The 53,816-nt window shown below is 66.2% G+C and carries 47 protein-coding genes; 28 read left to right on the forward strand and 19 right to left on the reverse strand.

Features of this window, described 5'->3' with window-relative positions; translation table 11 throughout:
* Positions 1 to 135: 135 nt before the first annotated feature.
* The 3 genes from AC6LKD_RS19595 to AC6LKD_RS19605 all read right to left on the reverse strand — a co-directional run bounded on the left by AC6LKD_RS19595 (position 136) and on the right by AC6LKD_RS19605 (position 3,326).
* Positions 136 to 1,152 (reverse strand): Bug family tripartite tricarboxylate transporter substrate binding protein, encoded by a 1,017-nt coding sequence (locus tag AC6LKD_RS19595; protein ID WP_013396497.1) that lies wholly within the window; start codon positions 1,150 to 1,152, stop codon positions 136 to 138.
* Positions 1,153 to 1,234: 82 nt separating this feature from the next.
* The gene (locus AC6LKD_RS19600) at positions 1,235 to 2,089 is read right to left on the reverse strand and encodes an enoyl-CoA hydratase/isomerase family protein (protein WP_013396498.1); all 855 of its coding nucleotides are present in this window, start codon (positions 2,087 to 2,089) and stop codon (positions 1,235 to 1,237) included.
* A 13-nt stretch (positions 2,090 to 2,102) separates the two neighbouring features.
* Positions 2,103 to 3,326 (reverse strand): CaiB/BaiF CoA transferase family protein, encoded by a 1,224-nt coding sequence (locus AC6LKD_RS19605; RefSeq protein WP_498117174.1) that lies wholly within the window; start codon positions 3,324 to 3,326, stop codon positions 2,103 to 2,105.
* Between the two features lie 95 nt (positions 3,327 to 3,421).
* Between AC6LKD_RS19605 and AC6LKD_RS19610 the strand changes: the two genes are divergently transcribed.
* Positions 3,422 to 4,270: a LysR family transcriptional regulator gene (locus tag AC6LKD_RS19610; protein ID WP_498117176.1), complete on the forward strand. Its 849-nt coding sequence runs from the start codon at positions 3,422 to 3,424 to the stop codon at positions 4,268 to 4,270.
* Between the two features lie 20 nt (positions 4,271 to 4,290).
* On the opposite strand, the gene AC6LKD_RS19615 is transcribed toward AC6LKD_RS19610, so the two are convergent.
* The 9 genes from AC6LKD_RS19615 to AC6LKD_RS19655 form a co-directional block, all read right to left on the reverse strand.
* Positions 4,291 to 5,265: a Bug family tripartite tricarboxylate transporter substrate binding protein gene (locus AC6LKD_RS19615; RefSeq protein ID WP_498117178.1), complete on the reverse strand. Its 975-nt coding sequence runs from the start codon at positions 5,263 to 5,265 to the stop codon at positions 4,291 to 4,293.
* Positions 5,266 to 5,295: 30 nt separating this feature from the next.
* Positions 5,296 to 7,110: an acyclic terpene utilization AtuA family protein gene (locus AC6LKD_RS19620; protein WP_498117180.1), complete on the reverse strand. Its 1,815-nt coding sequence runs from the start codon at positions 7,108 to 7,110 to the stop codon at positions 5,296 to 5,298.
* On the reverse strand, positions 7,107 to 9,074 hold the full coding sequence (locus AC6LKD_RS19625; RefSeq protein ID WP_498117182.1) for an acetyl/propionyl/methylcrotonyl-CoA carboxylase subunit alpha: 1,968 nt from the start codon (positions 9,072 to 9,074) through the stop codon (positions 7,107 to 7,109). Before AC6LKD_RS19625 ends, AC6LKD_RS19620 begins: the two co-directional genes overlap by 4 nt.
* 16 nt (positions 9,075 to 9,090) lie before the next feature.
* A complete protein-coding gene (locus tag AC6LKD_RS19630) occupies positions 9,091 to 10,260 on the reverse strand; it encodes an acyl-CoA dehydrogenase family protein (RefSeq protein ID WP_013396504.1) in 1,170 nt (389 codons plus the stop codon).
* A 12-nt stretch (positions 10,261 to 10,272) separates the two neighbouring features.
* Positions 10,273 to 11,889: an acyl-CoA carboxylase subunit beta gene (locus AC6LKD_RS19635; RefSeq protein WP_013396505.1), complete on the reverse strand. Its 1,617-nt coding sequence runs from the start codon at positions 11,887 to 11,889 to the stop codon at positions 10,273 to 10,275.
* A 198-nt stretch (positions 11,890 to 12,087) separates the two neighbouring features.
* Positions 12,088 to 12,828, reverse strand: a complete 741-nt coding sequence (locus AC6LKD_RS19640) for an amino acid ABC transporter ATP-binding protein (protein ID WP_173144228.1) — start codon at positions 12,826 to 12,828, stop codon at positions 12,088 to 12,090.
* A gap of 60 nt (positions 12,829 to 12,888) precedes the next feature.
* Entirely contained in the window at positions 12,889 to 13,989 is a 1,101-nt protein-coding gene (locus tag AC6LKD_RS19645; RefSeq protein ID WP_498117183.1) for an amino acid ABC transporter permease, read from the reverse strand.
* A 1-nt stretch (position 13,990) separates the two neighbouring features.
* Positions 13,991 to 15,181 (reverse strand): amino acid ABC transporter permease, encoded by a 1,191-nt coding sequence (locus AC6LKD_RS19650; RefSeq protein WP_498117185.1) that lies wholly within the window; start codon positions 15,179 to 15,181, stop codon positions 13,991 to 13,993.
* Positions 15,182 to 15,312: 131 nt separating this feature from the next.
* A complete protein-coding gene (locus AC6LKD_RS19655; RefSeq protein WP_013396509.1) occupies positions 15,313 to 16,329 on the reverse strand; it encodes an amino acid ABC transporter substrate-binding protein in 1,017 nt (338 codons plus the stop codon).
* A 289-nt stretch (positions 16,330 to 16,618) separates the two neighbouring features.
* Between AC6LKD_RS19655 and AC6LKD_RS19660 the strand changes: the two genes are divergently transcribed.
* The 6 genes from AC6LKD_RS19660 to AC6LKD_RS19685 all read left to right on the forward strand — a co-directional run bounded on the left by AC6LKD_RS19660 (position 16,619) and on the right by AC6LKD_RS19685 (position 21,903).
* Complete coding sequence (locus AC6LKD_RS19660) at positions 16,619 to 17,374, forward strand: cell division ATP-binding protein FtsE (protein WP_498117187.1); 756 nt, start codon at positions 16,619 to 16,621, stop codon at positions 17,372 to 17,374.
* The gene (locus tag AC6LKD_RS19665) at positions 17,371 to 18,279 is read left to right on the forward strand and encodes a cell division protein FtsX (RefSeq protein ID WP_492274090.1); all 909 of its coding nucleotides are present in this window, start codon (positions 17,371 to 17,373) and stop codon (positions 18,277 to 18,279) included. Before AC6LKD_RS19660 ends, AC6LKD_RS19665 begins: the two co-directional genes overlap by 4 nt.
* Before the next feature lie 284 nt (positions 18,280 to 18,563).
* On the forward strand, positions 18,564 to 19,310 hold the full coding sequence (gene cheD, locus AC6LKD_RS19670) for a chemoreceptor glutamine deamidase CheD (protein ID WP_013396512.1): 747 nt from the start codon (positions 18,564 to 18,566) through the stop codon (positions 19,308 to 19,310).
* Between the two features lie 46 nt (positions 19,311 to 19,356).
* On the forward strand, positions 19,357 to 19,887 hold the full coding sequence (gene thpR, locus AC6LKD_RS19675) for an RNA 2',3'-cyclic phosphodiesterase (protein ID WP_492274089.1): 531 nt from the start codon (positions 19,357 to 19,359) through the stop codon (positions 19,885 to 19,887).
* A 46-nt stretch (positions 19,888 to 19,933) separates the two neighbouring features.
* Positions 19,934 to 20,494: a 5'-3'-deoxyribonucleotidase gene (locus tag AC6LKD_RS19680; RefSeq protein WP_013396514.1), complete on the forward strand. Its 561-nt coding sequence runs from the start codon at positions 19,934 to 19,936 to the stop codon at positions 20,492 to 20,494.
* 71 nt (positions 20,495 to 20,565) lie between these two features.
* Positions 20,566 to 21,903 (forward strand): NAD(P)H-dependent oxidoreductase, encoded by a 1,338-nt coding sequence (locus tag AC6LKD_RS19685; protein WP_013396515.1) that lies wholly within the window; start codon positions 20,566 to 20,568, stop codon positions 21,901 to 21,903.
* A gap of 32 nt (positions 21,904 to 21,935) precedes the next feature.
* Here AC6LKD_RS19685 and AC6LKD_RS19690 read toward each other — a convergent pair whose 3' ends face one another.
* The gene (locus tag AC6LKD_RS19690; RefSeq protein ID WP_013396516.1) at positions 21,936 to 22,682 is read right to left on the reverse strand and encodes a FadR/GntR family transcriptional regulator; all 747 of its coding nucleotides are present in this window, start codon (positions 22,680 to 22,682) and stop codon (positions 21,936 to 21,938) included.
* Between the two features lie 107 nt (positions 22,683 to 22,789).
* Positions 22,790 to 23,527 (reverse strand): SDR family NAD(P)-dependent oxidoreductase, encoded by a 738-nt coding sequence (locus tag AC6LKD_RS19695; protein ID WP_013396517.1) that lies wholly within the window; start codon positions 23,525 to 23,527, stop codon positions 22,790 to 22,792.
* A gap of 240 nt (positions 23,528 to 23,767) precedes the next feature.
* Between AC6LKD_RS19695 and AC6LKD_RS19700 the strand changes: the two genes are divergently transcribed.
* The 11 genes from AC6LKD_RS19700 to lpdA all read left to right on the forward strand — a co-directional run bounded on the left by AC6LKD_RS19700 (position 23,768) and on the right by lpdA (position 35,957).
* Entirely contained in the window at positions 23,768 to 24,586 is an 819-nt protein-coding gene (locus tag AC6LKD_RS19700; RefSeq protein WP_498117191.1) for a shikimate dehydrogenase family protein, read from the forward strand.
* A 42-nt stretch (positions 24,587 to 24,628) separates the two neighbouring features.
* Positions 24,629 to 25,864 (forward strand): branched-chain amino acid ABC transporter substrate-binding protein, encoded by a 1,236-nt coding sequence (locus tag AC6LKD_RS19705; RefSeq protein WP_013396519.1) that lies wholly within the window; start codon positions 24,629 to 24,631, stop codon positions 25,862 to 25,864.
* 170 nt (positions 25,865 to 26,034) lie between these two features.
* Positions 26,035 to 26,976, forward strand: coding sequence for a branched-chain amino acid ABC transporter permease (locus AC6LKD_RS19710; protein ID WP_492274085.1), 942 nt, complete (start codon positions 26,035 to 26,037; stop codon positions 26,974 to 26,976).
* Positions 26,973 to 28,241 (forward strand): branched-chain amino acid ABC transporter permease, encoded by a 1,269-nt coding sequence (locus tag AC6LKD_RS19715; protein ID WP_498117193.1) that lies wholly within the window; start codon positions 26,973 to 26,975, stop codon positions 28,239 to 28,241. Before AC6LKD_RS19710 ends, AC6LKD_RS19715 begins: the two co-directional genes overlap by 4 nt.
* Positions 28,238 to 28,990, forward strand: a complete 753-nt coding sequence (locus AC6LKD_RS19720; protein ID WP_492274084.1) for an ABC transporter ATP-binding protein — start codon at positions 28,238 to 28,240, stop codon at positions 28,988 to 28,990. Before AC6LKD_RS19715 ends, AC6LKD_RS19720 begins: the two co-directional genes overlap by 4 nt.
* The gene (locus AC6LKD_RS19725; RefSeq protein WP_447062743.1) at positions 28,987 to 29,706 is read left to right on the forward strand and encodes an ABC transporter ATP-binding protein; all 720 of its coding nucleotides are present in this window, start codon (positions 28,987 to 28,989) and stop codon (positions 29,704 to 29,706) included. Before AC6LKD_RS19720 ends, AC6LKD_RS19725 begins: the two co-directional genes overlap by 4 nt.
* Positions 29,707 to 29,740: 34 nt before the next feature.
* Entirely contained in the window at positions 29,741 to 30,529 is a 789-nt protein-coding gene (locus tag AC6LKD_RS19730; protein ID WP_013396524.1) for an SDR family NAD(P)-dependent oxidoreductase, read from the forward strand.
* Positions 30,530 to 30,564: 35 nt separating this feature from the next.
* On the forward strand, positions 30,565 to 32,748 hold the full coding sequence (locus AC6LKD_RS19735) for an alpha-ketoacid dehydrogenase subunit alpha/beta (protein WP_498117196.1): 2,184 nt from the start codon (positions 30,565 to 30,567) through the stop codon (positions 32,746 to 32,748).
* Entirely contained in the window at positions 32,745 to 33,236 is a 492-nt protein-coding gene (locus tag AC6LKD_RS19740; RefSeq protein ID WP_013396526.1) for a VOC family protein, read from the forward strand. Before AC6LKD_RS19735 ends, AC6LKD_RS19740 begins: the two co-directional genes overlap by 4 nt.
* Positions 33,237 to 33,246: 10 nt before the next feature.
* Entirely contained in the window at positions 33,247 to 34,551 is a 1,305-nt protein-coding gene (locus AC6LKD_RS19745; protein WP_498117197.1) for a pyruvate dehydrogenase complex dihydrolipoamide acetyltransferase, read from the forward strand.
* Positions 34,552 to 34,559: 8 nt separating this feature from the next.
* Positions 34,560 to 35,957, forward strand: coding sequence for a dihydrolipoyl dehydrogenase (gene lpdA, locus AC6LKD_RS19750; protein ID WP_498117198.1), 1,398 nt, complete (start codon positions 34,560 to 34,562; stop codon positions 35,955 to 35,957).
* A 63-nt stretch (positions 35,958 to 36,020) separates the two neighbouring features.
* Here lpdA and AC6LKD_RS19755 read toward each other — a convergent pair whose 3' ends face one another.
* Positions 36,021 to 36,902: a LysR substrate-binding domain-containing protein gene (locus AC6LKD_RS19755; protein ID WP_498117199.1), complete on the reverse strand. Its 882-nt coding sequence runs from the start codon at positions 36,900 to 36,902 to the stop codon at positions 36,021 to 36,023.
* Positions 36,903 to 37,335: 433 nt separating this feature from the next.
* Between AC6LKD_RS19755 and AC6LKD_RS19760 the strand changes: the two genes are divergently transcribed.
* Together AC6LKD_RS19760 and AC6LKD_RS19765 are read left to right on the forward strand one after the other, a co-directional pair.
* Positions 37,336 to 38,163 (forward strand): hypothetical protein, encoded by an 828-nt coding sequence (locus AC6LKD_RS19760; RefSeq protein ID WP_498117200.1) that lies wholly within the window; start codon positions 37,336 to 37,338, stop codon positions 38,161 to 38,163.
* Entirely contained in the window at positions 38,160 to 39,437 is a 1,278-nt protein-coding gene (locus AC6LKD_RS19765) for a caspase family protein (protein ID WP_498117202.1), read from the forward strand. Before AC6LKD_RS19760 ends, AC6LKD_RS19765 begins: the two co-directional genes overlap by 4 nt.
* A 198-nt stretch (positions 39,438 to 39,635) precedes the next feature.
* Here the strand turns inward: AC6LKD_RS19765 and AC6LKD_RS19770 are convergent, their stop codons facing one another.
* Positions 39,636 to 43,244, reverse strand: coding sequence for an indolepyruvate ferredoxin oxidoreductase family protein (locus AC6LKD_RS19770; RefSeq protein WP_498117204.1), 3,609 nt, complete (start codon positions 43,242 to 43,244; stop codon positions 39,636 to 39,638).
* 168 nt (positions 43,245 to 43,412) lie between these two features.
* On the opposite strand from AC6LKD_RS19770, the gene mutY reads away from it, so the two are divergent.
* A complete protein-coding gene (gene mutY, locus AC6LKD_RS19775; protein WP_498117206.1) occupies positions 43,413 to 44,483 on the forward strand; it encodes an A/G-specific adenine glycosylase in 1,071 nt (356 codons plus the stop codon).
* Positions 44,484 to 44,514: 31 nt separating this feature from the next.
* Here mutY and AC6LKD_RS19780 read toward each other — a convergent pair whose 3' ends face one another.
* Positions 44,515 to 45,333: a helix-turn-helix transcriptional regulator gene (locus tag AC6LKD_RS19780; RefSeq protein WP_013391291.1), complete on the reverse strand. Its 819-nt coding sequence runs from the start codon at positions 45,331 to 45,333 to the stop codon at positions 44,515 to 44,517.
* A gap of 116 nt (positions 45,334 to 45,449) precedes the next feature.
* Here AC6LKD_RS19780 and AC6LKD_RS19785 point away from each other — a divergent pair, with 116 nt between their 5' ends.
* Together AC6LKD_RS19785 and iaaH are read left to right on the forward strand one after the other, a co-directional pair.
* The gene (locus AC6LKD_RS19785) at positions 45,450 to 46,220 is read left to right on the forward strand and encodes a class I SAM-dependent methyltransferase (RefSeq protein WP_013391290.1); all 771 of its coding nucleotides are present in this window, start codon (positions 45,450 to 45,452) and stop codon (positions 46,218 to 46,220) included.
* 92 nt (positions 46,221 to 46,312) lie between these two features.
* Positions 46,313 to 47,788 (forward strand): indoleacetamide hydrolase, encoded by a 1,476-nt coding sequence (iaaH, locus tag AC6LKD_RS19790; protein WP_013391289.1) that lies wholly within the window; start codon positions 46,313 to 46,315, stop codon positions 47,786 to 47,788.
* Positions 47,789 to 47,868: 80 nt separating this feature from the next.
* Here iaaH and AC6LKD_RS19795 read toward each other — a convergent pair whose 3' ends face one another.
* A complete protein-coding gene (locus AC6LKD_RS19795) occupies positions 47,869 to 48,204 on the reverse strand; it encodes a PsiF family protein (RefSeq protein ID WP_013391288.1) in 336 nt (111 codons plus the stop codon).
* Between the two features lie 362 nt (positions 48,205 to 48,566).
* Here AC6LKD_RS19795 and AC6LKD_RS19800 point away from each other — a divergent pair, with 362 nt between their 5' ends.
* The 3 genes from AC6LKD_RS19800 (at position 48,567) to AC6LKD_RS19810 (ending at position 50,745) form a co-directional block, all read left to right on the forward strand.
* Complete coding sequence (locus AC6LKD_RS19800) at positions 48,567 to 48,905, forward strand: FxLYD domain-containing protein (protein ID WP_492275944.1); 339 nt, start codon at positions 48,567 to 48,569, stop codon at positions 48,903 to 48,905.
* 222 nt (positions 48,906 to 49,127) lie between these two features.
* On the forward strand, positions 49,128 to 49,778 hold the full coding sequence (locus AC6LKD_RS19805; RefSeq protein WP_013391286.1) for a carbonic anhydrase: 651 nt from the start codon (positions 49,128 to 49,130) through the stop codon (positions 49,776 to 49,778).
* A gap of 214 nt (positions 49,779 to 49,992) precedes the next feature.
* Positions 49,993 to 50,745 carry an SDR family NAD(P)-dependent oxidoreductase gene (locus tag AC6LKD_RS19810; protein WP_498117208.1) on the forward strand — a complete coding sequence of 251 codons (753 nt, stop codon included), beginning with the start codon at positions 49,993 to 49,995 and terminating at the stop codon, positions 50,743 to 50,745.
* Between the two features lie 51 nt (positions 50,746 to 50,796).
* Here the strand turns inward: AC6LKD_RS19810 and AC6LKD_RS19815 are convergent, their stop codons facing one another.
* Positions 50,797 to 51,474 carry a GntR family transcriptional regulator gene (locus AC6LKD_RS19815; RefSeq protein WP_013391284.1) on the reverse strand — a complete coding sequence of 226 codons (678 nt, stop codon included), beginning with the start codon at positions 51,472 to 51,474 and terminating at the stop codon, positions 50,797 to 50,799.
* A gap of 205 nt (positions 51,475 to 51,679) precedes the next feature.
* Between AC6LKD_RS19815 and AC6LKD_RS19820 the strand changes: the two genes are divergently transcribed.
* Positions 51,680 to 52,474, forward strand: a complete 795-nt coding sequence (locus AC6LKD_RS19820; protein ID WP_498117210.1) for an SDR family NAD(P)-dependent oxidoreductase — start codon at positions 51,680 to 51,682, stop codon at positions 52,472 to 52,474.
* An 83-nt stretch (positions 52,475 to 52,557) separates the two neighbouring features.
* Complete coding sequence (locus AC6LKD_RS19825) at positions 52,558 to 53,772, forward strand: ABC transporter substrate-binding protein (protein ID WP_013391282.1); 1,215 nt, start codon at positions 52,558 to 52,560, stop codon at positions 53,770 to 53,772.
* Positions 53,773 to 53,816: the final 44 nt, after the last annotated feature.

Here is a 53,816-nt window from a genome sequence, read left to right on the forward strand (position 1 = left end):
CGAAGGGGAAGTCCGGAGCGAACGCTCCGGACCGCAATCGCAGCCCCGCACACCGCGGGCCGCCGACGCGACGGGCGTCTCAAGAACTCAATACTGCAAGCAACTCAAGACGCCCATCAAAACAGACAAGGAAACTCAATTCAAACTAGCACCCGAGATCTTCACAATCTCCTGATACTTCGCCTTCTCGCCCTTCACAAATTCAGCAAACGCCTCAGGCGTCATCGGCGCAGCCTCAGACCCCATCGTCAGCAAGCGCTGCTTCACATCCGCCTGCTGCATCGCATCCGCATAAGCCTTGTTCAGCTTAGCCACCACCGGCGCCGGCGTGCCGCCCGTCGTGAACACCCCGAACCAGGTCCCCAGGTCAAAACCCTTGATCCCCGACTCTTCCACCGTAGGCACATCCGCCAGCAGCGACGAACGCTTGGCAGTCGTCACGGCCAACGCCTTCACCTTGCCGTCCTTGATCAAGGGAGCCGAAGCCGCCAGGTTGTCGAACATGAAATCCGACTGCCCCGACAGCAGCGCCAATTGCGCAGGCGCCGCGCCCTGGTAAGGAATGTGCTCGACATTGATCCCCGCGCGCGCCTTCAACAGCTCGCCCGACAGATGGCCCGCGCTGCCGTTACCGCCCGAACCGTAATTCAGCTTGCCCGGATTCTTCTTCGCGTAGTCGATCAAATCGGCCAGCTTCTCGATCTTGTTCTTCTCGGCGAACTCGACGTTCATCACCAGCACATTGGGCACCGAAGCCACGATGGTCACCGGCGCGAAATCCTTCACCGGGTCATACGGCAGATTGGCGAACAACCAGGGATTGATGGCGTGGGTCGCGACCGCGCCCATCACCAGCGTGTAGCCGTCGGCCGGCGCCTTGGCCACCAGATCGGCGCCGATATTGCCGCCCGCGCCCGAACGGTTCTCCACGATGACCGGTTGCCCCAGGGAACCGCGCACCTTCTCGGCCAGCATGCGGGCCATGGTGTCTAGCGGACCGCCAGGCGGATAAGGCACGACGAAGCGCAGCGGCTTGGTCGGGAAATCGGTGGCCTGGGCCAGCGCCGGGGCGCCGAAAGGCAGGGTGGCGGCCAGCGCCACGGCGCCTTGCAACAGGGCGCGGCGCACAGCGCTGCGGGGGGTCTGCGTCATGATTTGTTCTCCTCGCTTCGGATTGATCGCGGTCCGTAGCATACCGCAGCCGGGCAAGTAAGTAACAAGGCGCTACCACCCACTAGCCGGCAGGCGGCACCGCGTCCCAGTCCGGGCGCCGCCTGGCCTTTGCCGCCGCAACGCCCTCGACCGCCTCGGTACGCAATTGCCTGGCGAAGTGCTGCGACGCCGAGTCCAGATAGGCGCCCAGTTCCTCTTCGTGCCAGCGCTGCTGGCCGAACAGGCCCCGCAGCATGCGCTTGGTCTGGCCGGCGGCGCGCGGAGCGGCGTCCACGCAACGCCGCAGCACCTGCGCGATGCCTTCGTCCCAGCTCTGCCCGGCGTCGAACACATAGTCCAGCAAGCCGATCGAACGCGCCGCATCGGCGTCTATGCGGTCCCCGGTCAACATCATCCTGCGGGCCGCCTGCAGGCCGACGCGGGCTGCAACGAAAGGCAGGATCTGCGCCGGCACCAGGCCGATCGATACTTCCGGAAAGCCGAAACGCGCATCGCGCATGCCGACCGCCAGGTCGGCGGCGCAGACCAGGCCGGCGCCGCCTCCCATGGCGGCTCCCTGCGCCAGGGCCACGGTGATTTTGGAACTGCCCGCGAACCGCTCCAGGAAACGCCCGTAACGGCGATTGCCTGCGGCGATCGGGTCCCGGCCATCAGCGTCGGGGCTGGCCGCGATCCGATCCGCGATATTGCCCAGGTTGCCCCCGGCACTGAATGCCGGGCCTGCGGCGCTAACCGCCACGACCCTGACCGCCGAGTCGTCTTCGGCCTGACTCAACGCGTCCTCCAGCCGTTCGACCATTTCGGCCCCCAGCGGATTGCGGGCCTCGGGCCGATTGAGAACCATGTGGAAAATGGCCCCGTCCCGCCGGGTCAACAGCGGCGAGCCAGCCGCTACGCCAGATTGCGCCAGATTCATGTTTGCCGCTCCTTCAATACGTCGCGACGGCCGGAGCCGCCGCCTGTTGAATGATTCCGTCCTGCGCCAGGGCCGCGATATCCGCGGCCGAGTATTCCAGCTCCCGCAGCACCGCGTGCGTATCCTCGCCCACCGCCGGCACGCGATCATCGGCCGCGCCAACGCCCGGACGCACACCCGGCAGGCCGACAAATGGCACGCCGCCAAGTCCCGGCTGGCAGAGCGTCTGGACCAGGCCCAGATGGCGCACCTGTTCATCGTCCTGGAACTGGTCGTAGTCCTTGACCTCGCCATACAGAATGTCGTTTTCGCGGAAGCTTTGCGTCCAGTGGGCGGTAGAACGCAGGCGCAAGGCCTGCGCCACGCCGGCGTTTATCTCGTCCCCCACCTGAATGCGGTGCTGCGGCGTGTCCATGCGCGGGTCCTTCAGCCAATCATCCCGCCCGATCACCCGGCAAATCGCGGCGAACATCGCGTTGTTCATCGCAAACACCAGCACATAGCCGTCTGCCGTACTGAAAATCCCTTGCGGATATGTCACGCTGGTGGCCGGCTCCCCGCCACTCAAGGCATGGTCGATCAATGAACTGTTCTGCAATGCCGCCATGGTCGCCAGCAGACTGACGTCGATATGCGTCCCCCCTTGCCCACGCTCTCGCGCGAACAGGGCACCGCCGATCGCATTGGCGGTATAGACGCCGCAGGACAGATCGCCGACAAATGGCTTGACCCGCTGAGGCAGTCCCGCGCCGTCGCAATTCGCGGTGGTCAGCCCCGTGAGCGCCTGTACGACGGAATCCGTGCCGGGACGATCGACGTAAGGACCGGATAGGCCGAAGCCCGAGATCGACGCGTAGATCAGCCGCGGATTGATGTCGCGCAGCGTCGCGTAGCCCACGCCCAGGCGATCCGCCACGCCGGGACGGAAGCTCTGCACCACCACGTCGGCGCGCGCCGCCAGCCGGTGCAGCACATCCCGCCCAGCGTCGGTCTGCGCGTCCAGGGCAACACTGCGCTTGCCGCGGTTGAAAGCCAGCGCGATGGCGCTGAAGCCTGCGCGCGGCACGCCCATGCTGCGCCCCCAGTCGCCATGGAATGGCTCGACCTTCGTCACTCGCGCGCCCATCTGGCCCAGTATCTGCGCGCAATAAGGCCCCGCGATGCCCTGCGACAGATCGAGTACGCGCAGACCTTCATACACTTTGTGCAATGGGTTCGGATCGATGACGGAATTCACGGCAATCTCCATGGACTTGGGGAAAGGCTGGACTTGTGCCCGGCACCCGCGCGCCCGGATAATCGCCGGGGTACGCTGGCACACAAGGAAACCTCATGGTGGTGCGCGATCTGGACATAGGCTTGCTCAGGACCTTTCTTGCGGTGGCCGACCGCGAGAACTTCGCGGGCGCGGCAGACCAGGTCTTCCGCACCCAGGCCGCGGTCTCGCAACAGATGCAGCGGCTCGAGCGGCTGCTGGACTGCAAGTTGCTGGTGCGGGTCGGACGGCACAAGCGTCTCACCGAACAGGGCGTGCGCCTGCGCGAGTACGCGCGCCGCATGTTGGCGCTCAATGACGAAACCTGCCGTGCCATGAATCAGAGCGTCTTCGCGGCCCCCACCCGCATCGGCGTCTGCGCCGATGCCGTCGATACCATCCTGCCCGATTATCTGGCGCTGTGCGCGCGTACCTATCCCGGCATGCGCATCGAGATTCAGGTCAACCGCAGCCGCTGGCTGGCTTCGGCGCTGCGGCGCGGCGACATCGACCTGCTGCTCGAACTCGAACAGTTCGACGAGTTCCCCCGCATCACGTTCCGAACCTCGCCTGTGGTGTGGATATCCGGCACACATTTTCATCATCAACAGAATCACCCCTTGCCTCTGGTGCTGGTGGACTCGCCCTGCGTCTTCCGGCGCATGGCGCTGAATCGCCTTGAGCAGGAAAATCGCCCTTGGCGCAACGCGTTCCAGACGCCCACGCTGGCCGGCGTGCGCGCCGCCTTGCGGGCCGGCCTGGGCATCACGCCGCGCACCATCGAAATGCTCACGCCCGGCCTCAAGGTCGTCGGCGAAGAACTTGGCCTGCCCGTGCTGCCCTCCGCCAGCTACCATCTCTACATGCGCGCCGGCGACTGCCCGGATGGCGCCCGCAAGCTCAGCGAACTCTTCATCCCGCCCTGATCGCCGCTTGCCTGCATACGCTATGGCTGCCGCATACCCGCCGCCACGATCACCTTGCCCCATTCCACCGTGTCGCGACGCTGGATCGCGCGCAGGATCTCGGGTGAGCCGGGCTGCGGCAACAAACCCCGGTCCGTGAGGAACTGCCGTCCCTCCGGATTGTCGAGCGCCCCGTTGATCCATTCCGCCAGCCGCCTGGCAACCTCCGGCGGCGTAGAGGCCGCAGCCCAGATCGCAATCCACGACGACACGTCAAAGCCGGCGTAGCCAAGTTCCGCCACGGTCGGCACATCCGGGAAAGCGGGCACCCGCGCGGCGGTGGACACCGCCAGGGCGCGGATCTTGCCGGCGCGCATCTGCGGCGACGCGGTCACCGCATCACAGAAATAAAAGTCGTACTGGCCGCCCAACAGATCCGTCATGGCTTGCGTGCTGGCGCGATACGGAATGTTCACCGCCTTGATGCCGGACATCGCGCGAAAGCGCTCGCCCGCGATGCGTCCGCCCACGTTCGCGCTGGCGAAGCTCAGGCTCGATTGGGCGTCGCGCGCGGCGGCGACGAACGCCTGCAGGGTTTCGGCTCGCACCCGCTGCGGATTGACCACCAGGAAGTACGGCGCGGTCGCCAGCGTCGTGAGCGGAGTGAAGTCACGTTCCGGATCGTAGGACAGCGACTTGTAGATGCTGGCGTTGGCCGCATGCGTTGACGGTCCGGACACCAGCAGGTTGTAGCCGTCGCCGGATTGCCGCAGCACGTACTCGGCTGCAATATTGCCGTCGGCGCCCGGGCGGTTTTCGATGATGATCGGGCTCCCTACCTTGTCCCGGATCCGGTCCGCCACATAGCGGATGATGGTGTCGGTCGCGCCGCCCGCGCCATACGCCGCGGTCACGTGGACGGTCTTGTCCAGCGGTTGCGCGCGGCCCGCGCCGCACACCGCCAGCAAAGCGCCGGCCCCGGCCAATTGCATGAATGCCCTGCGGGTCTGTTCCATTTGTAGTCTCCTCCCATCCTTTCACTCCCGCTATCGCAGGATTTCGCCGGGACAAGGAATTTCCAGGTCCAGCAGCATCTGAGCGTACGACTTGCCCAAGGGGTCCGAGCGCAGGCTGGACGAACCTCCACCGCCCAGCGCGCGCCGCAGCACGAAATTGACTGCCCCCGTTCCCGGCAGCTCGAAACGCAGCACCTCGCCCTGCACCAGATGGCTGAAATACTCGCGCACCCGCTCGGGGGTCAGCTCGCGCAACAACACCGGCCAGTAAGTCTCGGAACGCGCGATCACGCCTATGTTCGAATCGTCCCCCTTGTCGCCGCTGCGGGCGTAGGCCAGCCTCGCCAACGGCACCCGCAAGACGCCCTCCGGGCTTGCGACGGCAGCGGGTACAGGGTGGGAAAGGCCAGGCTGCGGGAATGGGCCGTCCTCGCCGTTCTCGGGCACGGCGACCTCGGCATTGACGTCGCCGCAATGGAGCCAGATCGGCACGCACTGCTTGGCGATATAGAACGATCCCGTCTTGATGATGGCCTGGATATCGGAACGGCCGCCGAAGTGGCTGCGCGTGCCCGGCCCCATCGACGTTCCGGCCGAAGCAGACTCCTTCTGCAGGAACTCCAGACCCTTGCGTTCGGCGTGCGCGGCAGCGATGCGCAGAATCACCTCGCGGCTGTCGCTCGCGCGCGCATTGCCGCCATACATGGCCTCGGCCCCGAGCAGCTCAACCACGGTGGAGGCGTAATCGGGCAAGCCGTGCAACGCCAGCAGTTTGCGCGTGCGCCGCAGCAATTCCTCCGCGGTGCGCAAGGCCTTTGCGCGCGCCCGCGGCCCCCGGATCGCCATCATGATGCCGATCTGATAGCCGGCGTGTCCGGTGGCAGTGATTTTGTAGCGCGTGGACGGCGCGCGTCCGCGTGCGCCCTCCACGCGCACCCGGTCCGGTCCCGTCTCGCGGATGGACACCTGCCGCAAGTCGCAGACCACGTCTGGAAGCTCGTACGCCGCGGGATCACCAATCTCGTACAGCAGCTGTTCGGCCACCGTGGCACGGCTGACCAGGCCTCCGGTCGCCGGCGGCTTGGTCAGGTCGAACCCGCCCCCCGAATCCAGCGCCACGATCGGATAGCCTATGTTCGCCCAATCCGGCACCGACTCCCAGTCCGTGAAGAGGCCGCCGGTCGCCTGCGGACCGCATTCGATCAGGTGGCCGGCCAGGCTGGCCTGTGCCAGGCGGTCATAGTCCGAGTAGGTCCAATCGAACTCATGTATCGCTATGCCGAGCACGCTGGCGCTGTCCACCGCGCGCCCCGTAATCACGATATCGGCGTCCTGCGCCAGCGCCTGAACGATGGGATAGGCGCCGAGATAGGCATTGGCCGACAACAGCGGCCCGAAGCCGTCCAGGCCAGGCAGGGGCCGGCCCTGGGCGTCGGTGAACTCCGCCTGCAACTCGGCCACGTCGTCGCCAGTGACCACGGCGATGCGCGGCGCCAGGCCCTGTTCGCGGGCGAAAGCCAGGATGGCGTCGCGGCAAGCCTGCGGGTTCAAGCCGCCGGCGTTCGACACCAGCCGCACGCCGCGCGCCAGCAAGGTCTGCAAATGCGGGCGCAGTACGCTGACGAAGTCGGTGGCGTAGCCCAGCTCTGGGTTGCGCATGCGTGCCCGTTGCAGGATCGACATCGTCGTTTCCGCCAGATAATCGAAAACGATGTAATCCAGCTTGCCGGCCGTCAGCAGCTGCGGAATCGCGATCTGGGAATCCCCCCAGAATCCCGATGCGCATCCGATATGCACGGGCTCGTTGCGCCGCCGCGTCCGGCTCTCGCTGTCGTTCGCGCTCATGGCTGCACCTCCATCAATGCCTGTCCAGTACTGACCTGATCTCCGGCAGTGACGGCAAGCTTTGCCACCACGCCCGCGCCGCCTGCCGCGATAGACATTTCCATCTTCATGGACTCCAGCACCAGCACCGTCTGCTGCGCCGTCACGCTGTCTCCGTCACGGACGTCGACACTGATCACCCTGCCGCTCATCGGCGCGCGCAACAGCCGAGCGTGCCCGTCCCTCTGGTCCTCGCGGCCGGCAAAGCGCGTGGCGCGCACGAAGCGCCAAACGCTGGCGCCGTCCTGCACCCACACGGCGGCCGCCGCATCCTTGGCCACCCGCAGGCTCCGGCGCAGTCCGTCCAGGACCAACGCCATTTCGCCATCGCGGCGATGCAAAGCGTCAATCCTGATCTCTCTGCATTCGCCCTCGGCAACATGCCCTTCCCAAGCCCGGACCGACAGGCCGCCATCCGCCTGTTGCACAATGTGCAGCAACCGCGAGTTGCCGTCCGAGGTATCGTCCAAGGCCACGTCACCGGCCGCGGCCAGGCCCGGCCTGGCACCTCCCGCGGGCCAATCCGCCAGTGCGAGCACCGCGGCGGCCAACGCATGCGCCGAAGGCTCCGCCCGCCAATACGCCGACGCCATGTCCTGGCCTCCCACGAAGGTCGTCGCCACGCCGCCGTCGCGAAAATCCGGATGGTTGATCGCCCGCGCCAGGAAATGCAGGTTGGAACGGACCCCTAGCAAGCCCCCGGCTTCGCAGGCCCGCGTCAGCTTACCGATGCACTCGTCCCGCGTTGCGCCCCACACCAGGTACTTGGCCAACATGGAGTCGTAATACGGCGTGACCTCCAGACCGTCCTCGAGCGCGGTGTCGACGCGCAGGCCGGGGGGCTTGATCCACCTGAGCACCGAACCGACCTGCGGCATGAAGCCGGCGGCCGGATCCTCCGCGCAGACCCTCAACTCCATCGCATGGCCGTGGCTGCGCACATCCTCCTGCCGGAAATCCAGCATTTCGCCCTGCGCCACCCTCAGTTGCCACTGCACCAGATCGATGCCAGTAACCAGCTCGGTCACGCCGTGCTCGACCTGCAGCCGGGTATTCATTTCCATGAAGTAGAAATTGCCCTGTTCGTCCAGCAGGAACTCCAGCGTGCCTGCGCCGACGTAGCCGATCGCCTGGCAGGCACGCACCGCCACGGCGCCCATGCGTGCGCGCAGCTCCGGCGACACCGCGGGCGATGGGCTTTCCTCGACCAGCTTCTGATAGCGCCGTTGCAGCGAACAGTCGCGCTCGCCCAGATGCACGACGCTGCCGTGTTCATCGCACAGCACCTGGATCTCGACGTGGCGCGCCGCCTGGATCGCCTTTTCGAGGATCAGTTCATCCGAGCCGAAGGCGCCCAGCGCTTCCGAGCGAGCCAGCGGCAGCGCCTGCGCCAGATCGGTGTCGTCCTGCGCCAGGCGCATGCCGCGCCCGCCCCCGCCGGCCGCGGCCTTCAGCAAGACCGGGTAGCCTATGGCGCGCGCCCGCGCCGACAGTTCACGGTCATCCGCGATGCCTTGCGCACCCGGCACCGTCGGCACGTCGGCGTGCCGCAGCGCTTCCTTGGCGCGAGCCTTGTTGCCCATCAAGGCGATCATCTCGGCCGACGGCCCTACGAAAGTCAGCCCTGCTTGCGTCACCGCGCGGGCAAAGTCGGCGTTCTCTGAAAGAAACCCGTAACCGGGATGCACCGCCTGCGCGCCGCTGGCGGCGCAGGCGCGCAGAATGGCGTCCACATTGCGATAGCTCGCCTGAGCCGGCGCCGCGCCTACGTGCACCGCCATGTCGGCTTCACGCACATGGCGTGATTCCGCGTCGGCATCCGAGTACACCGCGACCGTGCGCAGGCCCAAGGCGCGCGCCGCGCGGATCACTCGCAACGCGATCTCACCGCGGTTGGCCACCAGCAAGGTATCGAATCTCATCATGTCCACCTTTGCGGCGTCACGCCGCGCGTGCGGGCAAGATGCCCATGTGCTTGCAGATGATGGTGAGCATGATCTCGTCAGCGCCGCCGCCGATGGAAATCAGGCGCAGGTCGCGCCAGGCGCGCGACACTGCGTTTTCCCAGGTAAAGCCCATGCCTCCCCAGTACTGCAGGCACGAATCCGTGACCTCGCGGCACAGGCGCCCCGCCTTGAGTTTGGCCATTGATGCCAGCTCCGTCATGTCGCCGCCGTCCATATGCACGCGGGCCGCGCGATAGACCATGGCGCGCAGCATCTCGACTTCCGTCTTCAGCTCCGCCAGCCGGAAATGCACCGCCTGGTTGTCCAGCAGCGGTTTACCGAAGACCAGGCGCTGGCGCGTGTAGTCGATGGTGTCGTTGATCACATCGCCCAGGGCCGTGACGCGCCGGGTCGCGCCGCTGAGGCGCTCTTCCTGGAATTGGCGCATCTGGTAGGTAAAGCCCATGCCTTCCTCCCCGATGCGGTAGCGCTGCGGCACGCGCACTTCATCGAAGAAAACCTGCGCGGTGTCCGAGGACCACATGCCCACTTTCTTGATCTTGTTCATCGTGACGCCAGGCACCGGCTTGCCGTTTTCCTGCTTCAGCGGAAGACAGATCAGCGACTTGTTGCGGTGCGGCTTGTCGTCGCTGGTGTTGGCCAGCAAACACATCCAGTCGGCCTGGGTAGCATTGGTTATCCACATCTTGGAACCGCTGATCACGTAGTCGTCGCCGTCCTTGCGGGCGGTCGTCTTCAGCGAAGCCACGTCCGACCCAGCCCCGGTTTCGGATACGCCCAGGCAGGCCACGTAATCCCCGGCGATGGAGGGCCGCAGGAACTGTTCACGCACGGCATCGTTGCCGAAGCGCGCCAGGGCCGGCGTGGCCATGTCGGTCTGCACCGCGATGGCCATGCCCACGCCGCCGGCACGCACCGAGCCGATAGCCTCGCAGAACGCGATTTCATAGGAATAATCCAGCCCCATGCCGCCGAACTCCGTGGGCTTGTTCACTCCCAGAAAGCCCGCCCGGCCCAGCTTCTTGAAGACCTCATGGGCAGGGAATATCTGCTCTTCCTCCCATTGATCCAGGTAGGGATTGATCTCCCGCCCGATCAACTGGCGTACGCCATCCTGCAGCGCGATGTGCTCATGGGTAAACATGGAATCTCCTCGTTAGAATCTTGCGACGCCGAACTGGATCGGATGAAGGTCGCGTTTTGCCGACCGCGTGCATGCGGCCAGCGCTACTTCCAGCACTTCCCGGGTGGTGCGCGGGTCTATCACGCCGTCATCCAGCAGCAGGCTGCTGGTATGCACGGCGGAAGACTGCAACTCGAATGTCCGCACGATTTCCTGGCTTTCCGCCTCCAGGCCGGCGTGATCTGGTTCGGTACCCGCCCGCCTGGCGCTGTTTTCCGCAACGCGCCGCATGGTCATGGCGGCCTGCTCGCCCCCCATCACGGCGGTCCTGGCGTTCGGCCATGAAAACAGGAAGTCCGGCTTGAACGCGCGGCCGCACATGCCGTAGTTGCCGGCGCCGAAGGACGCGCCGCAAAGTATGGTCAGGCGCGGCACGTCAGCGTTGGACAGCGCCTGGATGAGCTTGGCGCCATGCTTGATCATCCCGGCCTCCTCGTGCGCCCGGCCCACCACGAAGCCCGTGATGTTTTGCAGGAACACGATGGGCCGCCCCAGTTGCGAACAGAGCTGGATGAACTGCGCGGCCTTGGTCGAGCCTGCGGTATCGAGAGGGCCATTGTTGGTGAGCAAGCCTATTGGCGTGCCGCACAGCGCCGCATAGCCGCAAACCGTGGCCACGCCGTAGTCACGTTTGAATTCGTGGAACTCGGATCCATCGACCAGCCGCGCAATGACCTCCCGCATGTCCACCGGCATCCGGTAGTCGGCTGGCATGATGCCCAGCAGATCCTGGATGTCGTGCAGCGGCGGCGCGCCGGCTTCCGTGCTTTCTCGCTCGGCCCAACCGAAGGCGCTCACGATGTCGCGCACCTGCAGGATGGCCTCGCGGTCGTTTTCGGCAACGTAATCGGCAAGCCCCGATACCGCCGCATGCATCGCCGCCCCGCCCAGTTCCTCTTCGGTCGCGATCTCTCCCGTGGCGGCTTGCAACAGGGCCGGACCGGCAAGGAAGGCATGCGCCTGATTGCGCACCATCACGACGTAGTCGGAAAGACCCGGCAGATACGCCCCGCCCGCGGTGGACGATCCATGCACCAGGGAGACCACTGGGATTCCCGCCGCGGATAGTTTCGCCAGGTTGTAGAACATGCCGCCGCCATGGACGAAGCGTTCCGCCCGGTACTTTTTCAGATTCCCGCCCGCGCTCTCCACCAGCTGGATGAAAGGCAGGCGATTGGCCAGCGCGATCTCCTGGCAGCGCATGACCTTCTGGGCCGTCATGGCCTGCATGGCGCCCGCGCTGATGCCGGCGTCATTGATAACGATCATGCAGCGCACGCCGCACACTACCCCCACGCCCGCGATGATGGCGGCGCCGGGCACGCTGGTGGCGGGATCCGGATCCTCGATGCCGCAATAGCCGGCCAGCTTCATCAATTCCAGGAACGGGCTGCCAGGGTCGATCAACGCCGCCAGGCGCTCCCGCGGCAGCAGCTTGCCGCGCTTGCGGAATGCGGGCGCCGCCTGGGCCGACCGGTCCGCCGCCCGCTGCTCCAGCTGCGCCAACTCCGAAAGCAGCGCCAGCATCTGTTCGCGGTTGCGCTGATAGGCGGGAGATTGCCTGTCGAGGCGGGATTCCAGATCAGCCATGGTTGCGAGCGCCTTATGTCGGGTTCCGGGGAGCGTCCGGCAAACCCGACGCGTGAACCTATGATGGGGTACCCGACGCGCCCGCACAATCAAGAACTCGTCCGCGGACACATTAGAATCATTTAAGTATCGGCGCCCGCGGCGGCGCAAAAAAAACCCGCCACATCGGTGGCGGGTTCTCGGAAAATCAAGCGGCAGTCAGTGCAGGATCTGGCTCAGGAACAGCTTGGTCCGTTCATTCTGCGGATTGTCGAAGAACTCGTCAGGGCTGTTCTGCTCGATGATCTCGCCGCGGTCCATGAAGATGACGCGATTGGCGACCTTGCGCGCGAAGCCCATTTCGTGGGTCACGCAGATCATGGTCATGCCGCTTTCCTGGGCCAAGGTGACCATCACGTCCAGCACTTCCTTGACCATTTCCGGGTCCAGCGCGGAAGTTGGCTCATCGAACAGCATGATCTTGGGGCTCATGCACAGCGAACGCGCGATCGCCACGCGCTGCTGCTGGCCGCCCGACAGCTGGCCGGGAAATTTCTTGGCCTGGTCCGGGATGCGCACGCGCTCCAGGTACTTCATGGCCGTGGCCTCGGCTTCGGCGCGCGGCTTCTTCAGCACCCACATGGGACCCAGCGTCAGGTTCTCCAGCACCGTCAGGTGCGGGAACAAGTTGAAGTGCTGGAACACCATGCCGACGTCCTTGCGGATGGTCTCGATGTGCTTGAGGTCGTTGGTGAGCTCCGTGCCGTCCACGATGATGTGGCCCTTCTGGTGCTCTTCCAGGCGGTTGATGCAGCGGATCATGGTGGACTTGCCCGAGCCCGACGGCCCGCACACCACGATGCGTTCACCCGGCGCGACGTCCAGGTTGATGTTGCGCAGCACGTGGAACTGGCCGTACCACTTGTTCACGTCCTGCAATTTGATGATGGCATCAGACATGCCCGTACTCCCGTAAGTATCGCGGTGCGCGCCCGCCCGAGGCGGACGCGCTGCAAAGTTCTAGCGTGCGTGTCCCGTGGCCAGGCGTTTTTCCAGCGCCTGGCTGTACTTGGACATGGAGAAGCAGAAGACGAAGTAGATGAGCGAAATGAACAGGTACGCCTCCACCCCGAATCCGCGCCATGCCGCGTCGGACAAGGCCGCCTTGGCCGCCAGCGTCAGGTCGAAAATGCCGATGATCACCACCAGCGAGGTGTCCTTGAACAACGCGATGAAGATGCTGACCAGCGGCGGAATGACGATCTTCAGCGCCTGCGGCAGGATGATCTTGCGCATCTGCTGCCAGTAGTTCAGGCCCAGCGAATCCGCGCCCTCGTACTGGCCCTTGGGGATCGCCTGCAGGCCGCCGCGCACGGTTTCGGCGATGTACGCCGCCGCGAACATGATGATCGCGATCTGCGCGCGCAGCAGCTTGTCGATGGAGAAGCCTTCCGGCAGGAACAGCGGCAGCATCACCGAGGACATGAACAGCAGGCTGATCAGCGGCACGCCGCGGATCAGCTCGATGTACACGACGCACAGCGCCTTGATGGCCGGCATCTTGGAGCGCCGGCCCAAGGCCAGCAGCACGCCGATGGGGAAGGCGAAGGCGATGCCGAACGTGGACAAAATCAGCGTCAGCGGCAGGCCGCCCCAGCGTGCATTTTCCACGTAGGACAGGCCGAACACGCCGCCCCACGTCAAAAGCGCCACGGCCGTCAGGCCCACGGTCCAGATGACAGCAAGCTTCCAGTTCCAGAAGCGGCGGATGCCGCTGCAGACGATCACCGCCACCAGGATGACGGTCGCGATCAGCGGACGCCATTGCTCGTCGAACGGATAGGTGCCGAACAGGATCAGCCGGTGCTTCTCGATGATGAACGCCCAGCAGGCGCCGCCGGAAGCGCGGCACTCCTGCGCGTTGGTCGCGGAGAAGTTCGCCTTGATGAAGGCCCACTCCACCAGCGCCGGCACCGCCATCAGCAGGAACCAGGCCAGCAGTACCGTGATGAGGATGTTCAGCGGCGACGAAAACAGGCGCGACTTGAGCCATGCCCAGAAACCCACATGGGTGCTGGGTGGCGGCAGCCCTTCGGCGGGGATATGCGTAGTGCTGCTCATATCAACGCTCCACCAGCGCGATGCGCTTGTTGTACCAGTTCATGAATATCGAAATCGACAGGCTGACCGTGAGGTAGGCGCCCATGATGATGAGAATGCCTTCGATGGCCTGGCCGGTCTGGTTCAGTGTGGTGTTCACCACCGACACAATGTCGGGGTAGCCGATGGCCACGGCCAGCGAGCTGTTCTTGGTCAGGTTCAGGTACTGGCTGGTCATCGGCGGGATGATCACGCGCAGCGCCTGCGGCAGCACCACCAGGCGCAGCACCTGCTTGCGGCGCAGGCCCAGCGAACCGGCGGCTTCCCACTGGCCAGTATTGACCGCCTGGATGCCCGAACGCACCACTTCGGCGATGAAGGCCGAGGTGTAGACCACCAGGCCCGCCATCAAGGCGGCAAACTCCGGCGACAGGGTCAGACCGCCCGAGAAGTTGAAGCCCTTGAGCACCGGCATGTCCAAGGTCAGCGAGGCGCCGCTGGCCAGCCAGCCGACGATGGGCAGGCCGATGAGCAGGCCGATGGCGGCACGGACCAGCGGGAACACCCGGCCGGTCGCCTCCTGGCGTTTCTTGCCCCAGTGGCCCAGGAAGATGATCGCCACGATGGCCAGGCCCAGACCGCCCAGCATCCAGTCCAGCGAATTGCCTTCCAGCCCCGGCACCTTCAGGCCGCGGTTGGAGATGAACACGCCTGGCAACGGATTATGCGCCTGGCGCGGACCCGGCATGTTTTCCGTGATCAGCGCGTACCAGAAGAACAGCTGCAGCAGCAGCGGCACGTTGCGCATCACTTCGACATAGACCGACGTGATCTTGGCGACCAGCCAGTTCTTGGACAGGCGGCCGATGCCGATCAGCGTGCCGAGGATCGTCGCCAGCACGATGCCGATGACGGCCACGCGCAGCGTGTTGAGCAGGCCCACCAGGATGGCGCGGCCGTAGGTGTCGGAGGGGCTGTAGGCGATGGGTGTTTCGCCGATGGCGAAGCCGGCCTCGCGTTGCAGGAAGCCGAAGCCCGTGGCGATATTGCGCACGGACAGGTTGTGCAGCGTGTTTGAAACCAGGAACCACACGGCCCAGGCCACCGCGGCCAGCGCCAGCACCTGGTAGACCACGGAGCGTACGCCGGGATCGTTCCAGTTCAGACGCCGGGGAGGGGCCGATGCAGGCGCGCTTTTATTGGGAGTATTCATGAGTGAATCTACAGAAGTCGGAATACCGGGCGGCGAAGCCGGCGAGGCCGCGCCACCCACTCCTGCCACCCGCCCGAAGGCGGGAGAGGAAAAACGGAGCACCAGGCTCCGTTTTTCCAGGCAGCCGTGTGTTAGCGCACCGGCCAGCCGTACATCAAGCCACCATTCTTGTAGGAAGCGTTCAAACCGCGTTCCAGCTTCATTGCGCTGCTCTTGCCCAGCGTGTTTTCGAAGCTTTCACCGTAGTTGCCCACGTTCTTGATGATGTTGTAGGCCCACTTGTCATCCACGCCCAGGTTCTTGCCCATGCCCGGGGTCACGCCCAGGATGCGCTGGATGTTGGGGTTGGGGCTCTTCGCCATTTCGTCGACGTTGGCCTTGGTGATGCCGTATTCCTCGGCTTCGAGCATGGCGTTGAGCGACCAGCGCACGATGTTGAACCATTGCTCGTCGCCCTGGCGCACCATGGGGCCCAGCGGCTCCTTGGAGAAGTCTTCAGGCAGGATGACGAACTTGTCCGGGTTCTCAAGCGTGGTGCGGGTGGAAGCCAGTTGCGACTTGTCGGTGGTGAAGGCGTCGCAGCGGCCGGCCGAGAAGGCGCGGATGATTTCGTCGTACTTGTCGATCACGACAGGCTTGAATTCGATCTTCTGGCCGCGGAACCAGTCAGCCAGGTTCAGTTCGGTCGTGGTGCCGGGCTGCACGCAGATGGTGGCGCCGTTCAGTTCCTTGGCGCTCTTGACGTTCAGGTCCTTGGAGACCATGACGCCCTGGCTGTCGTAGTAGTTCACGCCCACGCCGATCAGGCCCAGCGTCGTGTCGCGCGTCAGCGTGACGGTGGTGTTGCGGGTGAGGACGTCCACTTCGCCGGATTGCAGGGCGGTGAAGCGCTGCTGCGTGTTCAGCGGGGTGAATTTGACCTTGGTGGCGTCGCCGAACATGGTCGAGGCGATGGCGCGGCACAGGTCGACGTCGATGCCCTTGTATTCGCCCTTGCTGTCAGCGATGGAGAACCCCGGAATGCCCGTCGAAACCCCGCACTGGACAAACCCTTTTTTCTTGACGTTATCGAAGGTTGCGCCCGCATTGGCGGCCGCGGATGCAGCAAACAGGGCGGCGCCGACAGCAGCGAGTTTCAGTACTTTCATCGTGTTCTCCGTGTGGGATAAAGCGAAGTCGCACGCAGGCCGGGTTGGGTCCACGTATGGGGCGGATGGTAGCGTCCGCGCCACTCGCGGCGCATCCGGGAATTCCCTTGAAATATAGGGACACTGGATGAAATGAAACGCTGTTTCCCGACAAAAAAGGGACGCTCTTTGCGCCAGGACAAACGCCGCCAGACGCCTTGCGCGTAAAGATTTATCCGCGCCTCCTCCTGGCGGTTTAGGCCACCTTAGTGTCCCCGAGTTACTATTGCGGCTTCATCTGACAGCCGCCATGATCGAATTCCAGCACGTATTCAAATCATATGGTCGCGGCCGCAATATCCTGGCCGACATCAACTTCCGCGTGAGCGCGGGAGAATTCGTTTTCGTATCCGGGCCGTCCGGCGCCGGCAAGTCCACTTTGCTCAAGCTGATCGGCGGGCTGGAGCCCGCCAGCCGGGGGTCGATCCAGGTCAACGGCCAGCGGCTGGACAAGCTGCCCGCCCGCGCCCGGCCGTACCTGCGCCGCGCCGTGGGCGTCATCTTGCAGGATACGCACCTGCTGTTCGATCGAACCGCGTTCGAAAACGTCATGCTGCCGCTGGCGGTCACGGGCCATGCCTGGAACTCGGCTGCGGCGCGCGCCCGCGCCGCCCTGGACAAGGTGGGGCTGTCCGGCAAGGAAGACCTCAATCCGATCGAGCTGTCCGGCGGCGAGCAGCAGCGCCTGGCGATCGCGCGGGCCATCGTGAACCGGCCTGCCATCCTAATCGCCGACGAGCCCACCGCCAACCTCGACCACGACAACGCGCAGCGCATCATGAATGTGTTCCGCGATTTCAACCGCGTCGGCGTGACCACGCTGATCGCCTCGCACGACCAGGACCTCATGGCGCGCTACGCCACCCGCACCTTGCGCATCGATCCGGGCAAGTTCGCTGATTCCCAGGGCGCCGGAACGGCCCTGCCTGAGACTGGCGCAGGACTAGCCGGCACCGGGCAGCCGGGCGCCGCGCCCGGCCGGGCCTATCCGGGAGAGTCCGCATGAACGCCTGGCTGCGGCAACACCGCTACGCGCTCCTGGTCACCCTTCGCCGCCTGATCAAGCAACCGTTCTCGTCCCTGGCCAACCTGCTGGTCATGGCCCTGGCCCTGGCTTTGCCGCTGCTAGGCAGCGCCATCCTGGTCTCGGTCCAGCCGGTGGCGCGCCAGATGTCGGTCACCCCCGAAGTCACCGTCTTCATGCGCGTGGATGCCCCCTCGGGCGCCGCCGCCGACGTGGCCAAGCGCATCCAGGACGAATACAAGGACGATATCCGCGCCGTGCGCGTGGTGGGCCGCGAGGACGCCCTGGCGGATCTGCGCGCCAACCCGGCGTGGCAGCAGGCGCTGGCCGTGCTGCCGGGCAACCCGCTGCCGGACGCGGTGGTGGTGACGCTGGCCGACGGCGACAACCTGGCCGGCCGGGCCGACAAGCTGGCGGCGTCCTGGAAGCAATGGAACCATGTCGACCTGGTGCAGCTGGACAGCGCCTGGGTGCAGCGCCTGGAGGCCATCCTGCGCTTTGCCCGCATCGGCTTGGGCTTCCTGGCCGCCTGCGTGGCGGTGGTGGTGCTGGCGACCGTCTTCAACACCGTGCGCATGCAGGCGCTTTCGCAACGCGAGGAAATCGGCGTGGCCCGGCTGGTGGGCGCCACGGAATCCTTCGTCCGGCGCCCCTTCCTGTACCTGGGTGCGCTGTCCGGCGCGGTGGCTTCGCTGCTGGCCATAGGCGTGGCGGCGGTCGCGCTGTCGCCGCTGAACGACGCCCTGGTCGGACTGGCCCGCAGCTACGGGGCCGAGTTCGCCCTGCACCTGCCCGGCCCGTCCGTGCTGATCGGCGCGGTGATCGCCTCGGCCGCCCTGGGCGCCCTGTCGGCGCGCTGGTCGGTCACCCGCAGCACGCGTTTCTGACGCGCCGCGCCTAAAGCTCCGTATAAAGCCCCTTCCTCCCCGTGATCCGGGGAACGACTCCCGCCCGCCTGTGTAGGATGCCTGCATGCCTGCCAGCGGGCGGCCGGCTATGGGCCGGGCGGCAAAAACAGGACACATTACTGCGTCGGTTACACAGCCGTTCACCCGCTGGAAGCTTGAGTATGCAAGAATAAAGCGACATTTTCTTACATACTTTGATACATTCCTGTCTCGAGCTGCCAACTTCGTGTCCAAATCGCTGTTCTTGCCCTTAATCGAGTCCCATGGCCGCCCGTCTTGAAGCCCGTGCGACGCGCCACTATTTCGACAGCGCGTTCCAGTGTCAGGCGGTGAAAGTACTGCCCAACGAGTACTACGTCACCAACGAAGACCTGATGATCTCGACCGTCCTGGGGTCTTGCGTCGCCGCCTGTATCCATGACCCGATCACGGGCGTGGGCGGCATGAACCATTTCATGTTGCCGGAAGGCGACATGCAGTCGCCCGCCTCGGCCACCATGCGTTACGGCGCCTTCGCCATGGAAGTGCTGATCAACGAACTGCTGAAGGCCGGCGCAGTGCGCGACCGGCTCGAAGCCAAGGTGTTCGGCGGCGGCGCCGTGCTGTCCGCCATGCAGCAGATGAACATCGGCGAACGCAACGGCCAGTTCGTGCTGAGCTATCTCAAGACCGAAGGCATTCCCGTCAAGGCGCAGGACCTGGGCGACGTGCACGCGCGCCGCATCAACTACTTCCCGCGCGACGGCCGGGTGATGGTCCGCAAGATGGCGCCGCACCACCAGCGCGCCGAGGAAATCATCGCCAAGCGCGAACAGGCGGCCGCCCAGAGCGTGCAGGCCAAGACCGAAAGCCCGCAGCGCGTCGAGCGCTTCACCCGGCCCGGCGTGGAGCGTTTCGACCGCCCGGCCCGGCCCGGCGTCGAACGCTTCGACCGTCCAGTCCGCCCCGGCGTGGAACGCTTCGACACCGCGCTGACGCGCCGGCGCCGCGCCGAGACCGCCGGCGACTGAACCGCGCCGACGCGCATTGCGCCGCATGCGCCCCTACAATCGGCGCATGTCCACCGTCCGCCTGTTCTTCGCCCTGTGGCCTGCCCCCTCGCTGGCCGCCCAGCTCGCGGCCTGGGCAGAGCAGGCTCGGCCCGGTTGCGGCGGACGCGCCATGCGCACGGAAACCCTGCACCTGACCCTGGCGTTCCTGGGACCCGTGGACGCGGCGCTCGCCGACGAGCTGGCGGCAGCCACGCCCGAACGGCGTCTCGCGCCCGAGGACATGACCCTGGACCGCTACGGCGTCTTCGGCCGCCAACGCATCCTCTGGGCCGGCCCTGGCGACACGCCCGCGGGCCTGCAGGCTGCCCACGATGAACTCTGGTCTTGGCTGTCGGGCTTCGGCCTGGCCGCGCCGCCCCAGCCCTTCCGCCCGCACGTCACCCTGCTGCGCAACATCGAACACGCCAGCCCGCCCGCCGAAACGCCCGCTCCCCTGCCCTGGCGCTACGACCGCATGGTGCTGGTGGCATCGGAATCGCAATCGGGCGGCAGCCGCTACCGCATCGTGGCGCAGTCGCGGCCGCAGAACGCCTGAGGCCCCCTCTGGCACAATCAGCCGGTTGCCACCCCCCGGGATCGCCATGATCATCCTGCTGGACCAAGACGGCGTGCTCGCCGATTTCGAACACGCCTTCATCGACGCCTGGCGCGCGCGCCATCCGGACATCCCGCCCGTGGCGTTCGAGAACCGCAAGTCCTTCTACATCCGCCAGGACTACGCCCCCGAGCTGCGCAGCATGGCCGAAGCCATCTACACCGCGCCGGGCTTCATCCGCGACCTGCCGCCGGTACCCGGCGCGCTGGACGCCGTGAAGGAACTGCTGGCGCTGGGCATGGACGTGCGCATCTGCTCCTCGCCCCTGTCACAGTTCGAGAACTGCGTGGCGGAAAAATACCTGTGGGTGGAAAAGCACCTGGGACGCGACGCCACCAACAGGCTGATCCTGACCAAGGACAAGACCCTGGTGCATGGCCATCTGCTGATCGACGACAAGCCGCTGATCGAAGGCGCGGTGAAGCCTCGCTGGAAGCACATCCTGTTCGACGCCCCCTACAACCGCGAGGTGTCGGACCGCCCCCGCATCACCTGGCAGAACTGGCGCAACGTGCTGGCCGGAGAGCTATATACGGCAGATGAGTGAGTCCTGTTCAGCTGCCGTAATTTGGGACTATTCTGTGTTGCTGTACCCCCCACCCTGGAGGAGCCTGCACCATGAATCTGCACCGCCTGCTGAAGCAGCGAGAAGCCGACCACAAGCCTTTGCGTGTTGCATTGCTGGGCGCCGGAAAGTTCGGCGCGATGTTCATGAGCCAGGCCCCGCGCACGCCGGGGATGCGGCTGGTTGCCGTGGCCGATCTGGCGCCCGACCGCGCCCGCGCGGCGCTCACCAGGGTCGGTTGGCCGGCCAGCGCACTTAACGCCAGCAGCACCAATGACGCGCTGAAGAACGGCAAGGTCTATTTCAGCGACGATCCTCACGCCGTGATCGCCAGCCCCGACGTCGATATCGTCATCGACGCCACCGGCCAGGCCGCCGCCGGCATCAGCCACGTGCTGGCCTGCTGCGAATACGGCAAGCACATCATCATGGTCAACGTCGAGGCCGACGCGCTCGCCGGCCCGCTGCTGGCGCGGCGCGCGCGCGAAGCCGGCATCGTCTATTCGCTGGCCTACGGCGACCAGCCCGCCCTGATCTGCGAGATGGTGGACTGGGCCCGCGCCAGCGGCTTCGAGGTCATGGCCGCGGGCAAGGGCACCAAGTACCTGCCCGAGTTCCATACTTCGACGCCGGACACCGTCTGGCCCTATTACGGCTTCACCGCCGAAATGGTCGCGGCCGGCGACTTCAACGCGCAGATGTTCAACAGCTTCCTGGACGGCACCAAGAGCGCCATCGAGATGGCTGCGGTCTCCAACGCCACCGGGCTGCTGCCCTCGCCTTCCGGCCTGCACTTTCCGCCCTGCGGCGTGGACGACCTGGCGCGCGTGCTGCGTCCGCGCGAAAACGGCGGCATCCTGCACCACCGCGGGCAGGTCGAGGTGATCTCGTCTCTGGAACGCGATGGCCGCCCGGTGTTCCGCGACCTGCGCTGGGGCGTGTACGTGACCCTGGCCGCCGACAGCGACTACGTGCGCCGCTGCTTCAAGGAATATGGACTGGTCACCGACCCCAGCGGCAACTACACCGCCATGTACAAGCCGTACCACCTGATAGGCCTGGAGCTGGGCATCAGCGTGGCCAGCGTGGGCTTGCGGCGCGAACCCACCGGCGCGCCCGCCGGCTGGCACGGCGACGTCGTCGCCACCGCCAAGCGCGACCTGCCGGCCGGCCAGATCCTGGACGGCGAAGGCGGCTACACGGTATACGGCCGGCTGATGCCGGCGCGCGATTCGGTGGATGAGGGCTATCTGCCGCTGGGTTTGTCGCACCAGGTCAAGCTGAAGAACCCGGTGCGGCAATCGCAGGCGATCCGCTGGAGCGACGTGGAATACGACAATAGCTCCACGGCGGTGCAGTTCCGCCGCGAAATGGAGCAGACCTTCGCCTAGGGTGCGCCCGCGCGGCGGATCGGTCCGCCGCCTTAGACCGGCGCCGGCCGTTCCGCCTGGAACAGGCGCAGGCGGTCCGCGGCATTGCGCAAATGCCGGTCGGCGGCGCGCCCGGCGGCATCCGGGTCGCCCGCGTCTATGGCCGCAAAGATCGCCTGATGCTCGCTCTGCACCGCAGCCATGCGTTCCGCATACATGCGCGCCGTGTTGTTGCGCGCGCTGCGGATGACCCGGCGCACATTGGCTTCCAGGTAATCGTTCAAGGCCACCAGATGCGGGTTGTGGGTGGCCTGCACGATGGCATGGTGGAACTGGTAGTCCTCTTCGTCGCCGAGCTTGTCGTTGAGCAGCGCATATTCCATGCCCACCAGCGCCTGGCGCATCTTCTTCAGGTCGGCGTCGGTGCGGCGCTGCGCGGCGTAGCGCGCGGCAGTGACTTCAATCGACAGCATCAGCTCCAGGATGTGTTCCAGCTCCTGGTTGTCGCCCGGCGTGGGCGCGGCGATGCGGAAGGCGTTCTTCTGGAAGTTCGGGTCGACGAACACCCCGCTGCCTTGCTGCGACGTGATCAGGCCTTCGGACTTCAGGCGCGCCAGCGCTTCGCGCACGACGGCGCGGCTGACCGAATAGGTTTCGGTCAGCTGCTTTTCCGTGGGCAGGCGATCGCCGGGCGCGAGCACGCCCTGGCGGATCTGCTCGGCCAACGCATCGCCCAGCGCCGCCGAAAGCGAACTCTTGGGCGCGGCGCGCGGCGGATCCTGTTCTTGGTTGGGCTGCATGGTCGAATGGTGGAAACTTGCGGGCGGCGCTCAAGCGCGCCGCCTCTTGTTTATGGGAATGCCCTGCGGGCCGGCCGCGGCATGGACAGCCGCGCCATCCTGGGACTTTACGCGATATAGATGCCGCCGTTGACCTGCATGACCTCGCCCGTGACGAAACCCGCCAGCGGCGAGCACAGGAAAGCGATGGAACCGGCGATCTCCTCGGCCGTGCCGTAGCGGCGCAGCGGCGTGCTTTCGAGCAGTTGCGCGCCCTTCTGCCCGATCAGGTCCTGGGTCATGGAGGTGGCGATGATGCCCGGCGCCACCGCGTTCACGCGGATCTGCGGCGCCAGTTCCAGGGCCAGGCTGCGCGTGAAGCTCTGCACCGCGCCCTTGGAGGCCGAGTAGGCCGCATGCGCATAGCTGCCGCGCTGGGCCGCCAGCGAGGTCAGCAGCACGATGGAGCCATCGTGGCGCAAGTGGCGCTGGGCGGCGCGGCACACATAGAAGGTGCCGTCCAGGTTCACGCGCATCAGCGTGCGCCAGGCCTCGTCGCTGGTGTCCTTGACCAGTTGCTCCGGGTAGATGCCGGCGCAATGCACCAGGTGATCCAGCCCACCGAAATGCTTGGCTGCGGCTTCAAACACGCGTTCGCAGTCGGCCGAGGCCGACACGTCCAGCGCACGCGTGTAGACGCGCTGGCCGCTGGGGTCCAGTTCGGCCGCGACCTCTTCCAGGCGCGCATTGTCGATGTCGGTCAGCACCAGCCGGGCGCCATGCGCCGCCATCAGCCGCGCCGTCGCCAGACCGATGCCATTGCCTGCGCCGGTGATGGCGGCAACCTTTCCTTCGAACGAAATCATTCTGTCTCCTGAAGCGCTCTCGTATGCGGGCTGAACGCCTTTCCGGCGGCCGTTGGAGTTCCGATTGGACTCCCGAAACCGCCGCTTGACACGGGAAAAACGCTTGCCCTATGATTTATCGGACAACTTAATAAAGTTGCCTGACAACTTATTCCGAAAGCGTAAAGCAACTGACGCTTTCAGGCAAGAGAGTCGGCAACGACACGGCGGCAAGCCGCCGCCCAGGCAGGGGACAATCAGGTGGAAATCACCGGCAGCACTACCGTTTTCGCGATAGCGGCGGACCCGATCGCGCACGTCAAGACGCCCCAGCGGCTCAATGCCCTGCTGCGCGAGCGCGGCGTGGACGCGGTCATGGTGCCGTTCCACGTCGCTCCCGACGGCCTGCCCGGCCTGTTCGCCGGTATCCGCTGGCTGGCCAACCTGGGCGGCATCGTGGTGACGGTGCCCCACAAGGAAAACGCCGCCGCTCTATGCGACGCCCTGACGCCGTCCGCCCAATTGAGCGGCGCGGTCAACGCGGTGCGCCTGCGCGACGGCGTGCTCACCGGCGGCAACTTCGACGGGCTGGGCTTCGTTGCCGGCCTGCGCAGCCAGGGCCACGATCCGGCCGGCCGCCATGTCTACCTGGCCGGGATGGGCGGCGCGGGCAAGGCTATCGCCTGCGCCATCGCCGACGCCTGTCCCGCCAGCCTGCGCCTGTACAACCGCAGCGCCGACAAGGCGGTCTCCTTTGCCGCGCATCTCGCCCGCCAATACCCCGGCCTGGCCATCAGCGTGGCCGGCGCCGCGCCCGAAGCCTGCGACATCGCCATCAACGCGACCTCGCTGGGCCTGCATGACACCGATCCCCTGCCCTTCCAGCTGGACGCGCTTGCCGCCGGCACTGTCGTCGCCGACGCCGTGATGAGCCGCGTCGACACGCCCCTGCTGCGCGCCGCAGCCGCGCGCGGCTGCCGCACGCATCCAGGCCTGTACATGCTGGAAGGACAGATCGCCGAAATTGCCCGCTTCCTGGGCATAGAAGAGCCGCGCCTGTCCGCCAGCGCGCGTGCTTGATCCACAAATTCACCACACTCCCGTCCCACGGAGGAGACACGCATGAAATTGGCTTTCACCACCGGCCTGCTGTGCCTGGCCGGCATCGCCGCATCGGCCCAGGCCGCGCCCGTCAAGATCGGCCTGATCGAAACGCTGTCCGGCCCGCAGGCTTCGACCGGCCTGATGTTCCGCGCCGCGGTCAAATATGAGCTGGACCGCATCAACGCCGCCGGCGGCTGGAACGGCCAGCCGCTGGAGCTGGTCGAGTTCGACAACCAGGGCGGCCCGGTGGGCGCGTCCGACCGCTTCCGCGCGGCAGCGGCCGAAGGCGTGCAGATCCTGGTGCAAGGTTCGTCGTCGGCCATTTCCGGCCAGTTGACCGAAGACGTGCGCAAGCACAACCTGCGCAACCCCGGCAAGGAGGTCGTGTTCCTGAACGTGGGCGGAGAAGCGCTGGAACTGACCGGCCAGAAGTGCCACTTCTATCATTTCCGCTTCACCACCAATGCCGACCTGCGCGTGAAGGCGCTGGCTTCCGTCATGTCGGCCGACGGCACGCTGGGCAAGCGCGTGTACGCCATCAACCAGAACTACTCCTGGGGCCAGGACATGGAAGGCGCGACCGAGCGCTTCGCCCAGCAGTACGGCTATGAAGTGGTCGGCAAGACGCTGCATGAAGTCAACAAGATCCAGGACTTCGCGCCGTACGTCGCGCGCATCCGCTCGTCCAACCCCGACACCGTCATCACCGGCAACTGGTCCAACGACCTGCTGCTGTTGATGAAGGCCACGCAGGCCGCAGGCCTGAAGGTCCGCTTCGCCACCGTGTTCCTGGACCAGGTGGGCAACCTGGCCAACGCCGGCGAGGTCGCGCTGGGCCACTACATCGCCCACCCCTACAACATCGAAGCCGCAGGCGAGGAAGGCGCCAAGTTCGCCGAGGACTACAAGGCCAAGACCGGCCACTACCCCAGCTACACCGAGCCGCAGACCGTGATCGGCATCCGCTTCCTGGGCGAGGCGCTCAAGCAGGTCAAGCCGCAAGACGGCAAGCTGTCCGTGCCGCAACTGGCCGGCGCGCTGGAGAAGGTCACCTACACCTCGTCGCTGGGCACCTACACGATGCGCGCCGAAGACCATCAGGTGCAGCTGCCCATGGTGGTGTCCAAGGTCGGCAAGAACGCCAAGTACAAGGCCGACGGCACCGACATGGGCTTCGAGCCGGTCAAGGTGCTGGCCGCGGCCGAGGTGTCGGCGCCGGCGCAGGCAACCTGCAAGATGCAGCGGCCGAACTGATGGGCCGCAAGCGCGTCCGACGCCAGCTTGCGCATGGCGCTCCGGACGCGCTTCCTCATCAGCCTTCGTCGCAGATCAATAAGCGCACCCCCGGCGCGGGCCGGACAAAACCTGGTGCGCAATCGCTCGCAAGACGTCCGTCGTCTTAGCGCAAGAATCCTGGAGCGGACATGGAATACTTTACCGTCTCGCTGTTGAACGGCGTGATTTACGGCCTGCTGCTATTCATGGTGTCGGCAGGCCTGACACTGATTTTCGGCATGATGGGCGTGCTCAACTTCGCGCACGCCTCGTTCTACATGATAGGCGCGTATGCCGCCTACACCCTGACGCCCGTCACCGGCTTCTGGGCCGCGCTGGTCCTGGCCACCGTCATCGCCGGCGTGCTCGGCATGGGCGTGGAGCGCTACTTCCTGCGCCGCGTCCACAAGTTCGGCCACGCGCAGGAACTGCTGGTGACCTTTGGCCTGGCCTTCATCGTGGCCGAGCTGATCAAGCTGTTCTACGGCGACTTTCCGGTCGACTACCGCGTGCCGCAGTTCCTCAACTTCGCTGCCTTCCGCGTGTTCGACGCGGACTATCCGTTCTACCGCCTGCTGATGGGCGGCGTGTCGCTGGCGATGTTCGCCGTGATCTATCTGCTGCTGTCGCGCACCCGCGTGGGCATCGTGGTGCGCTCGGCCATCTACCGTCCGCGCATGGCCGAGGCGCTGGGCCACAACGTGCCGCTGGTGTTCATGAGCGTGTTCGGCGTGGGCGCAGCCATGGCCGGCCTGGCCGGCGCGGTGGCCGGCGCCTTCTACACCACCAATCCGAACATGGCGCTGGAATTGGGCGTGCTGGTGTTCGTGGTGGTGGTAGTGGGCGGCCTGGGCTCGCTCGAAGGCGCGATGATCGCCTCGCTGCTGATCGGCCTGATCAGTTCTTTCTCGGTGGGCATCGACGCCAGCCTGGCGTCCTTGTTCGGTCTGTTCGGAGCCGGCGAATGGGCCGAGAGCGTGGGCGGCCTGATGACCGTCAAGGTCTCGAGCCTGGCGGCCACCCTGCCCTTCCTGCTGATGCTGGTGGTGTTGCTGGTCAAGCCCTCGGGCCTGAAGGGAGAGCAGGCATGAGCCAGACCCGCCGCGCTTCCACAATCTTCCTCCTGGCCTTGTGCGTGGCCGCGCTCTGCGCGCTGCCCTGGCTGCTGCCCCCGGGCCAGCTGGTGGCGGCGGTGCAGATGCTGATCGCCGCGCTGTTCGCCTGCGCCTTCAATCTGCTGGCCGGCCAGGGCGGCATGCTGTCCTTCGGCCACGCCGCCTACTTCGGCGTGGGCACCTTCGCCACCATCCACGCCATGAACGCGCTGGGCGGTGCGGGACTCCTGCCCACGCCCCTGATGCCGCTGGCCGGCGGCGTGGCGGGCCTGCTGTTCGGCCTGGTCGCGGGCTGGTTCGCCACCATGCGCGCCGGCGTGTACTTCGCCATGATCACGCTGGCGCTGGCGGAACTGCTGCACGCGTTGGCGCCGCACCTCAAGGGCGTGTTCGGCGGCGAGGCGGGCGTATCCGCCATGCGCATGCCGGCCTGGGGCTTCACTTTCGGTTCGGACATCGAGGTCTATTTCCTGGTGCTGGCCTGGGTGCTGGTGTCGCTCGCGGCGCTGTATGGCCTGACGCGCACGCCGCTGGGCCGGCTGACGCTGGGCCTGCGTGAAAACGCCAACCGCCTGCGCTATCTGGGCTATCGCCCGCATACGCTGAAGACCCTGGTGTTCGCGCTGTCGGCCATGTTCGCCGGCATTGCCGGGGGCTTGCAGGCGCTGAACATCGAGGCCGGCAACTATGTGCTGTTCGACGTCAAGCTGTCCACCGACGCGGTGCTGTTCGCCTATATCGGCGGCGTCAACGCCTTCCTCGGTCCGGTGCTGGGCGCCTCCATCCTGACCTTCCTGTCGCAGACGCTGGCCGACATCACCCGCTCCTGGCTGCTGTACCAGGGCATCCTGTTCGTGCTGGTGATGCTGTTCGTGCCGGACGGCCTGGTCGGCCTGGTGCAGGGCGCCGCCCGCTCGCTGCGCGAGCGCGGCCTGGGCAACTGGCTGCCGCGCGCGGCGGTGTCGGTGGCGGGCGGCCTGCTGCTGACTTGCGCCACGGTCTTCACGGTGGAACTGCTGCAACGCATGTTCGCCCGCGACTACCGCTCGCTGTTGGCAATGAACCCCGAGGCCGGCTGGCCCGACATTCCGCTGTTCGGCCACGACTGGGCGCCGCTGGCGCCATCGACCTGGCTGATTCCGCTGGCGCTGTTCGCCGTGGGCCTGGCCGCCTGCCGCTGGGCGCTGGCCCTGTGGCGCGACGACGAACAAGCCGCTCCCGCGCTGGAGGCCGCACAATGAGCCACGAGATCCTGACCCTGACCGACGTGCGCAAGTCTTTCGGCGACGCACAGATCATCCGCGGCGTGAACCTGAAGATCGAGGCCGGCGAGCGCCATGCCGTCATCGGCCCGAACGGCGCCGGCAAGTCCACCCTGTTCCACCTGATGTCGGGCTCGTTCGCGCCAACGTCGGGCGACATCAGCCTGCGCGCGCGCTCCATCGGCGGCCTGCCGCCGGAACGCATCAACCGCCTGGGATTGGCGCGCTCGTTCCAGATCACCAACGTGTTCCCGCGCCTGTCGGTGCGCGAGAACCTGCGGCTGGCGGTGCTGCGCATGCATGGGCTGGTCTACAACTTCTGGCGTCCCATCGCCCGCAACCGCGCCGTCAACGAAGACGTGGACCGCCTGCTGGAAAAAGTGCGCCTGACCGCCAAGCAGGACACCGCCGCCGGCGACCTGAACTATTCGGAGCAGCGCTCGCTGGAAATCGGCATGACGCTGGCCTCGCGCCCCAAGGTCATCCTGCTGGACGAGCCCATGGCGGGCATGTCCCAGCACGAGGTGGACTACACGGTCGAACTCATCAAGGACGTGACCCGCGATTGCACGCTGCTGATCGTGGAGCATGACATGCAGGTGGTGTTCTCGCTGGCCGACCGCATCAGCGTGCTGGTCTACGGCGAAATCCTCGCCACCGGCACGCCGGCCGACATCCGCGGCGACGCCCGCGTGCGCGAAGCCTACCTGGGAGAGGAAACGGTATGACGACGCAATCCCCCTTGCTGAGCCTGCAAGGCGTGCACGCCCACTACGGCAAGAGCCACATCCTGCACGGCATCGACCTGACCGTGGGCCGCGGCGAAGTCGTGAGCCTGCTGGGCCGCAACGGCGCCGGCCGCTCCACCACCATGAAGAGCATCATGGGCCTGGTGGACGTGACCGGCGGCAGCATCGCCATTGAAGGCCGCGACATCACCAACAAGCGCCCCTTCGAGATCGCCCGCGCCGGGCTGGGCTTCGTGCCGGAAGAGCGCGAGGTGTTCGCCAACCTGACCGTGGACGAAAACCTGCGCATGGGTGAACAGCCCAAGCGCGAGGACGCGCCCTACTGGTCGACCGAGCAGATGTTCGACTACTTCCCGCGCCTGAAAGAACGCCGCGGCACCAAGGCCGGCAACCTGTCCGGCGGCGAACAGCAGATGCTGACCATGTGCCGTTCGCTCTTGGGCAATCCCAAGGTCATGCTGATCGACGAGCCCACCGAAGGGCTGGCGCCGAAGATCGTGGAAGTGATCGCCGACGTGATCCGCGACATCCACAAGCGCGGCGTGTCCGTGGTGCTGGTGGAACAGAAGCTGACCATCGCGCTGAAGGTCTCCACCCGCGTCAGCGTGATGGGCCACGGCCGCATCGTTTTCGAAGGACCTCCCGCGCAGCTGCATGAGCGCCAGGACGTGGTCCAGGAATGGCTGGCGGTCTGAGCGCCGGCAAATACATCGCTAAGAGGCAAACATCTTGGACCAAACTCCCGAAGTCATCCATCCCGACCTGCGCGGCCAGAGCGTCGTCATCACCGGCGGCGCCAAGGGCATAGGCCTGGCCACGGCGCAGGCGTTCGTGCGCCAGGGCGCGCGCGTGGCGCTGCTGGACATGGACGCGGCCGCCCTGGATGAAGCCGTCGCCGGCCTGGCCGCGCTGGGCGGCGAGGCGCTGGCCGTGCAAGCCTCGGTCACCGACGCTGACGCCGTCGAGCAGGCTTTCGCACAGATCGAACAGGCCTGGGGCCGCATCGACGTGCTGGTCAATAACGCGGGCGTCTCGGCCAACAAGCCCACGCTGGAAGTCACCGTGGACGAATGGCGCCGCGCCGTGGACATCAACCTGACCGGCGTGTTCCTGTGCGCCCAGGCCGCCGGCCGCCGCATGGTGCCCGCCGGCGTCGGCACCATCATCAACCTGGCCTCGATGTACGGCGTGGTGGCGGCGCCCGACCGCGCCGCCTACTGCGCCACCAAGGGCGCGGTGGTGCTGCTGACCGAGACCCTGGCCGTGGAATGGGGCCCGATGGGCGTGCGCGTCAACGCGTTGGCGCCGGGCTACGTGGAAACGGACCTGGTGCGCGACCTGGCCGCGCGCGGCCGCCTGGACCCCGAACGCCTCAAGCAGCGCACGCCGCTGCGGCGCCTGGCGCAACCGGCCGAAATGGCCGACCTGGCGGTGTTCCTGGCCTCGCGCCAGGCCGGCTACATCAACGGACACACCCTGGTGGCCGACGGCGGCTGGAGCCGCTACAGCTACCTCTAATCGCAAGACACATACACATCTCTGGAGATTCATTCATGGCCACCCACCAACCGCTCGAGCCCCAGGCGCCCTGGCGGCAACTGACGGTAGACGCCAAGGACTGGCAACAGGCGGATCCCGCCCTGCTCGGCACCATGCTTACCCAGCTGCACTGGATCCGCGCCTTTGAAGAGGCCGTGCTGGACCTGGCCGCCGAAGGCCTGGTGCATGGCCCGGCGCATTCGTCGGTGGGCCAGGAAGGCGGCGCGGTCGGCTCGGTGCTGGCGCTGGGCGCCGGCGACCAGATCAACGGTTCGCACCGCGGCCACCACCAGTTCCTGGCCAAGGCGCTGCAACATGTCGCGCCGCTGGGGCTGGACCCGCGCAATCCTCTCACCTCCGCCATCGACGACGTCCTGCAGAAGACGCTGGCCGAGATCATGGGCCTGGCCCAGGGCTATTGCCACGGCCGCGGCGGCAGCATGCACCTGCGCTGGCTGGAAGCCGGCGCGCTGGGCACCAACGCCATCGTCGGCGGCGGCGTGCCGCTGGCCGCGGGCGCCGGCTGGGCGCACAAGCACGCCGGCACTGACCGCGTCGCCGTGACCTATTTTGGCGACGGCGCGGTGAACATTGGCTCGGTGCTGGAAACCATGAACCTGACCGCGGCCTGGAAGACGCCGCTGTGCTTCTTCATCGAGAACAACCGCTACGCCGTGTCCACCACGGTGGAAGAGTCCACCGCCGAACCGCGCCTGTCGGCGCGCGGCCTGGCCTTCAACATCCCGTCGTGGAAGGTGGACGGCATGGATCCGCTGGCGGTCCACCTGGCCATGTCCGAAGCCGTGGCGCACATGCGCGCCGGCAACGGTCCGACCATCGTCGAAGTGGACGTGTACCGCTTTTTCCACCAGAACGGCCCCTTCCCCGGTAGCGCCTTCGGCTACCGCAGCAAGGACGAAGAATCGCAATGGCGCCGCCGCGATCCGCTGGACAAGATCGCCACGGAGATGATCGGCCGCAAGCTGATCACGCAAGCCGAAGTGGACGCCCTGCGCCAGCGCTGCAAGGACGTGATGAAGGACGTGTCCGGCCGCCTGACCGAAGCCGCCGATGGCGGCAAGCGCCGCGTGCGCGCCGATCTTTGGCCCAGCCCGGATTTCCGCGACGTAGGCCTGCGCAGCGACGGCTCGGAACTGGCCGGCCTGCGCTACCAGGAAGCCGCCGACCACGCCGGCCAGTCCGCCGAGCGCAAGTTCGTGGACGCGGTCGCCGACGTGCTGGACCGCCGCATGGAAACCGACGCCGGCGTGGTGGTGCTGGGCGAAGACGTGCACCGCCTGAAGGGCGGCACCAACGGCGCCACGCGCGGCCTGAAGGACAAATATCCCGACCGCGTGCTGGGCACCCCCATTTCCGAGAACGCCTTCGCCGGCCTGGGCGGCGGCCTGGCCATGGACGGCCGCTACCGGCCCATCGTGGAATTCATGTACCCCGACTTCATGTGGGTCGCGGCCGACCAGATCTTCAACCAGATCGGCAAGGCCCGCCACATGTTCGGCGGCGACATCGACGTGCCCTTCGTGTTGCGCACCAAGGTCGCGATGGGCACGGGCTACGGCTCGCAGCACTCCATGGATCCGGCTGGCATCTTCGCCACCGCGCCCGGCTGGCGCGTGGTCGCGCCGTCCACTCCCTATGAATACGTCGGCCTGATGAACACCGCGCTGGCCTCCAAGGATCCGGTGCTGGTGATCGAGCACGTGGACCTGTACGCCTCCTCGGGCGAAGTGCCCACGGACGACCTAGACTACGCCATTCCGTTCGGCAAGGCTCGCGTGCGCCGCGCGGGCGGCAAGGTCACCATCCTGACCTACCTGTCCATGGTCAGCCGCGCGCTCAAGGCCGCCGAAGCGGCGGGCGTGGACGCCGAGGTCATCGACCTGCGCACGCTGGACCGCGCCAGCCTGGACTGGGACACCATCGGCGCCAGCATCATGAAGACCAACAACGTGCTGATCGTGGAGCAAGGCGCGCGCGGCACGTCCTACGGCGCCATGCTGGCCGACGAGATCCAGCGCCGCTACTTCGACTGGCTGGACCAGCCGATCAAGCGCGTGACCGGCGGCGAGGCCTCGCCCAGCATCTCCAAGGTGCTGGAGCGCGCGGCCTTCGCCGATACCGAGGAAGTAATGGCCGGCCTGGCCGACGTGCTGGCCGACATGGGAGAACAGGCATGAGCACAGCCCTGCACATGACCGTGCCGATGGAAGTCGGCATCTGCTGCGCCGACCTGGACGCGCTGCTGGCCTTCTACACCGAGGTGGTGGGCCTGAAACTCGTCAACCGCGTCAGCGTGCCGGCCGACAAGGCCCAGGCCACCGGTCTGACACGCCACGGCTATGACGTGGCGCGGCTGCAGACCAGCTATGGCGAACGCATCAAGCTGTTGCAGCCCGCCGCCGCGCCCGAGGCCGCCGCGCGCGGCGCGGCCATCCTGGACCGCCAGGGCGCCACTTACCTGACCTTCATCGTGCGCGACCTGCCCGGCGTGGTGCGCGGACTGGAAGCGAAGGGCGTGGTGTTCGACAGCAAGCCGGCGCCGATGGAAGTGCGCCCCGGCACCTGGCTGGCGTTCTTCCGCGACCCCGAAGGCAATGTGCTGGAACTGGTCGAATACGACGATCCCGCCACCTACCGGCCCGACCTGGCCGGCGCCGCAGAATAGGACGAACATCGTGGCACACCTTATCAAGCTCCCCTCCGTTGCGGCCGACACCTCGGGCGGCACGCTGCACCAGTGGCTCAAGAAAGAAGGCGACCTGGTCGCCGTGGGCGACGCATTGGCGGAAATCGAAACCGAGAAGGCCATCGTCGAGATCAATGCCGAGCAGGCCGGCGTACTGGGCCGCATCGTGGTCCAGGCCGGCGCGGCCTCGGTGCCGGTCAACACCGTGATCGGCGTGCTGCTGGTCCAGGGTGAAGACGCTACGGCTATCGACCGCGCGCTGGCCGAAGCCGGCGCCGCGCAGCCCGCGGCAGCACCTGCGGCTGCGGTTGCTGGCAGCGCTGGCCCGGCCCCTGTCGCCGCCCCGGCTTTGGCTTCGGCCAGCAACGCTGCCACCTCGGCTTCTGCGAGCGCCGCAGCCGCGCCTCAGGCACCCGCTGCCGCAGGCACCGCAGCTGTTCCTGGCGGACGCTTGTTCGCCAGCCCGCTGGCGCGCCGCCTGGCCGCGCAATGGCATGTGGACCTGCTGGGCGTGACCGGCACCGGCCCGCACGGCCGCATCGTGCGCCGCGACGTGGAAGCGGCACGAGACCGGGCTCCGGCCGCCGCAACCGCGCCGCTGGCCGGCCGCCCGGCCGCACGCCGCGTCCCGCACACTGGCATGCGCCGCGCCATCGCCCGCCGCCTCACGGAAAGCAAGCAGAACGTGCCGCACTTCTACCTGACGGTGGATTGCAGAATGGACGCGCTGCTGGCCCTGCGCGCGCAAGCCAACCAGGGCGGCTCGGTAAAGCTCTCGGTCAATGACTTCATCGTGCGCGCGGCGGCGCTGGCCCTGCGCGAAGTGCCGGAAGTGAACGCCAGCTGGCATGAAGATGCCGTCGAGTACCACGCCGGCGCCGACATCTCGGTGGCGGTGGCGACCGATGGCGGCCTGGTCACGCCCATCGTGCGCGACGCGGACCTGAAGTCCTTGTCCGCCATCGCGGGTGAAATCGTCGAACTGGCCGGCCGCGCCAAGATCAACCGTCTGAAACCCGAGGAATTCACCGGCGGCTCGCTGACCGTGAGCAACCTGGGCATGTACGGCATCAGCCAGTTCGCTGCCATCATCAATCCGCCGCAGGCGGCCATCCTGACGGTGGGCGCGGCCGAGAAGCGCCCGGTGGTGGACAGCGAAGGCCAACTGGCCGTCGCCACCGTCATGACGGTGACCTTGTCGGCAGACCACCGCGTGGTGGACGGCGCGGTGGGCGCGCGCTGGCTGGCCGCCTTCCGCACACTGATCGAAAACCCCGTGCGCATCCTGTTGTGAGCCCCGCCATGACCAAGACTACCTTTGATCTCGTCGTGGTGGGCGGTGGCCCCGGCGGCTACGTCGCCGCCATCCGCGCGGCCCAGCTGGGCATGTCGGTCGCGCTGGTGGAACGCGCCGAACTGGGCGGCATCTGCCTGAACTGGGGCTGCATCCCCACCAAGGCGCTGCTGCACAGCGCCACCGTGCTACGCGCCTGCCGCGAGGCCGCGCACTACGGCGTGGCGGGTGCGGGCGACGCGCGTCCCGACCTGGCCGCCATGGTGGCGCGTTCGCGCAAGGTGGCGGGCCGCCTGGGCCAGGGCGTCGCGCACCTGATGAAGAAGAACGGCGTGACCGTGTTCGCCGCCAGCGCCAAGCTGGCGGGCGGCGGCCGCCTGGCGCTGGACAACGGCAACACGTTGTCGGCCAAGCACATCATCCTGGCCACGGGCGCGCGCGCCCGCGAACTGCCGGCGCTACCCGTGGGCGAGCGCATCTGGGCCTACCGCCAGGCGCTGGTCCCGGCCGAGATCCCGAAGTCGCTGCTGGTGGTGGGCGCCGGCGCCATCGGCGCGGAATTCGCCAGCTTCTACCGCGCCGTGGGCGCGGAGGTCACGCTGATCGACATGACTGCGGAGATCCTGCCGCAGGAAGACGCGGAAATCTCGGCGCTGGCTCGCAAGGCTTTCGAGAAGCAAGGCATACGCGTGCTGACGCAGTGCGCCGTGACTTCGTCCTCGTTGACCGCGACCGGCGTGAAAGTGGCGCTGGACCAGCAAGGCAAGCGCAGCGAACTGGAAGTGGACCGCGTCATCGTCGCCGCCGGCATCGTCGGCAACGTCGAGAACCTGGGCCTGGAGCAGACCCGCGTCAAGGTCGAGAAGACCCATATCGTCACCGACGGCCTGTGCCGCACGGGCGAGCCCGGCGTCTACGCCATTGGCGACGTGGCCGGAGCGCCGTGGCTTGCGCACAAGGCCAGCCACGAAGCCGTGCTGTGCGTGGAAGCCATCGCCGGCAAGCCCGCGCATCCCATCGATCCGCTGCGCATTCCGGCCTGCACCTATTCGTATCCGCAGGTCGCCAGCATCGGCATGAGCGAAGCCCGCGCCCGCGAACACGCCACCAAGACCGGCGGCGACATCCGCGTGGGAAAGTTCACCTTCGCCGGCAACGGCAAGGCGATCGCCATGGGCGAGGACCAGGGGCTGGTGAAGACGGTGTTCGACGCCAAGAGCGGCGAGCTGCTGGGCGCGCACATCATCCACCCCGAAGCGTCCGAGCTGATCACGGGCTACGGCGTGGCGGCTTCGCTGGAGGCCACCGAGGAAGACCTGATGCACACGGTATTCGCGCACCCGACCCTGTCGGAAACGCTGCACGAATCGGTGCTGTCGGCGTTTGGCCGCGCCTTGCACGCCTAGGACCTGCCTGCCCCGGGGCCTGCTTGCGCAGGTCGCAGGCGCAAACCGCCACGCGGCGCGGACTCAGATCCGCGCCGCCAGGAAGTCCAGGAAGCAGGCTATACGGCGCGACAGCTGCGTGTTGCGGTAATACACCGCGTGCATGGGCTGCAGGTAGTCCGTGTGCGCGGCCTCCATCAACTTCACCAGCCTGCCGGCCTTGACGTCCTCGCGCACCACAAAGTCGGAAAGGCAGGCGATGCCCACGCCGCGCACCGCCAGTTGCCGCTGCGTTTCGCCGCTGGAAGTCGCCAGCGTCGGCATCGCCAGATAGCTGGATCCGCCGGCGTGGCGCAAGGGCCAGACGTTCAGGCTTTCGGGCTGGGTGAAGCCCAGCACCTCATGCGCCGCCAGATCCTCCACCGTCTCCGGCGCGCCGCGCCGGGCTACGTAGTCCGGACTGGCCATCACCCAGCGCGGCGACGGCCGCAGCGGGCGCGCGTGCAGGGTGGAGTCCGTCAGCGGCCCCATGCGCAGCGCCACGTCGGTGCGATGTTCCATGAGGTCGACGATGCGGTCGTTGCTGGTGAGTTCGAGCGTGATCGCCGGATACTCGCGCCGGAACTCCGCCACCAGCGGCACCACGCAATGCAGCATGACCGGCGCCGACGCATCCACCCGCAAGCGGCCCGCAGGACGCTGATGCACCATGCGCATGCAGTCCTCGGCTTCGTCCAGCGACGCGACGATGTGCCTGGCCTTGGGGAGAAAATGCTTGCCCTCTTCGGTCAAGTCCATGCGCCGGGTGGTGCGGTTGAGCAGCGTAACGCCGAGTTCTTCCTCCAGACGCGACAGGCCCCGGCTGACGCCCGACGCGGTGTGACCCAGCAGCTCGGCGGCGGCGCTGAGGGATCCGGCGTCCACCACGCCCAGGAAGAGGCGTAACGCGTCAGAGTTCAGGGACATGAGGGTGGCTCCTTGGTTTGTCGGTCGATTGTATAGAGGGGGTGTCGGCATGGGATTGGGATTTCTTGGCTGCCCTGTCGTGGAGTTCTTTAGACGCCCGACGCGGCGATGCACAGGGCTCCGCTGAATTCATCTTCACGGGCGCTGAGACAAGCGGGCTTGCGCGGGGTACTCGCCCACGGCGGGGTATGGCGAAACGTCTTACGGGGCCCGCTCCCAGCCGGCCGCGCGGGCGGCCGGCTGGAGCGTACTCGATGTCTTGCGTCGTGAGAGCTGATGACAATCACCGGATGAGCGTGTGGGTGAATTCCATAAAAGGGACTACCAGAATCGGCTACCTACCAAAAACAGGGGAGTAGTGCGTCTTCCCAAATGCACTAACACTATCGAATCGGCACACTTGGTCGACTCGACAAAAATAGGGAGAAGCGAGATGGATCGTCGGCGTGTACTGCAAGCCGCACTAGGCTCTGCTTTTATCCTTCCATCCCTGAACGCCGCGGCGCAGGTTAGAAAATCGTTCGACGAACTGTTCGCAGAAGCCAAGACTGTTCCGTACGAGTTCGAAAAGGTTAGATCAGAGAAAGAGGTCTTCGATCCATTCAACTCCAAGGCCGCTGCCCCACGGGTCAAACCGTCCGCACGCACGATCGCACAGAAAGCCATCGAACTCATCGTATTCTTCGAGGTGACGAGCGAAGCGAACTACAGGAAAAAGCTTACCCGTCCTATCTGGCCCGAGGGGCAGTCTGGCGTGACGATCGGCATCGGCTACGACCTTGGAGCCGTTCGCGCCACGTGGTTGCGCGGCGATTGGGGCGATCTTCTTGATCCTGCAATGATCAAGGCGCTGGAGCCGGCATGCCAAAAGTCGGGCAAGCAGGCGGCGAAACTCACGCCTACGCTTCAGCACGTGGAAGTTCCATGGCCAAACGCCATAGATCAGTTCAAGCAACGGCTGCTCCCCCTGTACATCGCGCAGACCTTGATTGCGCTACCACTGGCGGGGGATTTGTCTGACGCATCGCTTGGCGCATTGGTGTCCCTGGTCTACAACCGGGGCGCCAATTTTACGAGTCCCCAGCCTAAACGCAGGGAGATGGTGAAGATCAAAGATGCCCTGGCTTCCAAAGATTATGGGAGCATTCCACAACTCATTCGAGACATGAAGAGGATATGGAACTATGAGGACTATCCTGGACTTCATAAACGCCGTGACCTCGAAGCCGCCCTATTCGAGGAAGGCCTTGCCAATTCATGAAAGCCGTATCAGCGTTGATGACCTTCTGCGCAAGTATCGTACTCTCGCAGGCCCAAGCCGCGGATACCGGGAGGGTCGCGTTACTGATTGGCAACTGGGACTACGACATGAGTGGCGCGTGGGAGGAAGCCCCTCGCCAGAATTTTCAGGCGGACCTCAAGAACCCGTGCAAGGACGTCAATCGCGTCAAGCAATCGCTCGAGCGAGTTCAGTTCGGCAACGACATCGAGGTCGCGTGCAATCTTTCGCTGCAAGGCTTCAAGCGTAAGCTTGATGACTTCGCAAAGAAGGTCGAGAACCTGCCTCCGGGCTCGCTTGCCTTTATCTTCTACTCCGGGCACGGGTTGCAGCAGTATGGATACATCTGGTCGCTACCAGTGTTGATGGAGCTGCCTGGGGATCTTCTGCAAGACGGCCGAGAGAACCAGCAGATTCAGCATCTATCCAAAGAGGCAATCGAGATTCAGGCAGCGCTGCGCAAGTTTACCAACCGTACCGACATTGCCATCTACATCGCCCTCGATCAGTGCAGGAACGCGCCGCTGCCAAGCAAGATCGCGTTCAACAACGGCTTCAATCCCGCAATTCCGGAGAATGTCGGCATTCAGTTTTCTTCCACGCCCGGTGAAACGAGTCCTGACGGCAGTGAAATGGTAAAGCTGTTGACGACGGAGCTTGAACGCGGAGGCAAGATGACGGACATCGCCGGGCGGGTCTATGGCAAGAGCCTTGACTTGTTCCGCAGCAAGGGCAAAGGTTCGTATTCGGTCAACTATGCGGGACGAGACTTCCAGCGCCTGCAAAGCCCAGCCATGAGCTTGCAGGCTGCTCCGAACACCACGCCCCCACCTCCCACGTTGTTGCAGGCGACGGATGACGTGGTGCGTGGCAGGCAAGAGCTTCGTCGAAAGCCCGCGGGGGCCAAGCCACCACCCTCACTGGACATCTTCTGGTGTGAGGGAAAAGGCGAGCGAGCTCGCTACAGTACCGCGATGGACCTAGCAAGAAAGATCGCGAAAGATGCGCCCGCTTACGGTGTTGGCCGGGTCGCGGTCAGGTCGCTCCCGGTGCAGGCCAATCTTCACGACTACAACGTTTGGCGCAACCTAATGCGTTATGACCCTGGAGAAGACAACGAAAAATTCATTCTTGAGAGCATCGCTTCCAAGTTCCCGGAATATGCTTTCCTGCCACAACGTGGCACTGGGTTTGGCAACAAGCCGACGTACAACTACATGTCCGCGTTCATCTGCGAAGGATTCACCGGCCAATAGATTGCGTGCAACCAGACGTGCAATCATCAACCCCGGCCCGCCGCGCCCGGCCCGGGCCGGGGCCGGAGCCCGCAAGACACGCCCCCCCGATGCGGCCAAGAACGCCAAGCGCACCGTCCTCCCCCGCGCCCCACAAGATCCCAATGCGGCAGGCGCCTTAAGGCCCCCCCGCATCCACCGCAAGAAAAGCCAATAACATCAAGCCACCCGAGCCCCACCAATAGAAACAACACTCGCACTAAACCCCTTCAACAACTCCTCCCTCCGCAACGCCGCCTTCTCCATCGCCGCCTCCTTCACATGCCCGTAGCCCCGGATCTCCTCGGGCAGACTAGCCAAGGCCACCGCACGCTCAATATTTCCGCGATTCAATTTCGACAAGATCGCGCTCAAAGTCTCCCGGTACTCGCGGATCAGCTCGCGTTCGGCGCGCCGCTCGGCGGTGTAGCCAAATGGGTCCAGCTTCGACCCGCGCAACCTTCGCATTCGCGCCAACACGCCGAAAACGCGCAACATCCCAGGCCCATAGCTGCGCTTGATCAGATGGCCGTCCTTATCGCGCCGCGAAAACAACGGCGGCGCCAGGTGGAAGTTCAGCTTCCAGTCGCCTTCGAACTGCGCCTGTACGCGCTTCAGGAATTCACCGTCTGAATACAGCCGCGCCACCTCGTACTCGTCCTTGTAGGCCATCAGCTTGAAGTAGTAGCGCGCCACCGCCAGCGCCAGCCGGTTGGTGCCCGTGGCCTCGCGTTCGGCGCGCGCAACCTTGTCCACCAGTTCGGTGTACTGCCGAGCGTAGGCCTCGTTCTGGTAGTCGGTCAGGAACGCCTTGCGCACCGACACCAGCCGCTCCAGTTCTCCGGCAGGCTTCTTCAATTCCACGACAGGACTTGCCGCGCGCGGGCGCTTGAGTTCGATGATGCCCTCGGGCTGGGATGGCGCGCCGTTGGCGATCAGGCGCTTCACGTCCGCCAGGTCGTGCGCGGCGCGACGGCCCCAAGCGAAGGCAGTGAGGTTGTTCTGCACCTGCTGGCCGTTCAGTTCGATAGCACGCAAGAGCGCGTCCTGCGACAACGGAATCCAGCCCTTCTGATAGGCGTAACCCATCATCAGCGGATTGGAATAGATCGCGTCGCCCAGCAGGCCCACAGCCAGCGCGGCGGCGTCGACGGAGGCCAGGTGCTCCTTGCCGCAGGCGGCCGCCAGGTCGGCGACCAGGTTGGCACCCGGCAGCGTCCAGTCCGGATTGCTGACAAAGGCGGCGGTCGGCGCGGTGTCGCTGTTGAGCAGGACGCGCGTCCGGTCCGGATTCAGCCGCGCCATGGATTCCGCGCTGGTGGCCACGACCAGGTCGCCGGCCAGCAGCAGGTCGGCTTCGCCCATGGCGACCCGTGTGTTCAGCAGATGGTCCGGCGTCTGCGCCAGCACTACGTGCGAATACACGGCGCCGCCCTTCTGCGCCAGGCCCGCCATGTCCAGCACCGAACAGCCCTTGCCCTCCAGGTGTGCGGCCATGCCCAGCAGTTGGCCGATGGTGACCACGCCGGTGCCGCCCACGCCGGCGATGAAGACGCCGTAGGGTTGGTGCAATTCGCGCGCGGCCGGATGCGGCACGTCCTCGTCGATGGCGCCGTCCTGCTCCAACGCGCCCGGCTTCTTGAGCTTGCCGCCCTCCACAGTTACGAAGCTGGGGCAAAAGCCCTTCAGACAGGAGAAATCCTTGTTGCAGCTGGACTGGTTGATCGTGCGCTTGCGGCCGAACTCGGTGTCCAGGGGTTCCACCGACAGGCAATGCGATTTCTGCGAACAGTCGCCGCAGCCCTCGCACACGCGCTCGTTGATGAGCACGCGGCGCGCCGGGTCCGGATAGGCGTTGCGCTTACGCCGGCGCCGCTTCTCGGTGGCGCACGTCTGGTCATAGATCAGCACCGATACCGCGGGATGCTCGCGCAGTTCGCGCATGACCGCGTCGAGCTCATCGCGGTGCCGCACCGGCACGCCCGGCGCCAGGCCTTCGATCTGCTTGTACTTGCCAGGCTCGTCGGTGACCACCACGATCTTCTCGATGCCCTCGGCGGCCATCTGGCGGCTGATCATCGGCACGCTCAAGGGGCCATCCACCGGCTGCCCGCCCGTCATCGCCACGGCATCGTTGAACAGGATCTTGTAGGTGATCGGCACCTTGGCCGCCACCGCCGCGCGTATCGCCAAAAGTCCCGAATGGAAGTAGGTGCCGTCGCCCAGGTTGGCGAACACATGCTTTTCCTCGGTGAATGGCGCCTGTCCCACCCAGGGCACGCCCTCGCCGCCCATTTGCGTGAACACATCGGTGCTGCGGTCCATCCACCTGACCATGTAATGGCAGCCGATGCCGGCCATCCCGCGCGAGCCTTCCGGCAGGCGGGTCGAGGTGTTGTGCGGACAGCCCGAACAGAACCAGGGCTTGCGCTCTTCGACCACGCGCGGGCGCGCCAGCTCCTGTTCGCGGCCGCTGATGAAGGCCAGGCGCGCCTCGATGCCGGCGCGCACGTCCGCAGGCAACTCGAAACGCAGCAAGCGCGCGGCGATGGCGCGCGCCACCATGGCGGGCGAGAATTCGTAGTGCGCCGGCAGCAGCCAATTGCCTTGCGGCACCGACCATTCGCCGCCGTCCTTGTCGTCGAACTTGCCGACCACGCGTGGAATCTTCTTGCCGCTGCCGATCCAGCTGAACAGCTCTTCCTTCAACTGGTACTCCAGCACCTGGCGCTTCTCCTCCACGACCAGGATCTCGTCCAGGCCTTCGGCGAAGCGCTGCATGCCGGTGGATTCCAGCGGCCAGACCATGCCCACCTTGAACAGGCGCAGGCCGATGCGCTGGCACACGGCCTCGGACAGGCCCAGGTCGGACAGCGCCTGGCGCGTGTCCAGATACGCTTTGCCTGACGTCATGATGCCGAAGCGCGCGTCGCGTTGCGGCACCTGCCAGAGTTCGCGGTTGAGCTTGTTGGCGCGGACATAGGCCAACGCGGCATAAAGCTTGTAGTCCAGCAGGCGGGCCTCCTGCTGCAAGGGCGTGTCGGGCAGCCGGATGTTCAGGCCGTCGGCCGGCAGCTGGAAGTCCTGCGGCAGCAAGATCTCCACGCGATACGGATCCACGTCGACGGAGGCGGAGACTTCGACGATATCGGTAATGCACTTCATGCCCACCCAGACGCCCGCGTAGCGGCTCATCGCCCAACCATGCAGCCCGTAGTCCAGCACCTCCTGCACGCTGGAAGGAAACAGCGCCGGAATCATGCAGGCCTTGAGGATGTGGTCGCTCTGGTGCGGCAAGGTCGAGGACTTGGCCGGGTGGTCGTCCCCCGCCACCACCAGCACACCGCCGTGGCGCGAGGTGCCGGCCGCGTTGGCGTGCTTGAAGACGTCGCCGCAGCGGTCCACGCCCGGCCCCTTGCCGTACCACATACCGAAAACGCCGTCGTACTTGGCGCCCGGAAACAGATTGACCTGCTGCGAGCCCCACACCGCGGTAGCGGCCAGGTCTTCGTTGATGCCGGGTTGGAACTCGACGTGGTGGGCCTTCAGGTACTTGGCCGCCTTCCACATGTTCTGGTCGACGCCGCCCAGCGGAGAGCCGCGGTAGCCGGACACGAAGCCCGCCGTGTTCAGGCCGGCGCGCGCATCGCGCACCCGCTGCATCATGGGCAGGCGGACCAGGGCATGGATGCCGCTCATCCAGGCGCGCCCGGATTCCAGGGTGTACTTGTCGTCCAGCTGGACGGATTCGAGCGCGGCACGCAAGGCAGGCGAAGCAGGAGCGTTCATGTCGACTCCAAGGGATCCAGGAACCCCTGCCGGCAACGCGCGACACCCTCTTGAAGCGCACGCGGGCGAGCAAGGGACGTGAATTGCGGGCGCTGGCGCGCTTCTGTTTCCATTGGTTGTAACCGCTCGCCCCACCCCCGGCAATAGGGCGATGCGATAATTGCCGCCATGGACTTCGCCCCTCGTATCGTCGACTGGCAGCGCCGTCACGGCCGCCACGATCTCCCCTGGCAAAACACCCGGGATCCTTACCGCATCTGGCTCTCCGAGATCATGCTGCAGCAGACGCAGGTGGCGACGGTCATTCCCTATTACGAACGCTTCCTGCAGCGCTTCCCGGACGTGGCCGCGCTGGGCGCGGCCGCACAGGAAGACGTAATGCCTTATTGGGCCGGACTGGGCTACTACGCTCGCGCCCGCAACCTGCACCGCTGCGCGCAAGAGATCGCGCGAGATTGGGGCGGCCGCTTCCCGCCCACGGCCGAAGCCATCGCCACGCTGCCCGGCATCGGCCGCTCCACCGCGGCGGCCATCGCCGCGTTCGCCTACGGCGAGCGCGCGCCCATCCTGGACGGTAACGTCAAGCGGGTGTTCACGCGGCACTTCGGCATCGCCGGCGACCCGACCAAACGGGAAGTCGAACAGAAACTGTGGGCCTTGGCGGATGCGCAGGTCGAAGCCGCGCCCGGCCTGGACATGGCCGCCTACACGCAAGGCCTGATGGATCTGGGCGCCACGCTATGCACGCGCGGCAAGCCCGCCTGCGATGCGTGCCCGGCGGCGGACAGTTGCGTGGCCAAGCGCGAAGGCCGCCAGGCCGAACTGCCCACGCCCAAGGCGCGCAAGGCGATCCCCGAACGCGAGACCTGTATGCTGGTCCTGCGGCACGAAGGCGCCTTCCTGCTGCAACAGCGGCCCGAGCCCGGTATCTGGGGTGGGCTGTGGAGCCTGCCCGAGTTCGACGTATCGCAAGACCCGGACAGCGCCTCGCGCGCGCTGGGCCTGGAACCCGAACAGCGCTTCGAATTGGCCGCCTTTGCCCACACCTTCACACACTACCGCCTGCACATCCGGCCCTGGCTGGTGCCGGTGCGCGCAGCCGGCCTGCGCGAGTCCGCCAGGCCGGAACGTTGGGTGGCGGCGGATGAACTGGCATCAGTGGCGCTGCCCGCGCCTGTCAAGAAGCTGCTGCAAGGGCTGGTAGAGGCGGGGATGCAGGACAGCCTGTTCAAGGGCTGAGCGGCAGCGGCGAAGGCGCCGCCTGATGCGGCTACTCGCCCCCGCCCAGCAACATCACCAGCTTCAGATCCGGATGCGTCGCCAACCGGAATGTGATCTGCTGGTAGGCCAGCTTGCCGCGCCCCGGATGCTGGAATTCACGCAAACCGCCTTCGCGCTCCACCACCGCGTGGCGCGTCCACCAGTGGGCGAACACCGGACTCTGGCGGTTCAGGCTGTCCAGCAGCGCCAGCACGCCCGGCTCATCCAGATGCGCGCCGGCGTCGGCGCGGAATTCCGCCACCACGCGGCGGGCGCGCTGGTCCCAGTCCACCACCAGTTCGCGCGCGGCGGGGTCCAGGAAGATATAGCGCAGCAGATTCGGTTCGGCGTCGCGCGCCGGCCAGTTGTCGAACAGCTCGCGCAACGGCTCGTTGTACGCCAGCACGTTCCAGGCGCGGTCCAGCACGTAGGCCGGCGCATTGATCGCGTTCACGCATTCCTGCAAGGGGCCAGGCGCGCCCGCATCGTCGCGGCCGTGCTGAGGGTCGGCACAGTCGGCCAGGTCGAACAGATAGGCGCGTTCGGCGCGGGCCAGTTGCAGCACGCCCGCGATGCGCGACCAGACCGAAGGCGACACCGACACCTCCCGTCCCTGCTCTATCCACGTGTACCAGGTGACGCTGATGCCGCACAGTTGGGCGACCTCCTCGCGCCGCAGCCCAGGCGTGCGGCGGCGCATGCCTTCCGGCAAGCCGGCCATCTGGGGCGTGATGCGGGAACGGGCGCTGCGCACAAATTCGCCCAGCGCCTGGCGGCGCAAGGGAGAGCCTTCATGGCCGGCGGCGCCGGTTTGGGGGGAAGTAGTCATACCAGGATGAGCAATGGACTTGTACGTGTATGGGCAGCCGCCTATCTTAGCGCCTGGGCCACCGCTTCCCAACGCTTTCCGCCCCCGCGGCAGCCCCAGCCACCCAAGGATTCCTCATGACCGCCAGCACCCATGACGCCGCCGTCGACCGCCAATTCAGCCCGCGCGCGACCGCCTACCTGACCAGCGCCGTACACGCCCAGGGCGAAGACCTGCTGCAAATGGCAGGCATCGCCGCGCAGCATCCCGAAGCCCGGCTGCTGGACCTGGGCTGTGGCGGCGGCCACGTCAGCTTTCACGTCGCGCCGCACGTCAAGCACGTCACCGCCTATGACCTGTCGCAGCAAATGCTGGACGTGGTCGCGGGCGAGGCCGCCAAGCGCGGGCTGGCCAACCTGGCCACCTGTCAGGGCAAGGCGGAATACCTGCCGTTCGACGACGGCGAATTCGACCTGGTGATGTCGCGCTATTCCACCCACCACTGGCAGGATGCTGGACGCGGCCTGCGCGAAGCCTTCCGCGTTCTGAAACCCGGCGGCATCGCCGTGTTCGCCGACGTGGTGTCGCCGGGCGAGCCGTTGCTGGATACCTGGCTGCAGACCATCGAGGTATTGCGCGACACTTCGCACGTGCGCGACTACTCGGTTGCCGAGTGGACCCGCATGCTGACCGAAGCCGGCTTCACCCTGCAGGGCCTGGCGCCACGCCGCCTGCCGCTGGAGTTCCAGTCCTGGGTCGTGCGCATGCGCACGCCGGACACGCTGGTGGCGGCATTGCGCCATATGTTCGGCATCGCGCCTGACGTGGTGCGCACGCACTTCGAGGTGCAGGACGACGCGTCCTTCACCAGCGACACGGCCACCATCGTGGTGAGAAAGCCGGGCTGATTCCTCCGCTGCGGCGGGACCCGCTCGACAGCGCCCGCTCCGACCTGTATAGGTATGGGTTCGACAGAATCCCGTACAGGTAAGGAAGCGCCATGTCCGATACGTCCAACCAGCCATTGCCCGCCGCGTCCCCGGTGGACCTGACCGTCACCGAGGCCGCGGCCCTGATCCGGCAAGGCAGGCTCACCAGCGTTGCGCTGACCCAGGCCTGCCTGGACCGCATCGACGCCCGCGCGGACCTCAACGCCTTCATCACCGTGGACCGCGCAGGTGCGCTGGCCCAGGCCCGCGCCCGTGACGCCGCCGGCGGCCAGGCTGATGGGACCGCGCTGCCGCTGGCTGGCGTGCCTATCGCCATCAAGGACAACATCCACGTCGCCGGCCTGCCCAACACGGCGGGCACGCCCGCCTTGAAGCATTTCCGTCCGGCCGAGGACGCACCGGTGGTGCGCCGGCTGCGCGAAGCCGGCGCCGTCATCGTCGGCAAGACCAATATGCACGAACTGGCGTTCGGCGTGTCGGGCTACAACACCGCCTTTCCCGGCACGCATGGCGAAGGCACGCGCAACGCCTACGACGCCAGCCTGATCGCGGGCGGCTCCTCCTCGGGCAGTGGCGCAGCGGTGGGCGCGCGCCTGACGCCGGCCGCGCTGGGCACGGACACGGGCGCGTCGGTGCGCCTGCCGGCGGCGGTGAACGGCGCGGTCGGCTTCCGCCCTTCGGTGGGGCGCTACGACGGCGCCGGCATCACGCCCATCTCGCATACCCGCGACACGCCGGGACCGATAGCCAACAGCATGGACGACATCGTGCTGCTGGATGCGGTGCTTGCCGGAGATCCGCAGCCGCTGTCCGCACTGCCCCCGGCTGGCATGCGCCTGGGCCTGTGCGGCTACTTCTGGCAAGGCCTGGATCCGCAGGTGCAGGCCGTGATGGACGCCGCGCTGACCAAGCTGCGCGCGGCCGGCGTGCAGTTGGTGGAACTGGACATGCCCGGCCTGGAGGCCAGCAACGCTGCGGTCGGCATGCCCGTCTGCCTGCATGAACAGAAGGGAGACCTGACGGACTATCTCGAACGCTACGAAACCGGCGTCACCTTCGAGCAGGTAGTGGCGCAGATATCCAGCCCGGACGTGAAAGGGATCTTCGACGGCCTGATCGTGCCAGGCGTGCTGCCCCTGCCCTCGGGCGAAGTGCTGCCGCTGCAACCTCTCTATGAACGCGCCATGGCGACGCATCGCGACGAGCTCATCAACGTGTATCGCCGCGCGTTCCAGGACCATGCGCTGGACGGCCTGCTGTTTCCCACCGTGCCGATCCAGCCGATGGCCGCCACGCCGGACGCCAGCAGCTTCGAAAGCTTCGGCCGTCTGGCGCGCAACGTCGATCCGGGCAGCAACGCCGGCCTGCCCGGGCTGAGCGTGCCCGCGGGCTTGTCGGCGGACGGGCTACCGGTGGGATTGGAGGTTGATGGACTGCCGGGCGAGGACCGCAAGGTGCTGGCGGTCGGACTGATGCTGGAGAACGTGCTGGGGCGGTTGCAAGGGCCGGGACGCTCCGGCGGCTGACAAGCGCTTCATGCAAAGAAAACGCCAGCCTGTTTCATGGGCTGGCGTTTTTTTTGGCAAGGCGATGGGCTATGTTGGCATTAGCCTTTCAGGCAGGTGCTCATGAACGTCTTGCGCTTGTCGCCTGTCAGCTGCTGCGAGGTAGCCTTGGCGTTGCAGTCCTTCATCTTCTGCTGCTGCGGCGTGAGCTCCTTGGCGGGCGCGGCGGCTTCGCCCTTCAGGCAGCTGCTCATGTAGGTTTTGCGCTCGTCGCCCTTCTTGCCTTCCGCCGACTTGTTGCAGTCGGCCATGCGCTGCTGCTGCGGCGTGGGCGTCTTGGCGGGAGCGGGGGCCGCAGGGGTCTGGGCAAACGCCGCGCCGGCGAAACAAGCGGTCAACAGAAAGGCCGAGGCCAATTGGCTGGTACGGGAAAGCATGGGTTCCTCCCTTGGCGCCCGCGCGCCTGGATTCAGTCGCAAAGGCGGGCCGCACGGTCCGCCGGCCCAATCGCCGGCCCGGTCATGATCGAACAAACCCGAACCCTGCGCAAGGGTGCGGAAAGTCAAGAATCGCCAAGGCCTGACATGCCCCTGAAACCGCCAGCGGCCTCCCCGTGGACACGCCATCCACGCAGGCGAATTTGCGACCAATCCAAGCACCCTGTTACCCATTCATCCCTTTGCCCCGTTGTGTACAAGACGGGAAAGGTGTGAGATAAGCATGCCCCCAGTCCAGAGGCGGCGACGACCGCCCTGCGGGTGAAAATGGCGCCCGCCACGTGGCTGCTCAGGAGACCACAATGAAACTTGCCCTTGCTTCGTTCGCGCTGCTGGCCGGCCTGTCTGGCGCCGCCGGCGCGCAGGGCCTGGTCTACGGCGTCACGCTGGGCAATGTCCAGGCGGTGCGCGACGTCAACCAGAACCTGTCGGCCATCACCGGCCTGCTTTCCAACCAGTCCGCGCGGCACGTCAACAGCGCCATGCTGACCTTCGTGCTGTACGACGCGCAGGGCCGCGAGATCGGCCGAGTGCGCGACGATGTCGTCGGCCCGCTGGCGCCCGGCCAGATCAAGCAGATCCGGGCCGTCACGCCGCTGCAGTTCACCCGCGTCACCGCGCTGGGCGTCGACGCCCGCTGACCTTCCCCCCGGCGGCCCTCGCCAGAAAGGCGCCCACGCCGGGAGCGCAGGCAGCCCGCGGCAAAAACCCTGATTCCCACAGGGTTTAGACAGCATGGCGCAAGGTCAAGTATGGGAAAATTCCACTCGTCGACTCAATAAAAGGGGCTTCCACACGAAGCCCCTTGTTGCGTGCGCCGACGCGCCAGCACGCCTGGCTCCAGCTACGAGGAAGAAAAGATCATGTTTCCAAAAAGACTCACCGAAGGCTACCAATCTTTCCTGGGGGGCCGTTTCCCTTCGGAAAGCAGCCGATATCAAAAGCTGGCCGAATCGGGACAAAACCCGGAAATCCTGATCATCGGGTGCTGCGACTCGCGCGTGTCGCCCGAAGTCATCTTCGACGCCGGCCCCGGCGAGATGTTCGTCGTGCGCAACGTCGCGAACCTGGTCCCGCCCTGTGACCCTGACTCGGAATCCTCGTACCACGGCACCAGCGCCGCGATCGAATTCGCGGTCAACGGCCTGAACGTCAAGCACATCGTGGTGCTGGGCCACGCCTCCTGCGGCGGCATCCGCTCCTTCTTCGACGACGCCAAGCCCCTGACCAAGGGCGATTTCATCGGCAAGTGGATGTCGCAGATCGAACCCGTGGCCCAACGCCTGGGCCCCGGCACCGGCGACCGCCAGGCCAACCTGAAACGCCTGGAACTGGCCACGGTCGAACACAGCCTGAACAACCTGATGACTTTCCCGTCCATCCGCCGCCGCGTGGAAAAGGGCGACCTGGAACTGCACGGCACCTACTTCGGCGTGGCCACCGGCCTGCTGTACCTGCGCGATCCCGCGACCGGTGAATTCAAGCCCTGCCTGGAATCGCCCGCGGCGGCGTAAGGCGCGGTAGCAGGCGTGCGGTAGCCCCGGCACGCCTGCGCCGGCCTTTCCTGGTTGTTCCTGCGCGCCGCGGCCGCTTGACCCGCTCGCCCTCGCAAAACCGCCAGGCCATAAATTTCCCACCCCTTCCCTCGACCAGAAAAACCCCTTCGTGCATAATTATGGACGACTTTCGTCCATAATTTGAGAACCTGAGCCGCCAAAGGGGCTGACCATGATATCGATGCAAGACAAGTGGGTCCTCGTTACCGGCGCCGGCCGCGGCTTGGGCGCGGCCATCGCGCGGGGTTTCGCGCAGCAAGGCGCGACCGTGATCGTGGCCGACGTGGACGCGGATGCGGCCGCCGCCACCGCGCAGGCTATCCGCGACGCAAGCGACAAGGCCGCAGAAGCGGTGCTGGACGTGACCGATGCCGCCGCGGTCCGCGCATTTGCGCAGCGGTTCGCCACCGACCACGGCAACCTGAACATCCTGGTCAACAACGCCGGCATCGGCGCCCTCGAGCGCTTCGAGGATCCGAAAACTCCCGAAACCTGGGACCGCGTGATGAGCGTGAACCTGCAGGGCACTTTCAATGTCACGCATGCCTTCGTCGAGCAGTTGAAGGCCGCGCGCGGCGTCATCATCAATCTGTGCTCCGTCGTGGCCTATGGCTGCAGCACCTCGCCTGCAAGCTACACCGTCTCGAAGGGCGGCGTGCGCTCGTTCACCGAAGTCCTGGCGCGCGATCTGGCTCCGCATGGCGTGCGCGTGAACGCCATCGCGCCGGGCCTGATGGAGACCGACATGACCGCAGGCGTGCGTGGGCGCCCGCAGGGCACGGACTGGTACACGCAGCGCACCCCGATGGCGCGCGCCGGACGGGCCGAGGAAATCGTCGGCCCGGTTCTTTTCCTGGCCTCCGACATGGCCAGCTATGTGAACGGCGTGGTGCTGCCCGTGGACGGCGGCTACCTGGCCGTCTGAGGGAACATCAGGAAACGGAGCCCGCCAGCCCGCACAACTCGCAAGCGTGCCTCAGACCCGGTACGCCTGCGCCAGCCTTTCGTAGTTGTTCTTCAGGATGATGCCCGCGTAATACACGTGCTCGCGCATCAGGTCCTCGGCCCGCGCGCCGTCGCGGGCGATGATTGCATTGACGATGCGGTGATGGTCGTCATGCGATCGCAGGATGATCCCGTGGTCTTCCCACAGGATGATCCGGTCCGAGGCGTAGGGAATGGCCTGCGCCTGCGTCGCGAAGCGCCGCACCCAGGGGTTGCCCGCCGCTTCCAGGATGCCATTGTGCAGAGTGATGTTCACCTGCTGGTACGGCAGATGGTCCTCGGCCAGCAAGACGCCCTTGCCCAGGATCCGGTCCCCTTCGTCCAGGCAATTCTTCAGCACCGCCACGGCATCGTTGGATAGCCCGCGCAGGGCCGCCTGGCGACAGGCCAGCCCTTCCAGCGCCGCGCGCACCTCATAGGCCGCCACGATTTCACCGATGTCATAGGCGCGCACGGTGTAGCCGCGCTTGGGCAGATGTTCCAGCAAGCCTTCATTGCCCAGCGTCGCCAGCGCCGCGCGCACCGGCGTGCGCGACACCCCAAGTTTTTCCGCCAGCGGGATTTCTTCCAGGCGGGCGCCCGGGCTGAACTTGCCGTGCAGCACCCAGTCCCGCAGCGTGTCGGTAACGTGTTGAGATAGCGTGTCCATAGCCTCATTGTATACATGAAGAATACATAGGACGCCAGACACGCTTCCGAATTTCGGAACATCTCTGTAAAACACGATGTAAATCAAACAAGTCCTAGGGTAAGCCCCTATACCTGCCTCTACGTCATGTATACATAATCGCAAAAAATTCAAACCAGCGGCCACGTCCCCACCCGAGGCGGACAGCACGCTACCAGGAGACAGCATGTCCAATGTATCCACGCCGGCCGGCATGGGTCCGGCCCCGCGCCTTGCGCTTGTCACGGGCGGCGGCGGCGGCATAGGCGCCCGCATCTGCCAGGAACTGGCCAGCGCCGGCTTGCGCGTCATCGTCTCGGACGTGGACGCCGGACGCGCCCGCCGCGTGGCCGACGAACTGGGCGCGCCGCACGCCTCCCATGCCTTCGACGTCAGCGACGAACACTCGGTCGACAACGCCTTCGAGCAGATCGAAGCGCAGTACGGTCCCATCGCCGTGCTCGTCAGCGCCGCCGGCCTGTTGCTGTTCCAGGACAACGGCGAACGCCCGCTCATCAAGGACACCACGCTGGACATCTGGGAACGCAGCTTCGCGGTCAATGCCCGCGGCGTGTTCCTGTGCGGCCGCGCCTACCTGCGCCGGCGCGAGGCCGCGCCGCTGGCGCACGGCCGCATCGTCACGTTCACCTCTGTCGCGGCGCAGTTGGGCGGCTACCGCTCCAGCGCCTCGTACATCGCGGCCAAGTCCGCGGTGCTGGGCCTGACCAAGGCCATGGCGCGCGAATCCGCACACCTGGGCGTCACGGTCAACGGCATCGCGCCGGGCCTCATCGACACCGACATGCTGCGCAGCACCGTCACCAGCAGCGGCGCGCTGGCCGCCGCGGCGCAAGCCATTCCGCTGGGCCGCATCGGCACCGTGGACGACGTGGCCGCCGCCGTGCGCTTCCTGGCATCCGAGGAAGCCGGCTACATCACCGGCAGCGTCATCGACGTCAACGGCGGCTACCGCATGCAGTAAGGCAATCCGGCGGCCAGGCCGGCAACGCAGCAAAGCGCCATCCACCAACAAAGGCGCGCATCAAAAAAGAACGGGAGACAAAGATGAAGAAAAGCAGTCGCTACGCAGCCGCCGCTGCACTATGCGCGTGGGCCTTGAGCACGGGCGCGCTGGCGCAACAGGAGCCGGGCATCACCGACAAGACCATCAAGATCGGCCTGTTCGCGCCCTTGTCCGGCAGCGGCATGGCCTACGGCTTTGACGTGCTGAACGCGGCCAAGATGTGGTACGCCAAGGTCAACAAGGAAGGCGGGGTGCATGGCCGCCAGATCGAGCTGGTGATCGAGGACGACCGCTGCAACGCCAACGACCTGGTCGCCGCGGTGAAGAAGCTGAACGAGCAGGACAAGGTATTCCTGCTGAACGGCGGCTCCTGCTCGGCCGCGGTGGTGGCCTCGCGCGAATATGTCGAACGCGAGAAGGTCCCGCTCGTGATGCTCAACGCCTCGGGCGACGGCGCGCTGTATCCGCCATCCAAGTACATCTACGGCGCCTTCTCCATCTCCCAGCACGCCGTGGGCGGCTCGATGGTGCAGTTCGCCGCCGAGCACCTGAAGGCCAAGAAGATCGGCTACATCAACCATGACGACGCCTACGGCGGCTGGAACCTGGAGGCCGCGCAGGCCCAGGTCAAACAGCTGGGCGACGCGTCGCTGCAAGTCCAGTCGGTGAACCCGAACATCACCGACGTGACCGCGCCCATGCTGAAGATCCGCGCCGCCAACGCCGACGTGCTGCTGCTGACCACGTATGCCCGCCCCGCCGCGCTCATCATCAAGAAGGCGCAGGAATTGGGCTGGAACAAGCCCATCGTGCTGGCGGTGAACGGCACCGCCGACCTGAAGCAGCTGGTCGAGAACGTGGGCAACAAGGACGCCTTCAAGAACGTCTACATCCAGGAAGTGCTGTCCGACGTGCCGGGCGGCTCCAAGCTGACCTGGGTGTACGACATGTACAAGCAGGCCTACCCCGACCTGGCCGCCAAGCCGGGCCATCCGCAGACCTACATGCCCTACGGTCTGCCGCCCGCGATGGCGGTGGTCAACGCGCTAAAGGCCGCTGGCCCCCAGCCCACCCGCGAGAAAGTGCTGCAAGCGCTGGAAACCATGAAGTTCGATTCGGGCGTCATGGCCGGTCCGATCGAGTTCGGCCCGAACGACCGCGCCGCCCAGGAATCCGCCATCTACATCAAGTTCGACGGCACCAACATGTCGCTCGTGCCTGGCGCCTTCAAGAGCGTCTGGCAGTACCAGAAGTAAACCAGCGGCCCGCCACGGGCCGGGCCCGCGCGCTGGCGCAGCAG

Source organism: Achromobacter sp. D7-1, from assembly GCF_059760445.1.

Coding starts and splice junctions, on each gene's coding strand:
- AC6LKD_RS19595 (WP_013396497.1), bottom strand. CDS start 1,152: ATGACGCAGACCCCCCGCAGCGCTGTGCGCCGCGCCCTGTTGCAAGGC.
- AC6LKD_RS19600 (WP_013396498.1), bottom strand. CDS start 2,089: ATGAATCTGGCGCAATCTGGCGTAGCGGCTGGCTCGCCGCTGTTGACC.
- AC6LKD_RS19610 (WP_498117176.1), top strand. CDS start 3,422: ATGGTGGTGCGCGATCTGGACATAGGCTTGCTCAGGACCTTTCTTGCG.
- AC6LKD_RS19615 (WP_498117178.1), bottom strand. CDS start 5,265: ATGGAACAGACCCGCAGGGCATTCATGCAATTGGCCGGGGCCGGCGCT.
- AC6LKD_RS19620 (WP_498117180.1), bottom strand. CDS start 7,110: ATGAGCGCGAACGACAGCGAGAGCCGGACGCGGCGGCGCAACGAGCCC.
- AC6LKD_RS19625 (WP_498117182.1), bottom strand. CDS start 9,074: ATGATGAGATTCGATACCTTGCTGGTGGCCAACCGCGGTGAGATCGCG.
- AC6LKD_RS19630 (WP_013396504.1), bottom strand. CDS start 10,260: ATGTTTACCCATGAGCACATCGCGCTGCAGGATGGCGTACGCCAGTTG.
- AC6LKD_RS19635 (WP_013396505.1), bottom strand. CDS start 11,889: ATGGCTGATCTGGAATCCCGCCTCGACAGGCAATCTCCCGCCTATCAG.
- AC6LKD_RS19640 (WP_173144228.1), bottom strand. CDS start 12,828: ATGTCTGATGCCATCATCAAATTGCAGGACGTGAACAAGTGGTACGGC.
- AC6LKD_RS19645 (WP_498117183.1), bottom strand. CDS start 13,989: ATGAGCAGCACTACGCATATCCCCGCCGAAGGGCTGCCGCCACCCAGC.
- AC6LKD_RS19650 (WP_498117185.1), bottom strand. CDS start 15,181: ATGAATACTCCCAATAAAAGCGCGCCTGCATCGGCCCCTCCCCGGCGT.
- AC6LKD_RS19655 (WP_013396509.1), bottom strand. CDS start 16,329: ATGAAAGTACTGAAACTCGCTGCTGTCGGCGCCGCCCTGTTTGCTGCA.
- AC6LKD_RS19660 (WP_498117187.1), top strand. CDS start 16,619: ATGATCGAATTCCAGCACGTATTCAAATCATATGGTCGCGGCCGCAAT.
- AC6LKD_RS19665 (WP_492274090.1), top strand. CDS start 17,371: ATGAACGCCTGGCTGCGGCAACACCGCTACGCGCTCCTGGTCACCCTT.
- cheD (WP_013396512.1), top strand. CDS start 18,564: ATGGCCGCCCGTCTTGAAGCCCGTGCGACGCGCCACTATTTCGACAGC.
- thpR (WP_492274089.1), top strand. CDS start 19,357: ATGTCCACCGTCCGCCTGTTCTTCGCCCTGTGGCCTGCCCCCTCGCTG.
- AC6LKD_RS19680 (WP_013396514.1), top strand. CDS start 19,934: ATGATCATCCTGCTGGACCAAGACGGCGTGCTCGCCGATTTCGAACAC.
- AC6LKD_RS19685 (WP_013396515.1), top strand. CDS start 20,566: ATGAATCTGCACCGCCTGCTGAAGCAGCGAGAAGCCGACCACAAGCCT.
- AC6LKD_RS19690 (WP_013396516.1), bottom strand. CDS start 22,682: ATGCAGCCCAACCAAGAACAGGATCCGCCGCGCGCCGCGCCCAAGAGT.
- AC6LKD_RS19695 (WP_013396517.1), bottom strand. CDS start 23,527: ATGATTTCGTTCGAAGGAAAGGTTGCCGCCATCACCGGCGCAGGCAAT.
- AC6LKD_RS19705 (WP_013396519.1), top strand. CDS start 24,629: ATGAAATTGGCTTTCACCACCGGCCTGCTGTGCCTGGCCGGCATCGCC.
- AC6LKD_RS19710 (WP_492274085.1), top strand. CDS start 26,035: ATGGAATACTTTACCGTCTCGCTGTTGAACGGCGTGATTTACGGCCTG.
- AC6LKD_RS19715 (WP_498117193.1), top strand. CDS start 26,973: ATGAGCCAGACCCGCCGCGCTTCCACAATCTTCCTCCTGGCCTTGTGC.
- AC6LKD_RS19720 (WP_492274084.1), top strand. CDS start 28,238: ATGAGCCACGAGATCCTGACCCTGACCGACGTGCGCAAGTCTTTCGGC.
- AC6LKD_RS19725 (WP_447062743.1), top strand. CDS start 28,987: ATGACGACGCAATCCCCCTTGCTGAGCCTGCAAGGCGTGCACGCCCAC.
- AC6LKD_RS19735 (WP_498117196.1), top strand. CDS start 30,565: ATGGCCACCCACCAACCGCTCGAGCCCCAGGCGCCCTGGCGGCAACTG.
- AC6LKD_RS19740 (WP_013396526.1), top strand. CDS start 32,745: ATGAGCACAGCCCTGCACATGACCGTGCCGATGGAAGTCGGCATCTGC.
- lpdA (WP_498117198.1), top strand. CDS start 34,560: ATGACCAAGACTACCTTTGATCTCGTCGTGGTGGGCGGTGGCCCCGGC.
- AC6LKD_RS19755 (WP_498117199.1), bottom strand. CDS start 36,902: ATGTCCCTGAACTCTGACGCGTTACGCCTCTTCCTGGGCGTGGTGGAC.
- AC6LKD_RS19760 (WP_498117200.1), top strand. CDS start 37,336: ATGGATCGTCGGCGTGTACTGCAAGCCGCACTAGGCTCTGCTTTTATC.
- AC6LKD_RS19765 (WP_498117202.1), top strand. CDS start 38,160: ATGAAAGCCGTATCAGCGTTGATGACCTTCTGCGCAAGTATCGTACTC.
- AC6LKD_RS19770 (WP_498117204.1), bottom strand. CDS start 43,244: ATGAACGCTCCTGCTTCGCCTGCCTTGCGTGCCGCGCTCGAATCCGTC.
- mutY (WP_498117206.1), top strand. CDS start 43,413: ATGGACTTCGCCCCTCGTATCGTCGACTGGCAGCGCCGTCACGGCCGC.
- AC6LKD_RS19780 (WP_013391291.1), bottom strand. CDS start 45,333: ATGACTACTTCCCCCCAAACCGGCGCCGCCGGCCATGAAGGCTCTCCC.
- AC6LKD_RS19785 (WP_013391290.1), top strand. CDS start 45,450: ATGACCGCCAGCACCCATGACGCCGCCGTCGACCGCCAATTCAGCCCG.
- iaaH (WP_013391289.1), top strand. CDS start 46,313: ATGTCCGATACGTCCAACCAGCCATTGCCCGCCGCGTCCCCGGTGGAC.
- AC6LKD_RS19795 (WP_013391288.1), bottom strand. CDS start 48,204: ATGCTTTCCCGTACCAGCCAATTGGCCTCGGCCTTTCTGTTGACCGCT.
- AC6LKD_RS19800 (WP_492275944.1), top strand. CDS start 48,567: ATGAAACTTGCCCTTGCTTCGTTCGCGCTGCTGGCCGGCCTGTCTGGC.
- AC6LKD_RS19805 (WP_013391286.1), top strand. CDS start 49,128: ATGTTTCCAAAAAGACTCACCGAAGGCTACCAATCTTTCCTGGGGGGC.
- AC6LKD_RS19810 (WP_498117208.1), top strand. CDS start 49,993: ATGATATCGATGCAAGACAAGTGGGTCCTCGTTACCGGCGCCGGCCGC.
- AC6LKD_RS19815 (WP_013391284.1), bottom strand. CDS start 51,474: ATGGACACGCTATCTCAACACGTTACCGACACGCTGCGGGACTGGGTG.
- AC6LKD_RS19820 (WP_498117210.1), top strand. CDS start 51,680: ATGTCCAATGTATCCACGCCGGCCGGCATGGGTCCGGCCCCGCGCCTT.
- AC6LKD_RS19825 (WP_013391282.1), top strand. CDS start 52,558: ATGAAGAAAAGCAGTCGCTACGCAGCCGCCGCTGCACTATGCGCGTGG.